This window comes from Stenotrophomonas sp. C-A (assembly GCF_054030835.1).
Genome location: NZ_CM132916.1, coordinates 2,536,384 through 2,591,427, shown reverse-complemented (window position 1 = coordinate 2,591,427; position 55,044 = coordinate 2,536,384). Strand labels below are relative to the sequence as shown.

Below are 55,044 nucleotides of genomic sequence, written 5' to 3'. Positions count from 1 at the left end.
TGGCAGAGCCAGAAAACTCGCGGCCTGTCCGCACGCCAGACTTTCCTGCCGTTGGTTGACGCCCCAGATCGTAAAGCCAGCGACGATGCCGCCCAGAAAGAAGCAGACGGTGGCCAGTGCCCACAGCCCCCAGGTCAGCGCCATGGCCAGATTGCGAACGTCGCCAGGCAGCCGGGTCCACAGTACCAGCGTCGCCAGGGCCAACAGACCTCCCATCAGGAGGGTGATCATCCATAGCCAATACCAGATGCCCGGCTTTCCCATGCGCGTGGCTCTCGTCCGTTTGAGCGAGGATAGCCAGAGAAAGGGTCTTCACACCATCCCGCCGTTGGCGCGCAGCACCTGGCCATTGATCCACCCGCCATCGGTGCCTGCCAGGAACGCAACCGCACCGGCGATGTCCTCCGGCGTACCCAGCCGCTCCAGGGGGCTCATCTTCGCCAGCCGCTCGATCAGTTCAGGTGACTTGCCGTCCAGGAACAGGTCGGTGGCGGTCGGGCCGGGGGCCACTGCGTTCACGGTGATGTTGCGCCCGCGCAGCTCCTTGCTGAGGATCGCGCCTATTATCTCCACCGCTGCCTTGCTGGCCGCGTACACGCTGTAGTTCTCCAGCTTGATGCCGACCACGCTGGTGGACAAGGTGATCAGCCGGCCACCGTCGCGCACCCGTCGCGCGCTTTCGCGCAGCACGTTGAAGGCGCCCTTGAGGTTGATGCCGATCACCCGCTCGAACAATGCGTCGTCGGTGTCGGCCAGCGGCGCCAGCTGCAATACGCCGGCGCTGTTGACCACCACGTCGATGCCGCCGAAACGGGCCTCGATGGCGTCGAACAGCTGGTTGACCGCCTGTGAATCGACCACGTCGGCCTGCAACGCGATGGCCTGCGCACCGGCCGCGTTGAGTTCGGCCGCCAAGGCTTCGGCGTCGTCGCGGCGGCCCGCATAGTTGATCGCGACCGCGTGGCCATCTGCGGCGAGCCGGCGGGAGATGGCGGCGCCGATGCCACGGGAGCCGCCGGTGACCAGGGCGACAGAGCGGGCGGGGGAGAGGGTCATGGTGGCTTCCAGCAGGGCACGCCGGAGTGGCGCAGGGCCATCTTCGCCACAACGGTGTTCCGGATAATCGTGCATGATTCGTCAACATCATCCGGATAGCCGAATAATGGATCGCTTCACCGCCATGCGCGCTTTCGTCCGTATCGTCGAGCGTCGCAGCTTCACCCGGGCCTCCGAGGATCTCGGCCTGCCGCGGGCCACAGTGACCGACGCGATCAAGGCGCTGGAACAGCGGCTGGGCGTGCGCCTGCTGCACCGGACCACGCGGGTGGTGGTGCCGACGCTGGAAGGCGAGGCCTTCTATGGCCGTTGCCTGCGCTTGATCGCCGACATGGATGATGCCGAGGCTGCGTTCCGTGACGCGCCGCCACGCGGCCCGTTGCGTATCGAAGTGCATGGCACGCTGGGCCGGCACCTGCTGTTTCCGCACCTGCCGGAATTCCTGCAGCGCTACCCGGAGATCGAACTGGACGTCAGCGAGGGTGACCGCTATGTCGACCTGCTGCGTGAAGGTGTGGATGCGGCGTTGCGGGTGGGGACGCTGGCCGACAGCGATCTGGCGGCGCGACGGTTGACCATGCTGCGCGAGGTCACGGTGGCCTCGCCGGGCTATGTGCAGGCGCACGGCCTGCCCGATACCATCGAATCGCTGCAGGACGGCCACCAGATGGTCGGCTACCGCTCCAGCGCCACCGGCCAGCTGATTCCTCTGGAGTTCCAGCAGGGCGGGCAGGTGCGTTACCTGCCGCTGCCGGCGCGGGTGCGAGTGTCCGGTGCGGACGCGTTCCTTGGTGCCGCGCTGGCGGGGCTCGGTATCATCCAGGCGCCGTGCTACCGGATGGACCCGTACATCGCGCGCGGGCAGTTGGTGGAGCTGTTGCCCGAGACGCCGCCGACGCCGAGTCCACTGAGCCTGGTCTACCCACGCAACCGCACGCCGTCACCGCGCTTGCGGGTGTTCATCGATTGGGTGGCCGGGGTGTTTGAGCAGCCCGGGTTTGCCGTCCAGCGGCCGGCACTACCGGGCTGAGGTGCTCGGCAGCACCAGCTCGAAGATGGTGCCGGTGTCATCTGAGGCAACACTCACGCTGCCGCCGTGCGCCTGTGCAATCGCGCGGGTGATCGCCAGGCCCAGTCCGGCACCTTCATGGCGGCCGCGTTCGCCGCGGTAGAAGCGATCGAACAGGCGCGGCAGCGCCTCGCTGGCGATCGGTGTGCCAAGGTTGTGCACGCTGACCCCGCACACGCCATCGGCCTCGACCAGCCGCACCCGCACTTCGCTGCCCACGGCTGCGTACTTCAACGCGTTGGACAGCAGGTTGGCAATCGCCCGGTGCAGCATCAAGCGGTTGCCTTCCACGCTCGCCACACCTTCGCGGCGCAGGGTCAACTGCCGGTCCTCGGCCAGAAGCTCGTAGAACTCCAGCAGCGAATCCACCACCGCATCCAGCGCCACTGGCTCGCGCGAGGGCAGTGCACCCGGCGCTTCGGCCTGCGCCAGGTACAGCAGGTCACCCACGGTCTGCGCCAGCTGCTGCAGTTCCTCGGCGCAGGACGCCAGCGTCTCGCGATAGGCCTCATTGCTGCGCGGGTGCGCAAGCACCACCTGCACCTGGGTCAGCATGTTGGTGATCGGTGTGCGCAGTTCATGGGCGAGATCACCGGAGAACTCGGTCAGCCGCGCGAAGTCCTGCTGCAGGCGCGCCAGCATGCCGTTGAGCGTCTGCGCCAGCTGTTCCAGTTCGGCCGGTGCACTGCGTGCACTCAGCCGGTGCTGCAGCCGGCCGGCGGTGATCTGCCGGGCCTCATCGGCCAGCGTGCGCAGCGGCCGCAGCGTGCGCCGCACCACGTAGCCGCCGAGCAGGCTGCTGGCCACGGCGGCGCCAATGATGGCGATTGCAAGAAGATGGCGGAAGCGCTGCAGGAAATCGGCATGGCGGTCGTCATCGATGGCCAGCAGGGTGTCCAGCTGGCTGCCGTCGGCCAGGGTCTGGCGCAGGTGCAGAGCATGCATGCAGCGGCCATCGGCGAGGATCCAGTCGTGCCGCCGTGGCGCGGCGTCGATCGGCTGGCTGCGTGCATGCTCGCGCAGCAGTGCCGGTGCGGTGGAAAACAGCACCGCGCCGCTCCCATCAACAATGTGGAAGGCGATATCCGGATGGTGGCCCAGTGCCTCCACCAATCGCTGCCCGCGCGCGGATGCAGGTCCGTTGCCGGCCAGGTCACGGATCAACGCTACCTTGTTCTCCAGTTCGCTGAAGTCCTGGGCCACCAGGTCGTGGCGGGCGCTGACATAGATCGCCACGCCCAATGCGGCCAGCACCAGCGTGGCCACGATGGCGAACAGCAGCGTCAGCCGTAACGCAATGGAGCGGCGCAGGCTCATCCGTTGCTCACAGTGCCGTCGTCCGGTGCCTCGAGCACGTAGCCCATGCCGCGCACGGTGACGATCAGCTTGGCGTCGAAGTCATCGTCGATCTTCGCGCGCAGGCGGCGGATCGCCACGTCGATCACGTTGGTGTCGCTGTCGAAGTTCATGTCCCATACCTGCGAGGCGATCAACGAGCGCGGCAGCACTTCGCCGCGCCGCCGCGCCAGCAGTTCCAGCAGGGTGTATTCCTTCTGGCTGAGGGGGATGCGCTGGCCGCCGCGTTCGACCCGGCGGCGCAGGGTGTCTACCACCAGGTCGGCGATGACGATGCGTTCGGCCTGCGGCAGCGCCTGGCCACGACGCAGCAGGGTGCGCACGCGCGCCAGCAGCTCGGCGAAGGCGAACGGCTTGGCCAGGTAGTCATCCGCGCCCAGCTCCAGGCCCTGCACGCGGTCGGCGATGCTGCTGCGCGCGGTGAGGAACAGCACCGGCACCTGCCATCCGGCCTCGCGCAGCCGCGACAGCACGTTCCAGCCATCCAGGCCGGGCAGCATCACGTCGAGGATGACCAGCTGGTACTCGCCGCTGCCGGCCAGGTGCAGCCCGTCGACGCCGTTGCAGGCGAGATCGACCACGTAGCCGGCCTCGATCAGGCCCTGGCGCAGGTAGTTGCCGGTCTTGGGTTCGTCTTCGACGATCAGCAGTTTCATGGTGTGCCCATCATCGCAGCTTGGGCCCGTGCTGGAACGGATGAATCATGCCAATGGGTCCAGCGTGCCGAGCACCGCTACGCAGGCCAGCACCAGCACGGCCAGCACCGATTCGCAGGCCAGGCTGTGGCGAAGTGAGCGCAGCGGCCTCAGTTGCCAGCCGCCGCGGATGGAGCTGGCCAGCGCTGGCACCAGCCGCCAGCGATGCAGCGCGGCAAGCCCCAGCATGCCGCCCACCAGCGCCAGCTTGAGCAGCAGCCAACGCCCATGTGCGGCGCCGGTCAGGGTCTGTATGGAACCGCCGAGATCGACATAGGTATAGGTGCCGGTCATCGCCAGCAGGGCGACGATGATCGTGCCCGGCACGGCGAAGCTGTGCGCGGCCTGCCACAACTCGTAGGTGCGTTCGCGCAGGCGCAGGCCCTGGCGGCGCAGTGCCAGCTGCAGGAGGGCGGCGATCGCACCGACCCAGGCGCCGGCGGCCAACAGGTGGACGATGCCGGTAGCAAGACGCAGCCTGCCAGCGAGCCCATCGCCAGCAGCGGCGTGGCCATTCCAGGCGAGGCTGGCCAGGGTCGCCGCCGAGAATGCCAGCAGCGCCAGACGGCGCAGGCCCTGCACCGGGCGTTTGACTGCCAGCAGCGGCAGCATTGCCAGCAGGGCCAGGATGCGCAGCAGCCCCGCCTCACCCACCGGCGTACCGGTAAGAAACCAGCGCGCCGTCTCGCCATCGATGTCGAACGGTGATATGCCAAGCACGCCGGACAATCGGCTGGCCGCATCGGTGACGACCAGGATCAGCGCAACCACGGCGAGTGCCAGCGAGATGCCGCGTGGCAGCCCGGGGCGGACGAACAGCAGCCGCCCGAACAGCAGCATCAGCACCAGGTACAACGCCAGCCGCAACGCATACGGTGAGAGCTCGGCCACGACGGCAGCCTTACTTCACGGTGAAGCGGTAGCTGCCGGTAATCGGATGAGTGTCCTGGCCGACCGCGCGCCATTGCAGTGCGTAGCTGCCTGCGGGCAGCGGCTTGGCGAAACGTGCGCGCAACGTGTGGCCATCTTCGGAAATGTCCTGTGCGGTGGTGGCCATGGCCATCTTCATGCGGCCATGGTCCATGCTCAGTTCGATGCGGGTGGCACGCGGCATCACCTTCTCACTGAACCGCAGCGTGATCTCGGTCGCCGGGGCTACGGTGGCGTCGGCGGCAGGCGTCGAACTCACCAGGCTGGGATGGGCCAGCGCCAGCGGCGCAGCCGCGAGGCCGGACAGGAGAAGAACAAGGGAAACGGAGCGGATCGGGAAACGGGTCATGCGCGGGACACCTGTGGGAGAACTGGCTCTCAGGGTGAAGAGTGGCGCCTTTCGCTGCCCTGACGCGGACATTACCGCCTTGTAATGTTCGTTGGCTGCCGGCCCGCGGCCGGCACTACCGGGTACGTGACTGCGCGATCCATGCAGACGGCGAACAGCCGAGCACGCGGCGGAATGCCGCGCTGAATTTGCTGGGATTGGCATACCCGCTGGCCAAGGCAACATCGGTGACACGGCGGCCCTGCGCGAGTTCGGTGCGCGCCCAGTGCATGCGGCGCTGGGTGAGGAACGCGTAGGGTGGCAGGCCTGTGGCCGCGCGTAGCGCCCGACTGAACGTTGCGGCCTCCATCTGCACTGCAGCAGCCAGCTGTGGGACCGTCAGCGCCCGACCGTGCTGCGCGTCGATGTAGGCCTCCAGTTGTCGCAGCCGTCGTGCCGACAGCGCGGACGTGGTGCCGCGTGCCTCGCGAGGTTGGCCGGCAAGCTGGCGCAGGCGGTGCAGCAGCACCTGCGCGCCATGCTCAAGGAAGCCGGGCAGGCATCGGCCTGCGTGCTGCACCACAACGCGGTCAGCACCGCGGACACCACCGGATCGCGGTGCAGCCGTGCAGCCAGCGGCTGCAGGTGATGCAGCGTCTGCACGTTGTGCGGCAGCATGCGGGTATCGATGGCGATCCCGATCAGATCCACTGACGGGCTGACATAGGTGCCGGTGTCTGCGGGCAGCACCAGGTTGAACTGGCCAGGTCGCCAGGATGCCTGCAGAAGACCGTTGAGGGTGTGCTGCTGCAGTCGCCCGCCGCCGCCCACGGCCATGCCCAGGCGAAGCTGGTGCGGATGCCCCATCTCACCTTCACCTGCGTCGAAGCGGTGGCGCAGCAGCACCACCGCGCCCTCATTGCTGGCGTGAACCGCAGGGGGCTTCGGGCCGGCTTCCTGCAACAGCTGGTCGGCGAGGGTTGGCATCACGGATCCGGGAATGGAGCAGTGCCGCCCGGAATGGAGTGGCAGCACGGCGCGGGTGTTACATCATAACACTCGTGTCCCGTGCTGCCGCCGCCCGCGCGTCCTCCAGTCCATCCGTCGAGGTCTCCCCGTTGAAGTCGTCCACGCCTGCCGCCGCGCTCGTTGCGGCATCTCTGCTCATTCCCGCAATGCCCGTGCTGGCCCAGCAGGCCGCCCCGGCCACCCTCGACGGCGTCCGGGTCACCGGCTCCAAGCGCGATACCCCCTACCTGAAGAGCGACCTGTCGGTGACGGTGCTCGACCGGCAGGCGCTGAAGGAGGCCGGGGTCACCGAGTTCCGTGACCTGGACAAGCTGGCGCCGAACGTGAAGTTCAATGCGATGGGCCAGCTCAGCAACATGTTCATTTCCATCCGTGGCATCGAATCCAATCCTTTCCTGGTCAATCGTGCCTCGGTCTACATCGATGGCATCCCGTTCCGTGAACTGAGCAACGCGGTGCTCAACCAGGTCGAGTCGGTGGAAGTGCTGCGCGGGCCGCAGGGCACGCTGTACGGTGCCAACAGCGAGTCGGGGCTGGTGCTGGTGCGCACACGCGGCCCGGCCGATGCGCGAGAGGGCGAGGTCAATGTGCGCAGCACCTGGTTCGGCAACGGCAATGGCACCGCTCTCGATGGCTTCCTGGCAGGGCCGTTGAACAAGACGGGCAGCCTGTCCGGCTCGGTGGCGTTCATGGGCTCGGATGAGGACGCCTACCTGAAGAACCTCACGCCGTCCGGTGCGCGCGGCAGGGTGGGCGAAGGCTACCTGCAGGGCAAGCTGCGCTGGCGGCCAAGCGACTATGTTTCGGTGAACGCGCTGGCCTATCACCTGCGCACCCGCGCGCCCGGCATGTTCGAGTACGAGTACTTGCCGCTGGATACCGGCCTGTACAACCGCACCTACGGCACGTCGCTCAACGGAGGCCGCCATGCCGGTGACTTCACCTACATCAACGACGCACCCAAGCGCACCGAAAAAGATGAGTCGGTTGCGGGCCTGAGCGCGCAATGGCAGCTGCAGGCCGGCACGCTGGACGTGGCCGCCTCCTGGCGTAGCGAGGAAGTGACCTCCGCCGGCTATGACTTCGACATGACCCAGAGCCCAGCATTGGCAGGCCGCATCTACGACCGGAAGCGCGAGTGGACGGCCGAGGCGCGCTTCAGTTCGCCCGGTGACCAGGCCCTGACCTGGATGGCCGGTGTGTCCACCTACCGCAACAGCAAGGATTCGATCCTTGGCACGTTCGTCGGTCCGGCGCTGCGTGGGCTGGACAGTTACAACCTGGCGCCGCGGCAGACCTCGAAGGGCGAGGACTACAGTGTGTTCGCTACCGCCAGCTACACCTTCCCCGCGCAGCCCAAGCTGACCGCCAGTGCCGGCCTGCGCCATGAGCAGGCGCGGCGTTCCACCGAGCAGCGTTCCGGTGCGCTGGATCTGGGCGCCGGTGGCCGCGTCCTGTACCGCGACGCCGCGCTGGCGCATACCTTCACGGCGACGCTGCCGCGGGTGTCGCTGCGCTACGACGCCACTGACGACCTGTCGTTCTATGCCGCCTCGGCCAAGGGCTACATTCCAGGTGGCTTCAACCTGGCCGCAGCGCAGAGCGACGTGGTCAACGACAAGGTGCTGCGCTACGAATCCGAACGCATGTGGAGCCACGAGCTGGGGTTCAAGATGAATCTGGCCGGCGGTCGTGGCCACATCGGCGGGGCACTTTTCCACATCACCTCGGACAACTGGCAGGAGATCCAGGTGGCCACCGATGCCAACGGCCGCCCGATTTCGTCGGACTACGTGGGATCGGACGCCTCGATCCGGTCGCGGGGTGCAGAACTGGAGGGGGTGTTCGAAGTAGTGCCTGGCTTCACGCTGATGGCGAATGTGGGCTACGTCGACGCGAAGTACACCAAGCTGTGGGTCACCGTCGACCAGAACCTGGATGGCAAGCGGGTCAAGTTGACGCCGCATTACACCGGCTACCTGGCCGCACGCTACCAGTTCGAGTCTGGACTTTACGCGCGGCTGGAATCGCAGTTCACCGGCTCCAGCGCACTTGACGAGCGCAACCGCGCCTTCCAGCCGGCCGTCGCCGTGCTGGGTGCGCAGCTGGGCTACGAAACCGGGCCGTGGAGTGCACGGCTATTCGTGCAGAACCTGACCAACAAGCGTCGCATCAACGGCCTGATCTTCGACAATCTGGCTTTTGGGCGTGATGGCAACTACTACGGCCCGGTCGACAGCCCGCGCATCTTCGGCGCGGAACTAGGCTACCGCTTCTGATGATAGGTAGTGCCGGCCGCTGGCCGGCATTTTCGGGGCGCTGGCCAGCGGCCGGCACTACCGGCGGTTACGCAACGCCCGTCGATTGCCAATGTGCGCTGCCGCCAACAACACACCACCACAAGCGGTGGCCATGCCATGCCAGAGCAGCGATTCCTTCAGCGGCAGGTACAGGGAGGCCGACAGCAGCAGGATGGCGCCGGTGCAGGCCAGCTGCACAGGCCGCCAGCGCCCATGCCGGTGCACCCCGGCCGAGGTACTCGCCAAGGCCAGCGAGGAGGCCAGCAGCGCGAACAGCCACTCCCAGCGCGACATCATCAGCAGCAGCGTCATTACGCCATGGCCGGGGTGCTGGAACGAGCGCAGCGCCATCATCGCTGCCGGCACGAAGGCCAGCAGCAGGGGCAGGGCGATGCAGTGGGCGGCGCAGGCCAGGGACAGCCAGGCACCGGCAAGATCGAAGCGGGGGTGCCAGCGTGCCGAAGTTGGCGGCTGGGCCAGGGCCCTTGCGGGCGTCGTGGGGATGTGGTCCATAATGTTATATAGTAACAATTGGAGACTCCCCCATGAAGCTTCCTGCTGCTCTATTCCTGCTGCTGGATGCCAGCGCCGCGCAGGCCCATGACATCCGCCAGCACGCACCGCACGTGCATGGCCAGGCGACCGTCGATGTTGCGCTTGGCCAGCAAACCCTGGAATTCGCCCTTCAGGCCCCCGGCATAGGCATCCTCGATTACGAGCGGCCGCCGGCCAATGCAGCCGAGCAGGCCGCGCTGGCACGGGCGACGTCGTTGCTGAAGGGCGGCAGCTGGGTCACTTTGCCCACCGCCGCGGGCTGCCGTCTGGCCACAAGTAAAGCCGATGCAGATGGCTTCGACGCGACGGCCGCCGCGCCGCCGCCGGGACAGCACCGGCACGCGGGTTTCAGCGCAACGCTGCAGTACCACTGTGCCAAACCTGCCGAGCTGCGCGCCATCGTCGTGCGCCTGCCCGTACTGTTCCCGGGCCTGCACGAAGTCATCGTCAACAGCGCAACGGCCCATGGCCAGAACCGCAGTGTGCTGACCCCGGACAACCTGCGCGTGGTGCTGGTCCCGTGAGCACGGCACCGGTGATCGCTCTGGAAGACGTGCAGTTCGGCTACGGCATGTGCCTGGTGCTGGACATCCCGCGGTTGTGGATCGAGCAGGGCAGCAGCGTGCTGCTGCGCGGAATCAGCGGTGGCGGCAAAAGTACCTTGCTGGGTCTGCTGGCCGGTGTGCTGCTACCCGGCAAGGGACGTGTCGAGGTGGCAGGCCAGGCACTGCAGGACATGGGAGGTGCGGCGCGGGATCGTTTCCGTGCCGACCAGTTGGGCGTGATCTTCCAGCAGTTCAATCTGCTGCCGTTCCTCACTGTGCGCGACAACATCGCATTGGGCCTGCGCTTCTCGCGCCTGCGCAGCGCGCGCATCAGTGGGCCGCTGGATGCAGAGATCGCACGCCTGTTGTCAGCCCTGCAGCTTGACCCGGCGTTGATGCAGCGGCGCGCGGGCACGCTCAGTGTCGGCCAGCAACAACGCGTGGCGGCGGCACGCGCCCTGATCGGCCGGCCAGCGTTGCTGCTGGCCGACGAACCAACTTCGGCACTGGACCGCGATGCGGCCACCGCCTTCCTGCAGCTGATGTCCGCGCAATGCCAGGCGGCCGGTACGACGGTGCTGGTGGTCAGTCATGACGACAGCCTGCAACCCTTGTTCGACCGCACGATTGCATTGTCCGAGATCAACCTGGCAGGTGCCGGCCATGCTTGAGCTTGCCTGGGCCAGCCTGCGCAGCCGCGCGTTGAGCGTGGGCCTGACCGTTATGGTCATCACTCTCAGCGTGGTGCTGCTGCTGGGCGTCGAGCGTGTACGCACGCAGGCGCACGAGGGGTTCGCCAGCACCGTATCGGGCACCGATCTGATCGTCGGTGCGCGCTCGGGACCGGTGAACTTGCTGCTGTACTCGGTGTTCCATGTCGGCGATCCAACCAACAACGTGTCCTGGCAGTCATTCCAGGAACTGTCCGCGCTGCCGCAGGTGAAGTGGGCGGTGCCGTTGTCGCTGGGCGATTCCTGGCGTGGTTACCGGGTAGTGGGTACCACTGGCGGCTACTTTGAACACTATCGCTATGGTTCCGGTCACGCGCTGGCCTTTGCACAGGGGCGGCCCTTCGATGATCTGTATGACGCGGTAATCGGCGCAGAAGTGGCTCGCGCGCAGAAGGTCGGCCTCGGTGACCAGATCGTGCTGGCGCACGGCACCGGCGCGGTGACCCTGGCCACGCATGCCGACAAGCCGTTCCGCGTTACAGGCATCCTGCAGCGCACCGGCACGCCGGTGGATTCGTCGCTGCTGGTCTCGCTACCGGCCATCGAGGCGATCCATGTCGACTGGCGATCGGGCGTGCAGCTGCGCAGCCAGAGCGTCAGTGCCGAGCAGGCGCGCCACCTGGACCTGACCCCGACCAGCATCACTGCCTTCATGCTCGGCCTGAACTCGCGCATCGCCACGTTCTCAGTACAGCGCAGGATCAACGAGTATCCGGACGAGGCGATGCTGGCGATCCTGCCCGGCGTTACGCTGCAACAGCTGTGGCAGTCACTGGGCACCGCCGAGCGGGCGTTGCAGCTGATCAGTGCAATGGTGGTGCTGCTGGGCATGGTCTCGCTGGTGGCGCTGCTGGTCTCGACCCTGCAGGAGCGGCGGCGTGAGATGGCCATCCTGCGTGCCACCGGCGCGCGACCGGGCTACATCGCCGGCCTGCTGGTGGTGGAAGCGGTGGCGACCAGTGCGGTGGCCTGCGTGCTGGCCCTGTCGCTGCTGGTGGCCGCCAGCACTGCCGGGCGCGGCTGGGTGCTGGCCACCTTCGGCCTGTCGATCACCCATGTCTGGCCGGATGGCCGCGAATTGGCATGGGTTGCGGGCGTGCTGCTGATCAGCGCGGTAGCGGGGCTGGTGCCGGCATGGCTGGCCTACCGGCGTACCGTGGCCGATGGCCTTTCACCGGGAGGCTGAGCATGCGATGGATGCTGTGGCTGCCGATGGTGCTGGCACTGGCCGCCTGTGAGCGGCCGGTGGATACCGGCGTGCAGGCCTTGCCGCCCTCGCCGGTGGTCGACCGCGATGATCCTGCAGACGCTGCGGAGCAGGAGCAGGAGCAGGAGCTGGACTGGTTGCAGATGATGCCGAAGGACGAGCTGGCCGCACTGGAGCGGGGCGAGGGCCCGGAGGTCGAGCACAACGGCAACCGGCGCATGCCGCAGTTCGGCACCTTCCGCACGGTGGACACGGTCCTGCAGCGGCCGGTGCGCCTGCCGGGCTACGTGGTACCACTGGCCAACGCGCAGGACGGGCGGCTGACCGAATTCCTGTTCGTGCCGTACTACGGCGCCTGCATCCACGTGCCACCACCACCACCGAACCAGATCGTGCACGTGGTGCTGCCGCGCCCGATCGAGATGCCGGACATGTACTCGCCGTTCTTCCTGGCGGGCACCCTGCGCGCCGAACGGTTGGATGACGATCTGGCCGGTTCGGCCTACACCATGCGTGACGCAGAGCTGAGGCCCTATGAACCGTAGTCACCTGTTGCTGACGTTGGGATGCCTGTGGTTGGCAGGCTGTACGGCGCCGGGCGGCGATGCCTTGGTGGTCGGGCCACAGGACAAGCCGACGCCCTCCGCCACGGCCGAAGCCCCCATCGACCGTTGGGACGCGTTGCGGCCCGACGAAGTGACCTACCAGCGCCCACCCCCGCAGATTGGCCTGTCACGCAATGGCATGGAGGGCGTGGGCGGCCTGATCGACGACACCGGCTCGGGCACGCCACCGGGGCTGGAGATCGACCATTCCAGCCCGGACCGCGCCAAGCAGTTCGGCTCCTCGCGCGTGGTCGACGCTGTCGACGGGCGCGCGGTGGACCTGGATGGCTACGTGGTGCCGCTCGGCACCAACGATGCCGGCCTGGTCGATGAACTGCTGTTCGTACCGTTCTATGGCGCGTGCATCCACGTGCCGCCGCCGCCGCCGAACCAGATCATCCATGTGACCCTGGCGACGCCGATTGCGCTGGGCGATCTGTGGGATCCGTACCGGCTTGCCGGCCGCCTGCAGGTGAAGCGTTTCGACGCGGACATCGCCAGCGCGTCCTACGATGCTGCGGCGGCGACGCTGACGGCGATCCGCAACTGATGCGCAGGCGCTGGCTCATGGCTGCCGGGGTGCTGCTGGGCGCGGTGGTGCTGCTGGTGTGGTGGCAGCGGCAGCGCGCACCCACCGCGCCGCCGGCGGTCGCGTTTCCGGCACCGGCGTCCGATGCCAGCCAGCGTATCGAACAGCGCCTGGCCGATGACCACACGTTTCGCAACGACGTGCTCTTCCTGCTCGCAGCAACATTGCGCGACCGCTGCCAGCCGGCGCAGGCCGGGCTGCTGGCGCGCATGGCCAATCGTGCATCGCTGCCGGTGCTGGCGGCAGTCAGCGCGGTGACCCAGCAGGACCCATCGCTGGATCGGCCGATCTACCAGTACATCCAGCATCGGGCCGATGCCACTCAGTGCGGCCAGCCGCTGCAGATGCCGTTGGCCGGTGAGCGCAGCATGGCGGTGGACATCGAACAGTACGCGCGCACCTTCCCCGACAGCTACTTCGACCCGCAGCGCAGCAGTGAACCCCGGGATTTCGGTGGACTGTCGCTGCAGCAGCGCGCTGGCAACGCCTGCAACAGCGTGGTGTATTCGGTGCTGCCGCTGGGTGGTACCGACTGGCGGTGCAGCAGCCTGCGCGCGAATGCCCGGGCGCGGGTGCGCGGGGTATGCGAAGACGAGCTGCGGCGCCAGCATGGGGGGACTGGTGGGGAGCTGGACATGGCCGTGGGGCAGGGCATGCAGGCGGCGGTGGTATCGGCGATTGCCGCGCTGCCGGAAGACTGCCGGTGATGATCCCTGACACCGGCCACGACCCGGCATGAGGGACACGACAACATGAACATTGCCCGGGCCCCAATCTGAATTAGTGACGCTGTTTTCATAACTATACAGGACATCCTGTATAGTTATGGCCGTATTCCACCCCCGATCAGGTTCTCCCATGGCTTTGTCCCAGCCCTTGGCCGGTGCGCCGGCCCTGTCGCGTGCCCGTCGCTGGGCACTGTTGTTCACCGTCGCCGCTGGCCTGCTGCTGGTCACGCTCGACAACTCCGTGCTCTACACCGCGCTGCCCACCCTGACCGAGGAACTCTCGGCCAGTGCCGGCCAGGCGCTGTGGATCATCAACGCCTATCCGCTGGTGATGGCCGGCCTGCTGCTGGGTGCGGGCACGCTGGGCGACCGCATCGGACACCGGCGCATGTTCCTGATCGGCCTGGTGGTGTTCGGCGTCGCCTCGCTGGCAGCGGCGTTCGCTGACACCGCAACGCAGCTGATTGCCGCGCGTGCATTCCTGGCGATCGGTGCCGCAGCGATGATGCCGGCCACGTTGGCGTTGATCGGACTGAGCTTCCACGAAGAACGCGAACGCAACATCGCCATCGCGATCTGGGGTTCGGTGGCCATCGTCGGTGCGGCGCTCGGCCCGATCATTGGCGGCTGGCTGCTGCAGCACTTCTGGTGGGGCTCGGTGTTCCTGATCAACGTGCCGGTGGTGGTGGTCGCGTTCGTGGCCACGCTGCTGCTGGCGCCGGAAGGACAGCGCGACACCTCGCGGCCATGGGACCTGGTGTCGTCAGTGCTGGCACTGGCTGCACTGTCCGGCCTGGTGCTGGCGATCAAGTCGTTGATCGCTACGCCGCCGTCGTATGCGCTGGGCGCAGGCGCGCTGCTGCTGGCCGTCGTCAGCGGCGCGGCGTTCGCACGCCGCCAGCAGCAGCTGCCGTACCCGCTGCTGGACTTCGCGATCTTCCGCAACCCGGCGTTCCTGGCCGGCACGCTGTCGGCGGTGTTCACCCTGTTCGCGATGGCAGGCCTGCAGTTGGTCACCACCCAGCGCTTCCAGCTGGTGGCGGGTTTCACGCCGCTGCAGGCGGGCCTGCTGGTATCGGTGGCGGCGCTGGGCAGCCTGCCCAGTGCGCTGCTGGGCGGCAGCATCCTGCACCGGGTGGGCCTACGCCCGCTGATCTGCGGTGGCCTGGCCGCAGGCGCGTTGGGTGTCGGCGTGGTGGCCTTTGGTTTCCCGCACGGCCTCGGTTGGGTGGTCGCGGGTATGGCCATCACCGGCTTCGGCATGGGTTCGGCCATCTCGGTGGCGTCCACTGCCATCCTCAACAACGTGCCGGCGCACCGTGCGGGCATGGCCTCGTCGGTGGAAGAAGTGTCCTATGAGTTCGGTGGCCTGCTGGCGGTGGCGATGCTGGGCAGCCTGAGTGCCGCGATGTACAGCGCGTTCCTGCCGGTCTCGGCCGATATGCCCGCGCTTGCCCGTGAGGGTTTCACCCAGGCGCTGCATGTCGCGCGCGAGAGCGGGCAGGGCGAGTGGTTCGTGCTGGCTGCGGCGGCGTATGACCGCGGCTACCAGATCGTGCTGCTGGTGATCACTGTGGTGCTGGTGATGGGTGCGGCGATCATCGCGCGCCTGCTGCGCGGCCGCGTCGGCAGCCGCGAGGGCGCGGCCGATCGCGTAAAATGAAGCGATGAGAACCAGCAAGCGCGATCGCATCCTCGACGCCGCCGTCAACGTGATCAATCGTGACGGCGTGCGCGCGGTGACCTTCGAGTCGGTGGCGGCCGAGGCCAAGCTGACCCGTGGCGGCCTGCTGTACCACTTCCCGTCGCGCGAGGCGCTGTTGCGCGGCATCGACGAGCACCTGGTGCAGGCATGGGAAACGTCGATGGAAACGCTGCTGGGCAAGCGCGCGGATGAAGCGACAGCACTGGAGCGCTACCAGACCTTCGTGCGTGTCTCGGCGCAGAGCGCCACCCGTGCCGAACTGATGTTCATGCTCGAATCGGCCGACCCGGACGCCGAAGAGCGCCCGTGGGGACCGGCGGTGCGTCGCTGGGCACCGCTGCCGCCGGAGGCGGGTACAGGGGAAGACAGCGCGGCGCTCGACAATTTCGTGGCGCGGTTGGCGGCCGATGGCCTGTGGATCTACGAGGCGATGTACGAAGGGCAGCTGGATGAAGGCGTACGTGCCCAGGTTGCCGAGCGCATCGCCGGGCTGTTGGCGAAGTCTGATGGGTCACCGCACTTGTAGCGTCGAGCCATGCTCGACTGCTCTTCGGTCAGGCAACGAAAACCCCGCGCTTCGCGCGATAGCTGACCCGCGGTCGACTCTACCCCTTACCCATTTACCCAGCCTGCGCTGCGCTCGCGGCCAACCACGCCCGCGGCGAGGCCCCCAGCCGCTTTCGGAACGCCTTCGACAGCGAGGCGGTATCGGCAAACCCCACCTCGATCGCCACCTGCTTGACCGCTACGCCGGCCCGCAGTTGCGCGCAGGCCAGGCTCAGCCGCCAGTCCAGCAGGTAGCTGGCCGGCGTGGCCTGCATCACGTCCTTGAACACGGCCGCGAACGCGCTGCGCGACATGCCGGCAGTCGCGGCCATGCGCGGCAGCGTCCACTCGTCCTGCGGCGCCTGGTGCATCGCCACCAGCGTACGGGCCAGCCGTGCGTCGGACAGCCCCCGCATCAACCCATGGCTGACTCCGGCCGTATCCGGGTGGTCCACCACCCAGCGCAGGATCTGGATCAGTGCCACCTCGAACAGGCGGTTGGTCAGCAACCGGGAACCGCAGCGCTGGCGATCGGCCTCGGCGAACAGCAGGTGCAGGGTGTCATCCAGTTCGCCGATCGCGGCCAGTGGCACCACCATCACCGGTGGCAGTGACTGCACGATCGGATTGCGCGCGCCGCCATCGAAATCCAGCGTGGCGCAGGTGAAATCCGGACCATCCAGCGGTGCATTGAAGAACACATGGTGCAGCGGCTGCGGATACAGCAGCAGGCTGGGTGTGTCGATCTTCAACCGGGGCAGCGCGATATCGCCGTCGGGATGACGGACCTCCATTTCACCCTGGCGCAGGATGTGCAGGAAGGCACGACCGGGCTGCGGCTCGAAGACATGGCGCCCGCACAGCGGACCGCTGTGGAACAGCGCGGCCTGCACCCGGAAGCGCTCCAGCAGGGAGGAGAGACGGTCGGGTGGGGAGGTGTCGGTGGGCGTGCTCATGGATGAATGGACAACATGTGTGGCTGATTTTGCCTGAAGCGTCCAGCGAGTCTACCTAGGATGAGCGGGTCGTCCAATCCCGGGCGCTTTCCCAAGGAGATCCACCATGTCCCGTGTCCCCCTGATCGATGCCGCCAACACCACCGCCGACCGCCAGGCCCTGCTGGGTCAGGTCCACGCTGCCTTCGGCGCCACCCCGGCCATGTTCCGCGCCGTGGCCAACTCGCCAGCCGCCCTGCAGAGCATGTGGGGTTCGTTCGGCGCGCTGGGCGGCGGTCGCCTGTCGCCGCTGCTGGGCGAGCAGATCGCCGTGGCCATTGCCAACCGCAATGCCTGCGAGTATTGCCTGGCCGCACACACCGCGCTGGGCCGCAAGGCGGGTGCCAGCAGCGAGCAGATGGCCGCTGCACAGATCGGTCAGTCCAGTGACCCGGCTACCGCCGCTGCCCTGAGCTTCGCGCTGAAGGTAGTCGAGCAGCGTGCGCAGGTCACCGATGGCGATGTGCAGGCGCTGCGTGCGGCCGGCTTCGACGATGAGCAGATCGTTGAGATCCTCGCCCACGTAGCGCTCAACCTGTTCACGAACTACGTAAACGTAGCGTTCGACGTGCCGGTGGACTTCCCGAAGGTGGCGCTGCGCTGAGAGCGGTTCGGCCCGGGCAGTGGGCCGCCCGGGCCGGTAGGAAGGGGCAGGCGGCGTGGTGCGGCTCTACCTGTCGTCTGCCCGCAGTCGCTCGGGGTGCGTATAGACATTGAATCCGCTCTCCCGCGCGAACCCGACCAGGCACAGGCCTGCACTACGGGCAAGGTCGATCGCCAGCGCGGTCGGTGCCGAGACAGCAGCCAGTACGCTGACGCCGGCCCGTACGGCTTTGCTGACCATTTCGTAGCTGGCGCGGCTGGAAATCACCAGCAGCCCCCCCTCGATCGTGTGTTCATTGTGATGCAGTGCGCCGATCAACTTGTCCAGCGCATTGTGGCGACCGACGTCCTCGCGCACCCAGCCGATGCGGCCGCTGGCATCGGCCCAGGCGGCGGCGTGGGTGGAGCCGCTCACCGCATTCATCGGCTGATGCTGCACCAGCGTGGCCAGCGCCCGTTGCAGGGCTGCTGGCGGGTAGGTTCGCCGTTCGCGCACCTCGGGCAGCGGCCGCAGCACTTCCTCCAGCTGACGCGTGCCGCACAGGCCGCAGCCACCGCGGCCGGGCAGCAGGCGCCCGTTGGCCGGATCCAGGTCGGCACCGGGTGCATCCTCGGTCACGGTCATCTGCAGCTCGATGCCTTCCAGTTGCGGTCGTACCTCGATGGCCAGCAATTGGGCAGGCGTAGCGATCAATCCCTCGCTGAGCGAGAACCCCAGCGCGAAGTCCTCCAGGTCGCAGGGCGTGGCCATCATCACTGCGAAGGCGGCGCCGTTGTAACGCAGCGCCACCGGCACTTCTTCGGCAACCACATCGACCAGCGGCTGTTGCCCCTCGCTGCGCCAGCGCTGCAACGGGCGCTGGGCCGTGCCGGCAGGCGGGGTGTGCGATGGAGGCGAATCAGGCATGCAGCGCGTCCGGACAAGGGAGATATGCAGGTGGTGGACCACCCGCTGCATCGAGAATAGCGCAGTGGCCACGCGCTGACGCGGGTGTAACCGTTGTCATGGCAGGCTGCGCTGAAAACAGCGTGCACCCACTGGCGAAGCCACGCAGGCCGTGTTTGACTGTGGGGCTGGCCGTGCGTTCGAACGCGCCGCCGGACCGCGTTGTGCCGATTGTTGCTGCGTTCCTCCCGCCAGGTTCCCGAACATGTCCGAGCAGAAGCCGCCGCGTTACAAGCCCTACAACCAGCCCGCCGGTGGGTGGGGTGCCGCCGGCGCCACCGCCAAGGTGCTGCTGCAGCAGAGCGTGATCGGCAAGGGGTCGAAGGCGCTGCTGGCGATGAACCAGCCGGGCGGCTTCAAGTGCCCCAGCTGCGCGTTTCCCGACGCCGACGAACGCAAGAAGCTCGAGTTCTGCGAGAACGGCGCGAAGGCGCTGGCCTGGGAAGCCACGCAGTTCCGTGCCGGTCGTGAGCTGTTCGCCCAGCACACCGTGACCGAGCTGATGGCGCAGACCGACTACTGGCTGGAGATGCAGGGCCGGCTGACCGAGCCGATGCGCTACGACGCGGCGACCGACCACTATGTGCCGTGCAGCTGGGACGAGGCCTTCGCGCTGATCGGCCGCCACCTGCAGGCGCTGGACAGCCCGCACCAGGCCGAGTTCTACACGTCCGGACGCACACCCAACGAAGCCGCGTTCCTGTATTCGATCTTCGTGCGCGAGTTCGGCACCAACAACTTCCCGGACTGCTCGAACATGTGCCACGAGCCGACCAGTCGTGGCCTGCCGCCGGCCATCGGGGTGGGCAAGGGCACGATCGTGCTGCAGGATTTCGAGCACGCCGAGGCGATCTTCGTGGTCGGCCAGAACACCGGCACCAATTCGCCGCGGATGATGAGCAACCTGGTCGAGGCGCGCAAACGCGGCATCCCGATCGTGGCGGTCAACCCGATGCCCGAGCGTGCGCTGATCCGCTTTGCCGAACCGCAGGACATGGTGCAGATGGCCACGTTCGGTTCGACCGAAATCACCAGCGAGTTCGTGCACATCCGTATCGGCGGCGACCTGGCCCTGATCAAGGGCATGATGAAGGTGATGTTCGAGCGCGAGGCGCAGGGCGAGCGCGTGCTCGACCATGATTTCCTGTCAGAACACACGGTGGGGCTGGAGGCGCTTCGCGAAGACGTGATGGCGCAGGACTGGGACGAGATCGTGCAGGTGTCCGGCATTTCGCAGGCGCAGATCCGACGCTGTGCGGAGATCTACATCCGCTCCAAGGCCACCGTGATCTGCTACGGCATGGGATTGACCCAGCACCAGTACGGCTCGCGCCTGCTGCAGCAGGTCGCCAACCTGCTGTTGCTGCGTGGCAACTTCGGCAAGCCCGGTGCTGGCATCGGGCCGATCCGTGGCCATTCCAATGTGCAGGGCGACCGCACCGTCGGCATCGACGAGAAGCCCAAGCCGGCCTATCTGGACCGCGTGCAGCAGGTGTTCGGCTTCGACCCGCCGCGCGAGCATGGCCATCATGTGGTCGAATCCATCGAGGCGATGCTGGATGGCAGCGCCAAGGTGTTCATCGGCCTGGGTGGCAACTTCATCCATGCGGTGCCCGATACGCCGCGCGCGTACGAGGCGATGCGTGGGCTGGACCTGACCGTGGGCATCGCCACCAAGCTCAACCGCGGCCATCTTGTTCATGGCCGCGATGCGCTGATCCTGCCGGTGGTGGCGCGCTCGGAGCGCATCGTTACGCGGGCAGGCGAGCAGTTCGTCACCATCGAGGACGCGATGTCCAATGTGACCGCCTCGCGCGGCGTGCTCGAGCCGGTCAGCGCCGATGTGTTGCCCGAGGTCGAGATCGTCTGCCGCATGGCGATGGCCGCGCTGCCGCACAGCAAGGTCGACTGGGCAGGCTGCATGCACGATTACGCACCCATCCGTGAGCTGATCGCGGCCGTGTACCCGGAGATCTACACCGGTTTCAACGAGCGCATCCAGCAGCCGCATGGCTTCCACCTGGACATTCCGCCGCGCCGCCGCGTCTGGCCCACGCCCAATGGCAAGGCCAACATCCTGGTGATGCCAGGCCTGGACGTGGATGCGCCGGTGGACGATCCCGGAATGCTGCGGCTGGCCACGGTGCGCTCGCACGATCAGTACAACACCACCATCTACAGCTACAACGACCGCTATCGCGGCGTGTACAACGATCGCATGGTGCTGTTCATGAACATCGAGGACCGGCTGGCGCGCGGGCTGGACAAGGAAGCGCGGGTCAGCCTGGAGACGATCAGCGGCGATGGCGTGCAGCGGCGCATCGAGGGCCTGACCGTGCTGGACTACCCGATGCCGCGCGGCGCGCTGGCCGGCTACTACCCCGAACTGAACCCCTTGCTTCCGCTGGACTACTACGACCGGATCAGCGGCACGCCGGCGGCCAAGTCGATCCCGGTGCGGGTGCGGGCGATGGCCGCGGCGATTGCGTAGCGCGCGCATCGGCTATCATCGGCGTGTGAACCTGCCTGGCCTGCTGCTGCGATGGATGCTGCTTGTCGCCCTGGTGCTGAATGCACCGGCGCTGGCGCTCGCCGCGTCTTCGTACAGCGGCCCGGCCAGCCAGGACCATTGCGTTGCACCGCATTCGGCGGCCATGGCCGGATGCTGCGACGATGCAGCATCAACGGTCTGCCAGAGCAATGAGTGCGAATGCCCGCCGGCCAGCCTCGGCATGCTCGCCTCCCTGAGCAGAACGCCCGCCTCGCCATGGCGTGAGGCGCCTTTGCCAGCCAGCGCCCAGCAACGCGCACCGCCGCCGTTGCCGGATCCGCTACGACCTCCCATCGTGTGATTCCCTGCAGGCCTCAAGTACCTGCCATAGCTGCTCGACTCATTCTCGACTCTACCTGTGCCTTTGATGCGCAGGCAGCGGGCCGCGTTGCCCGCATCTGCAAAGGAATCAACACCATGAACCGTTCTCTCTCCCTCGGCCTGCTGCTGGGCACCGTGCTGGTCACCACCGCCTGCGCGCGTGCCGCCGAAGAATCCGCCGCCACGCCGGTTGCCAGCGAAGCCCCCGCGGCACCGATCATGGCCGGTCCGTCGCAGGTGGATCCTGCACTGCCCATCGCCATCGTGCACAAGACTGCCAGCTGTGGCTGCTGCGGTATCTGGGTCGATCACCTGAAGGCCGAAGGCTTCCAGGTGGATGTGCGCGACACCGACGACATGAACCCGATCAAGGTCCGCCTGGGTGTACCGGTCGGCAAGGCGTCCTGCCACACCGCCGAGATCGGTGGTTACGTGGTTGAAGGCCACATCCCGGCCGAGGACATCAAGCGACTGCTGGCCGAGCGGCCCGCAGCGCGCGGCCTGGTGTTGCCGGGCATGCCGGCCGGTTCGCCGGGCATGGAAATGCCGGATGGCTACGTGCAGCCGTATACCGTTGAGCTGGTACGTACCGATGGCAGCACCGAGCCGTACGCCCAGCACGGGCAGGGGGGCTGACAGGCGGAGGTGCCGGTCGTTCTGACCGGCACCCTTCGATGCGCTCTCTGTAGAGCCGAGCCCATGCTCGGCTGCTTTCTGCCAGCAAGCCGAGCATGGGCTCGGCTCTACAGGATCAGCGGTGTGCCGCAGATTCCTTGGCCAACTGCGCGTCGAACGTCTTCTCGGCCGCATCCGCGTAGGCGCTGCAGGTCAGTGCCTTGGCGCCGGCCTTGCTGCCGGCGGCATAGTTCCAGTTGCTGGCGCCAGGGTGCGGGGTCAGCAGCAGGTCGCAGGGCAGGCCACGCACGGTGGTGAAGCTGCGCTTGTAGTCCTCGATCAGGCGCGGATAACGCGGGTTGCCCTTCAACTGATACCCCGGTGCACTCAGGCTGTCGGCGTATGCGATGCGCACCGGCTTGCCATCGCGGGTGTCAGTCCAGGTCCAGGCGGTGCTGCCCGGGGTGTGCCCCGGCATGAAGTGCGCGGTGAATTCGATGCCGCCCACCGTGACCACTTCGCCATCCATGATGATGCGGTCGGCGCTGGTGGGCGGATAGGTGATGCCGTCGCCAAAGTGCAGGTCGTTGCTGCCGCCGCGCGCCAGCAGCACAGCCGATTCGGCGTTGGCCATCACGTGCGCGCTGGTGCGACGCTTGAGCTCGGCCACCGGGCCGGCGTGGTCGGCATGCGCATGGCTGAGCAGGATCAGTTGCAGGTCCTGCGGGGCCACGCCGCGCAACTTCATGTTGTCCAGCAGGTGGCCGGCCATCTGTGGCATGCCGCCGTCCAGCAGTACTGCGCCCTCGGCGGTCTGCACCAGCAGCGCGGTCAGGTTCCAGGTACCGATCTGCCAGGTGTGGTCGGCGATCTGTAGCGGCTCCATCGGCTGCAGCCAGGACGCATCCACGGTGTAGGCCCGCAGCTGCGGCAGTGGTGCCTCGGCGGCACTGGCGTGCGCGACCGGAAGAACAGCGGCCAGGGCGAAGGCGAGCAGGGAACAACGCATGGTTCACGTCCATTTGAAGGAGGCCCAGAAACTAGCATGGGCCTCCTTCATCGCGTCTCGCATAGATTTCATGGCTCCCATAAGGGCGCCATGGATCAGTACCGGTACTGCCACCCCAGCGTCAGCACCCGGCCGCGGCCGGAGAAATAGCTCGGGTTCGATGGCGTGGTCTGCGAGTAGTAGCTGATGTACTGCTTGTCCGCCAGGTTCTGCACGCCCAGCGTGAAGGCATGCATGTCCAGCGTATAGCGCGCGACCAGATCCAGAGTGGTGTAACCCTTGAACTCCGCCACCTGCGTGCCACGCAGGTCGAAGTCGCGGTCGAAGGCATGGCTGGCCTGCAGGCGGGTGCTGAGCTGCGGCGTCCAGCTCTGTTCCCAGAACGCGGTCAGCCGGTTCGGTGCGATGTTCACACCAGCCAGGTCGCTGTCGAGGCGGCCGTCAACGTCGGCATCGTAGCGGCCGTTGGCGCGCGCATAGCCCAAGCCAAGCCGGCTGTCGCCCAACCGCAGGCGCAGGTTGCTTTCAAAGCCTTCCACGCGGGTGGCCTGACGCTGCACCGCATAGGCATCGATGCCCGGATCGTAGATCAGCACCGAGCCGAGCTTGGATTCGGAGGTGTAGTAGGCAATGTCACCGCTGAAGCGGCCATCGTCGTACTCCAGGCCGATCTCGCGGTTGTCCGACACCACCGGTGACAGGTCGATGAGGCTATCGACGCGCTGGCCGTCGCGGTTGATCGCGCGCAGCACGCGGCCGACGTCGGCCACGGTGTAGCCCTCCGAGTACGAGGCATAGGCGTTCAGGCGATCGTTGATGTACCAGACCGCGCCGAAGTTGGGCAGGGTCTCGCTCATGGTCGGTTTGCCACCGGCCACCTTGCGTGCGCCGTAACGGGGCAGGGTGGTGTAGTCACCCACCTCCAGCTCGCCCTTTTCGTAGCGCAGGCCGCCGGACAGCATCAGGTGATCGGTTGGCCACCAGTGCAGCTGCAGCAGCGGCGACAGGCTCTGGTAGGTGGTCTGCGGTACCCAGTTCATGCCGCTGGCCAGCAGCACCTGGTGGGTGCGGTCACGCAGGCCGTCCAGGCCCAGGGTCACGTCCAGCGTGGTGTCGGCGATGCGGGTCCAGCTCTGGGTCAGCTTGAAGCCGCGCTTGTCCGATTCGTTCTGGGTCTGGTCCCAGGCGGCATTGGCGCCGGTGTTGCCCCACGGGTCCCACTGGCTGGCGCCATAGCGGCCTTCGAAATCCACCGCGAAGGCCTGTGCCTGGAAACGGCCACCGAGCAGGTCGGCGGCGCTGTAGTCCACCGTCAGCGAACGCGAGCGGTTCATCGGTGGATCGAGCGGCGTATCGCCGGGGACCGAAATGGTCGGGCGACCGGTCCGGTAGTCACCGTTGATGGCCAGGTAATTGTCCAGCCCGCGCAGTTCGTAGCGGTTGGCCATCACCTGCAGGCGGTGGCCTTCGGCAATGTTCCAGCCCAGCTTGGCAAAGACGTTCGATGAGGTCGAGTCCATCAGCTCGCCCTGCGCGTTGGTGCCGATCGATCGGCCCTCGCCGTCGTGGTACAGGCCCTGCTTCTCATAGGCCAGGCCGGCGACCAGGTCGAACTGCTCGCCACGCACGCCCACCAGGGCCGAGCCGCGCTGGCCATTGTCATCGTGGCGGCTGGGCATGGCGGAGTTGTAGCTGACATTGGTGTCGAGCACGAACGCACCCGGCTCGCTGGGCGCGCTGCGGGTGATGATGTTGACGATGCCACCGGTACCGCCGATGCCCTGCAGCGCGTTGGCGCCGTGGATGACCTCGATGCGCTCGATCATCGCCGGGTCGATGGTGTGCGAATCACGCGAGCCATCGCGCAGCGGCGTCGACTGCGGCACGCCGTCGACCATGTACAGGATGCCGCGGCCACGCATGGTTTCCCCGTAGTTGGACATCTTCTCGCGTGCCGGGGCAAACGCCGGGATCTGTGACGACAGCACCCGCGATACATCCGAACCCAGCGCCAGCTGCTGGGCGATGTCCTCGCGGGTCAGCACCGTGATGGTATTGGGCATGGCGGTCTCGCCCTGCGGCATGCGCGCGGTCGAGGCCGATACCGTGACGCGGGCCAGCGACGTCGTCGCGGCTGATGCCGGCGCCGATGACGCGGCGCGGGCCGAGGTGCGCGGCGTGGCCGGCGCTGGCGCAGCACTGACCACGAACACGCCCGGCGAACGTTCCTGCAGGGCCAGGCCTTGCCCGGCCAACAGTTGCTGCAGGGCCTCGCGCGGGGTGTAGCGGCCATCAACCGCCTGGGCGCTGCGGCCGCCTACGCTGTCGGCCGCGAACAGCAGCTGGATGCCACTCTGCCGCGCCAGCGAGTTGAGCGACGCCTGCAACGGGCCGGCCGGCAGATGCAGCTCGATGGGTGCGGACGCAGCGGTCTGCGCCGTGGCGGGCAGGGCTGCACACAGGCAGGCAGCGAGCAGGGTGGGGGCCAGCCGGCATAGGGTGGCAGGCGGAACAGGGCGGGTCATGCGGGGGTCCTTCGGAAGAGTTCAAGCACCTGCCGGATGGGACGGCGCGCAACCCACCCTCGGTGTGGCATTCAATCGCGGGCGCGCAGATGCAGGCTGCCATCGGTGCCGGCATGCACCTGCACCGGCAGGATCTCGGGCAGCAGCGCGAGTACGGTCTCGGCGCGGTCGGCATCGAACACGCCCGACACCTGCAGGGGCCCCAGCGTTGGGTCGTCCAGCACGATGGGACGGTCGTGATAGCGCTGCAGGATGCGCAGGACCTCGCTCAGTGGCATGCGGTCGAACTGCAGGCGTCCGGTGGTCCAGTCCGCCTGCTCTGGATCGATGGCTTCCGGAGGTGACAGCGAACCGCGCTGGGCCAGCAGGCGCTGCCCTGGCTTCAGTCGCTGTTCGCTGTTGCCCTCGTCGACGCGTACGCCAACCTCGCCGCGCCACAGTGTCACCTCGCTCAGTTCACCCTGGCGATCGACGTCGAACACCGTGCCGTAGTTGCGCACGTGGACCGGGCCGGCATCCACCTCGAAGCGCCGCCAGGCCGAGTGCTGCACCTCGAAGCGTGCCCGCCCTTGTTCCAGCAGCACCTGCCGGGAGCGCAGATGGCGGCGCACCTGCACGCGGGTGCCTGCATCCAGCTGTACCCGACTGCCGTCGGCCAGGACGAGTTCACGGCGTTCGCCGACGCCGGTCTGGTAGTCGTGGACCTGCCAGGCCGGGTCGGCCATGAACACGGCACCGGCCAGCACCAGCAACACGGGTAGTACCCGCTTCGCGCCGCCACCGCGGCGGCGCAGCGTTTCCGGGCCCGGCAGCGGGAAGCGTTGCTTCAGGGCGTCCCGATGCTGGTCCAGGACCTGGTCGGTAGTGGGGGCCTCGGGCGGCGGCGGTGGTGCAGGTGTATTGCTCATTGCAGTGCTCCCTGCTGGCGGCAATCGGCCATGGCCAGCCGCAGGTGGCGCTCAACCGCCTTCAGGCCGATGCCCATGCGCTGCGCGACGTCGGCCTGCGGCAGCTCATGGATCTTGTGCAGGATGAAGACCTGCTGGCGCCGGCAGGGCATGCGCTCGATGGTCGCGCTCAGGCGCTGCAACGCCTGCTGTCCCTGCACCTGCTGCTCGGGGCCTGGGCGTTGGCAGGCGTCATCGGGCAGTTCGGCGCGCGCCTCCACCCAGTGCCGGCGCAGATCCTCGGCGCGGCAGCGGTCCACCGCGGCATCGTGGGCGATGCGCCGCAGCAGCGCGATGGGTTGCCGTGCATCGTAGGCGGCCGGGCGTTCGAGCAGCCGCACGCAGACGTCGTGCACCACTTCACGGGCCAGCCCTGGCGAACGGAAACGACAGCGCAGGTACTCCACCAGTTCCTCGTAGTGGCGCACCAGCGAGGACACCAGCGGCAGCGCAGGAGGGTGTGGGGAAGGCAGCTGGGACATCCGGACCGGAAGCAAGGACAAAGGGCGGGCACGGGGAGGGCATCCCTGCGCGATGACGCAATACTAATGGGAACCGTTCGCGTTTGCTATGTGGTTCGGGGATCGGGATTGTTCGGCGAGGCTGGAAAGTGAAACCACGATCATCGGCTGGAGCGCAGAATCGGCCGCGGCTAGCCTGCCAGCAGGCTCAAGGAGATGGACCATGCACGTGCTTCTGGTGATGGTGGGTGGGGTGCTGTTGTTGGGGGTGTTCCTGCTCTTCGGGCGGCTGTGGAGCGTAGGCCAGTCACAGCTGCCCACGGCCCTGATCGCGTTCATCGCCACCTGGCTGCTGGTGACGGTGGCCAACATGTGGGTGGGCGTGAGCAGGGCCGGCTACGCCGTCCGGGAGGAGCTGCCGATCCTGCTGCTGGTGTTCGCCGTGCCGGCCTTGCTGGCCGCTCTGCTGTACTGGCGCCTGGCGCGCTGAAGGACGGCCATGAGCACACGACTGCGACTGCCTGCCCTGCGCCAGCGCGATGGCCACCACGCCCGCGTGACCTACGAAGAGCTGTTCTTCGACCTCGTCTACGTGTTTGCGGTTACCCAGCTCAGCCACCATCTGCTGCATCACCTGGACCTGGCCGGCGTCATGCAGACGCTGGTGCTGTGGTTCGCGGTCTGGCTGGGCTGGCAGTACGCCTGCTGGGTCAGCAACTGGTTCGATCCGGAGGCGCCACGCATCCGCAGCCTGTTGTTCGTCACCATGCTGCTGGCGTTGCTGATGTCCTCGTCCATTCCCGAGGCCTTCGCTGAACGCGCCTGGGTCTTCGCGGGGGCCTACGCCACCATGCAGGTCGGGCGCACGGTGTTCGTGCTGCTGGAGGTCGGGCGCAACCATCCGCTGGCGCCCAATTTCCGCCGCATGTTGGCGTGGGTGAGCGTGTCGGCCTGCTTCTGGCTGGCCGGCGCTGCAGCCGAGGGCAATCTGCGCCTGGCGTTGTGGGCGGTGGCGGTGGCCTGCGAGTACATCTCGCCGATGTTCGGTTTCGCGTTTCCGGAGTTGGGCCGTTCGCACACCCGCGAGTGGACCATCGAAGGCGGGCACCTGGCCGAGCGTTGCCAGCTGTTCGTCATCGTCGCCCTGGGTGAGACGTTGTTGGCCACTGGCGGCGTGCTCAGCGAGGTCGAGCACTGGAGCGGCGATGTGGTCTCGGCGGTGCTGGCCACCTTCGCCGGCACCATCGCCATGTGGTGGCTGTATTTCGGCATTTCCAGCCGCGATGCCACCGCGGCGATCACCCATTCCGAGGACCCCGGGCGGATGGGGGCCAACTTCCACTACGTGCATGCGCTGCTGATCGCCGGCATCATCGCCACCGCGGTCGGCAACGATCTGGTCATGGACCATCCTGGCGCGGCGGTGACCCCGGTCTACGCTACGGTGCTGGTTGCCGGGCCGTTGATCTACCTGCTTGGCAGCGCCTTGTACAAGCGCATTGTGTACGGGCGCGCCCCGTATTCGCATCTGGTCGGTGCAGTGGCGTTGGTCGTGTTGGGCGTGGTTTTGCCGCACACCCATCTGCTGGCCGCTGGCTGGCTGACCAGCGCGGTGCTGCTGGCGGTGGGCTTGATGGATACGCAGTTGAAGCGTCGCCTGCAGCGCGCATGATCCGCACGCGCCGTTGCCGGACTTGCGCGGGCGGGCGATGAGAGTAGCGTTGTCGGCACCCCCCCCTTTGAACCGGGAGCAGCACTTCATGCAGAACCTGCCGCAATGGTTGTTGTGGGCCGGACTGTCTGCCGTGTTCGCAGCGCTGACCGCGCTGTTCGCCAAGGTTGGCGTCAAGGGCGTCGACTCGGACCTGGCCATGGCGATCCGTACCCTGGTGGTGGCCGCGGTGATCCTGCCGCTGGTGGTGGTCACCGGCAAATGGTCCAATCCCTTGCTGCTGTCGGGCCGCACCCAGCTGTTCCTGGTGCTGTCGGCACTGGCCACCGGCGCTTCATGGCTGTTCTATTTCCGCGCGCTGCAGAGTGGTGAGCTGGCCAAGGTCGCAGTGGTCGACAAATTCAGTGTGGTGCTGGTGATCGTGCTGGCCTACCTGCTGCTGGGCGAACGTCCGACGCTGCGGGAGTGGAGCGGCATCGGCCTGGTGGTGGCCGGGGTGATCGTACTGGCGACGAAGAAGTAGCGGCGTTCAAACCCATCGACGAGGGAGAGCAGGATGCAGGGCGAAGCGCGCGGAACCTTTGAAGTGAACCTGCTGCCGATCGGTGGCAACGACGGTCCGATCGGGGTGATGTCGATCGACAAGGTCTTCCATGGTGACCTGCAGGGCAGCAGTGTCGGCCAGATGCTGGTATTCCGCAGCCCGGTGCAGGGCTCGGCGGGCTATGTGGCGATGGAACGGGTAACGGCCACGCTGGCCGGGCGTCAGGGCGCTTTCACCTTGCAGCACAACGGCCTGATGACTCGGGGGACGCCGGAGCTGAGCGTGGTGGTGGTGCCCGATTCGGGCAGTGAAGGGCTGCTCGGTATAAGCGGCACACTGGAGATCTCCATCAGTGAAGGCCGCCACGACTACCGGTTGGTCTATGGGTTGCCGGAGCCGGAATAGACCGTCCCCGGAGTCAAGCGCTGCCGGCCTGCAGGCGGTCATACATCCGCACCAGGTCGACCAGGGTGCGTGCGCCCATCTTGCGCATCACCTGTGCGCGGCGCACCTTCACCGTGATCTCGCTGACGCCGAGGTCGCCGGCGATCTGCTTGTTGAGGCGGCCGCGTACCACGCCGTCGACCACCTCGCGCTCGCCGGCATTGAGGGTATCCCAGCGCAGCTGCAGCGCGCCGAGTGCCTCGCCGTCGCGGCGCCGCTGGCGGTCGATCTCGATGCCCTTGTGGATGGCATCCAGCAGTTCCTGGTCGCGGAAGGGCTTGGTCAGGAACTCGATGGCGCCGTCCTTGATCGCGTTGACGCCCATCGCAATGTCGCCGTGGCCGGTGATGAACACCACCGGCAGCTGCAGACCGTGACTGCCCATCGTGCGATGGAATTCAAGCCCACTCTGGCCGGGCATGCGCACGTCCAGCACCAGGCAGGCCGGCGCATCTTCCAGTTCGTGTTCGAGGAAGGCCTGGGTGGAAGTGAACGCCCGCACCTGCAGGCCCATTGAGGCCAGCAGGTCTTCCAGTGCGGCGCGCACCGACGGATCGTCGTCGACTACATAGACGATGGGTGCTGGGTCGATGGCAGGGGCAACGGGCTTACGCATGTTGAACGTCCGTGGCGATGGGCAGGTCGAAGACGAAACAGGCGCCGCCGCCTGCTGGCCGTTCGGCGCGGATCTGGCCGTCGTTGGCCTCGATCATCGAACGGCTCAGGCTGAGGCCCAGGCCGAGCCCATGTGATTTGGTGGTCCAGAAGGCATCGAATACACGCTCGGGATGATCGGCGGGCAGGCCGACGCCGCGGTCGCGCACGCTGAGACTGACCCGCTGACCGTCACGTCGGGTCAGCAGCGACAGGCGGCGGTCGGCTGGAGGCACGGCTTCCATTGCGTCCACCGCATTGAGGATCAGGTTGCCGATCACCTGCTGCACCTGAACACGATCGGCCTGCACCGGGGGCAGGTCGGCATCCAGCAGCAGGGCCACGGCCACACCGTGCTGGTCCAGTTCACTGCGTGACAGCGCCAGCATTTCCTCCACCGCCTGGTTCAGGTCGAAGGCGCGCCGTTCCGGTGCCGCGCCCTGGGTGAGTCCGCGGATGCGGGCGATCACGTCACCGGCACGGTGCGCGTCGGCCAGGATGCGGGCCACGGTCTGGCGTGCTTTGTCCACGTTCGGCGGGTCCTGTGCCAGCCAACGCTGGCAGGCCTCGGCACTGCTGGCAATGGCCGCCAGCGGCTGGTTCACTTCATGGGCGATGGAGGTGGTGAGCTCGCCCACGGTGGAAGCGCGCGCTACCCGCAGCAGGCGACCCTGTGCTTCCTGCACGGCGGCCTTGGCCGCTTCCATGTTCAAGGCGAGGTAGGTGGTGATGCCGATCACCAGCATGCCGATCACCGAGTTGACCAGGCCGATGCGGTAGGTGCCGAAGCGGGTCAGGAAGAAGCTCAGCCCGGTGAGTGCGATGCAGGCGACGGCCAGGGTGATGAGCCCGCGCGCGCTCAGCACGCGTGATGCGGCGAGGATGACCGCTGCGTAGAAGCAGGCTGCCGCGACCGCGTAATCGGTGACGGTATCGATCAGGAAGATCGCCGCCATCACGACGATCAGGGCCAGCAGCACCAGCGGGCGGCGGGGCGACAGCGATGGCATCGGGGAAGCTCCCGGGCGTGGGCGGAAAGGATAGCAAAGCCGGCATTGGTGGATGCCGGCCTTGGTCGGCGTGCTCCTGCGCGGTGGGTGCCGGCTCCTGGTAGGTGCCGACCGTTGGTCGGCACAGCACTTGAACGGCGGGGCGGTGAGGATTTGTGCCGACCAACGGTCGGCACCCACCAAAGCGATGCACGGTGCGTCCGGAGTTCATGAGGTTGCCGGCCCGCGGCCGGCACTACTCTTCCAGGCTGGCGTTCCAGAACCCCTGCAGTACGCCGGGCGTGGTCGCCAGCGTGGCCAGTACCGCGTCCAGCTCGCCGGCATCCACCGTGGTGGCATACAACACCGCTTCGATCTCCACGTCACGCTCTCCGAATGGGCGCTGGTCCACCGCGCGCACCGGGTACTGCGCCTGCTCAAGCAGCAGCAACAGCTGGTCCAGCACCTCGGCCTGCTGCTCACGCTGGCACACCACGTTGATGGCATAGGTGGCTTCGCTGAAGGCTTCCGGCAGCGGTTGCCGCTGGATGCGGTTCACCACCGGCCGCAGCAGGGTGTTGGCGGCCAGCACGAACACCGCGGCCAGCACCGCCTCGGGCAGCAGCTTGATGCCGGCACAGGCGCCGACTGCCGCCGAGCCCCACAGGGTGGCGGCGGTGTTCAGGCCGGACACCTGGGCGCCGTCCTTCATGATCGCGCCAGCACCAAGGAAGCCGACCCCGGAGATCACATAGGCCACCACATGCAGCGGCGAGGGTGGTCCGCCGTAAAGGTCATGGAAGCGCACCGCCAGATCGACGAATACTGCCGCGCCCACCGCCACCAGCGTGTTGGTGCGCAGGCCGGCGGTGCGTTGGCGCAGCTGCCGCTCCAGGCCGATGATCGTGCCCAGCACGAACGCCACCGACAGGCTGATCAGCGAGCTGAGCGTGGCGCCGGCGTTGAACGTTGGCAGGTTGGGATTGATGTCCATTGTGTTTCTCCCTGGACAAAGCGGCGGGCGCTTACTGCCAGCCGTAACGACGGATGTAGAACCGCTTCAGCGCAGTGGTCAGTACCGCATAGCCGAACAGGATCGCCACCAGGAACGGCCAGTAGCCGGCCGGCAGCGCCTGCAGCTTGAAGTAGCCGGCCAGCGGGCTCATCGGCAGGGCCACGCCAATGGCCATGATCAGGCCGGTCATCAGCAGAAGTGGCGGCGCGGCGATGCTCTGCAGGAACGGCACCTTCGGCGTGCGGATCATGTGCACGATCAGGGTCTGGGTCAGCAGGCCGACCACGAACCAGCCGGACTGGAACAGGCCCTGGTCGGCCGGCGTGCGTGCATCGAACACGTACCACATCAGTGCGAAGCAGGTCAGGTCGAAAATCGAGCTGATCGGCCCGAAGAACACCATGAAGCGGCCGATGTCCGCCGGGTTCCACTTCAGTGGCTTGCGCACCAGCTCCTCGTCCACGTTGTCGAACGGGATGGCGATCTGCGAGATGTCGTACAGCAGGTTCTGCACCAGCAGCTGCAGCGGCAGCATCGGCAGGAACGGCAGGAAGGCCGAGGCCACCAGCACCGAGAACACGTTGCCGAAGTTGGAGCTTGCGGTCATGCGGATGTACTTCAGCATGTTGTTGAACGTGCGCCGGCCCTGGATGACGCCTTCCTCCAACACCATCAGGTTCTTTTCCAGCAGGATGATGTCGGCGGCCTCCTTGGCAATGTCCACCGCGCTGTCCACGCTGATGCCGATGTCTGCCGCGCGCAGCGCCGGTGCATCGTTGATGCCGTCGCCGAGGAAGCCGACCACCTTGCCTTGGGCGCGCAGCTCGCGTACCAGCCGTTCCTTGTGCAGCGGCGTCAGCCGCGCGAACACGCGGTGATGGTGCAGTGCCCGTGACAATGCGCCATCATCCATGCGCTCGATCTGAGGGCCGGTCAGGATGGTATCGGCGTCCAGCCCCACCTGCGCGCAGACGCGGGCGGTCACCAGTTCGTTGTCGCCGGTGAACACCTTGACCTCCACGCCATGCGCGGCCAGTGCCTGCAGCGCCTGCGCTGCCGATTCCTTGGGCGGGTCCAGGAAGGCGACGTAGCCGACCAGGGTCAGGCCACATTCGTCGGCCTGCGAATAGGTGGTCTGGCTCGCGGCGGTCTCCTTCATCGCCACCGCCACCACGCGCAGGCCCTGTTCGTTCAGCTCTTCGGTGGTCTGCCGTACGCGGGCCAGGCGATGTTCATCCAGCGGCATGTCCTGGCCGTTCTCGCGCACGGTGCTGCACACCGCCAGCATTTCTTCCACTGCCCCCTTGCAGATCAGCTCATGATGGTCCTCGCGCTCGGACACCACCACCGACATGCGGCGGCGCTCGAAGTCGAACGGGATCTCATCCACCTTGTGGTAGTCCTGCGACAGCCGCAGCGAGCTTTGCAGCTCCACGTGCTCCAGCACCGCACGGTCCAGCAGGTTGATCAGCCCGGTCTGGAAGTGGCTGTTGAGATAGGCGAACTTCAGCACGTCTTCCGAATCGTGGCCGAACACATCGGTATGACGCTCCAGCGCGATCCTGTCCTGGGTGAGGGTGCCGGTCTTGTCGGTGCACAGCACTTCCATCGCGCCGAAGTTCTGGATTGCATCCAGGCGCTTGACGATCACCTTGCGCCGCGACAGCAGCACCGCACCCTTGGCCAGCGTGGAGGTGACGATCATCGGCAGCATTTCCGGCGTCAGGCCCACTGCCACCGACAGTGCGAACAGGAACGCCTCGGTCCAGTCGCCCTTGGTCCAGCCGTTGATCAGCAGCACGAACGGCACCATCACCAGCGCGAAGCGGATCAGCAGCCAGCTGACACTGTTGACGCCGGCCTGGAACGCGGTCGGCGCACGGTCGGTGGCGGTGCTGCGCAGGGCCAGCGTGCCGAAATAGGTGCGGTTGCCGGTGGCCAGCACAACGGCGGTGGCAGTGCCGGACACCACATTGGTGCCCATGAACAGCAGGTTGTGCTGTTCCAGCAGGCCAGCCAGGCCGTCGCCCGGGTGCGCGAATTTCTCCACCGGCAGCGACTCGCCGGTCATCGCGGCCTGTGCCACGAACAGGTCCTTGGCAGTCAGCACGCGGCAGTCGGCCGGAATCATGTCGCCGGCCGACAGCACGATGTGGTCGCCGGGCACCAGTTCGCGGATCGGCAGGTCCAGCAGGCGCGCCGGGCGCCGGCTGTGCAGGTGCGCACCGAAGTACTGGTCGGCCACATCGGCGGCCTCGGTACCGGGATTGCGGCGCAGCACGCGCGCGGTATTGCCGACCAACGCCTTCAGCCGCTCGGCTGCACGGTTCGAGCGGCCCTCCTGCACGAAGCGGATCAGCGTGGACAGCAGCACCATCGCACCGATCACCATGGTGGCCTTGATGTCCTCGGTCAGCCAGGACACCGCCGCCAACACGGTCAGCAGCAGGTTGAACGGATTGCGGTAGCACTGCCAAAGGTGCCGCCACCACGGCAGCGGCTTTTCGTGATCCACCTCGTTGGGGCCGAGCGTCGCCAGCCGGTCCTCGGCCTCATGCGGGCTGAGGCCATCGGCATGCGACCCCAGCGTGGCCAGCAGCTCGGCTTCCTCCTGCTGGGCCAGGGTGACCAGGCCGGTGGTGAGCGCGAACGGTGCCGCGTCGGCGCTGCCCGGGCCAAACCCGGCTTCGGGCATCGCACGGCGGCGGAACAGGTTGCCTGCGCGACGGCTGCGCAGGAAGGCATTGAACCAGGCGTTGAGCAGGCTCATGGGACTCTCCTCGAATGTCAGAGCCGGCCGGGGCCGGAACACGAACGGAACGGATGCAACCGATCAGGCGTGGCGCATCGCCAGCACCGCCGGCGACCACGGCTGCATGTGCAGGCGCTGGCTGCCGCCGATGCACAGCGGCTTCATCGCATCACGCAGCGGATAGGGCAGATGACGCAGCACGGTGATGCGCTCGCTGATCGGCAGCAGCGACAAGGCGTCGGCCACCACGCGTGGCGACCCGAGTGACAGCGAACGGGCAAACATCACGGGGCCGTGCTGCAGCAGCTGGCTGCGCAGCGCGGCAACATCGCGCTCGCCGATCAGGCGGCGCAGGGTGATGTAGAGGATCTTGTAGGACATGGGGGTGCTCTCCAGGCAAACGGCGCCTGGCGGCCCCCCGTCACTCAGGCAGGCAGGGGCCGGCGGGCAGGCGCCAGGAACAGGCAACAAGCGGTCATCCGGGGCGCGGTGCGCCCGGCAGGGTCGGGGTCCATCTGCGTCTCCATGAGGGGAGGGTGCCGGCCAGGATTGCCCTGGCCAGTGGCGCTATTGTCCGCCCCTGAATGGGACGGGCCTAGAGGCTCGTGGGTTAGCCCGGCTATACCTTGGTATAGCCGGCATGCGCAGCGCCAGTCGAGGGCTCAATGATGGATCAATGCGAAGCGCTGGTCTGCTTGCACACGTCGTACTCGCCGCGGCTCAGCGTCTTGTTGCGGTCGGTGTCGCAGGCGTGCAGTCGTTCGGCCCAGTCCGGTGCCACGGCATCCACCTCGGACAGCGTGACGATGCCGTCCTTGTCCTTGTCCAGCGATTCGTAGGCAGGGATGAGCTTCACTTCGGTCACGTCCTCGGCGGCGGTGGCCTGGCTGGCCTCCTGGGGCTTGGAGCAGGCGCCCAGAAGCAGGCCCCCACATAGCGAGAGAGCGATGGAAAGGCAGCGATAACCGGTCATGGTGTGCTCCTGGGGAAAGGGCGAACCACCGGTGCGGTGGTCACCGCCGGATCTTCTGCGCGGAGCTGTAAGCGGGCTGCGAAGAATGGGGCCGTGGACCGTTGCCGGTGGGTCGCCATTCACCGGGCCGCGCAGCAGCGATTGCGCGGAGTCGACGCTACCCTCGAACGGTGGGATGCCGGCCAGCGGCCGGCACTACCATCTGCTCAGAAACGGTCAGCAAAGGCATCCGTCGCCCGCACCAGCGCATCCACCGTGGCCGGCTCGTTCGCGCTGTGGCCGGAGGTCACCATCTCCAGCCGGGCTTCCGGCCAGGCCTTGGCCAGGTCCCATGCGCTGCGCGGGGGGCAGATGATGTCGTAGCGCCCCTGCACGATCACGCCGGGCAGGTGGCGGATGCGATCGATATCGCGCAGCAGCTGGTCGGGCTCCAGGAAGATGCCGTTGCGGAAGTAATGCGCCTCAATGCGTGCCTTGGCCAGCACGTCCAGCGGATCGTCGGTGGATTGCGCATCCACGTCGTGCTGCAGGGTGGCGGCGTTGTCTTCCCAGCCCAGCCAGGCCTGCGCGGCTTCGATGCGGGTCGCTTCATCCGGGCCATCCATGCGCGTCCAGTAGGCCGCGATCATGTCGCCACGCTCGGCTTCCGGTATGTAGGCCTCATAGCGTTCCCAGCGTTCCGGGAAGATCCAGCGCGCACCGCCGTTGGCCTCGGCGAACCAGCGGTTCTCCATCTCGCGGCCGAGGAACACGCCACGCACGATCAGGCCGGTGGCGCGTTCGGGATGCGCCTGCGCATAGGCCAGCGACAGCGTCGAACCCCATGAGCCGCCGTAGACCAGCCAATGCTCGATGCCCAGGTGCTCACGCACCTTCTCGATATCGGCCACCAGATCCTGCGTGGTGTTGTCGCGCAGTTCGCCGAATGGTGTGGAGCGGCCGCTGCCGCGCTGGTCGATCAGCACGATGCGGTACCGCGCCGGATCGAAGAAGCGGCGATGGGTGGGCGAGATGCCAGCACCCGGGCCGCCGTGCAGGTACACCACCGGAATGCCCTCTGGCGTGCCGCACTCTTCGATGTGCAGCGTGTGCAGATCGCTCACCTTCAGGGTGAACTCGCGGTACGGCTCGATGGCGGGGTATAGGGTACGCATGGCGGGGGGCCTCACAAGCAGGGTCGGCCAGCATACCCCCACCCGTGGCACCCGGCAGCGCTGGTTGCCTGCCCGGTGATGGAAATGCGCTTGCCGATGCGCATAAGCTTCGATGATGCAAGCAACCCCAACACGGATGTTCACCTTCGACCCCGGCCTCAGCAGTGGCGCGCGCGAGCTGCTGAAGTGGATCGCACTGCTGGCCATGACCGGCGATCACGTGGCCAAGGTGGTGTTCGGTGGCCACGTGCCAGTGGTCAGTGAACTGGGGCGCATCGCCTTCCCGTTGTTCGCGCTGGTGATGGCCTGCAACCTGGCCCAGCCAGGGGCCGACCTGCGCAAGTCGATGCGTCGGCTGGCGCTATGGGGGCTGATCGCGCAGCCATTGCACGCACTCGCGTTCGGTTCCTGGCTGCCGCTCAACATCCTGCTGACCTTTACTTTGGCGGCAGTGGCCGTGCATGCGCTGGCGAACAATCGGCCGGTGCAGCTGTTGCTGGCTGCCGGCGTGCTGCCGATGTTCGTGGACTATCAGTGGGCCGGGGTTGGCAGCGTGCTGCTGGCCTGGATCGCGTTCCGGCACCGGGCGTGGTGGCTGTTGCTGGTTGGGCTTGCAGTGGTGTGCTGGGCCAACCACAACGGCTGGGCACTGCTGGCCATTCAGGTAGTGCTGCTGGCGGCGCGGGTGCCGTGGCAGCTGCCGCGCTGGCGGTGGGCGTTCTACGGGTATTACGTGGGGCATCTCGCGGTGCTGGCGTTGGTTGCTCATCTGCTTGTGTAATGTCGGAACTGGCATTTCGCATGTCTTGAATGCCGGATGCGGTCAAGGAATGCGCGTCGCAGGTGGGGGTGAAGCATGCCGCCATCGGCGTGTGTAGAGCCGAGCCTATGCTCGGCTCAGCGGGCGAACGGAGCCGAGCATGGCTCGGCTCTACAGGGGTTCCACGCGTGCTCAGAAATCCATCGTCGCCGACACCAGCACCGTCCTCGGAGCACCCAGCGCCAGGCTCGACAACAACGGCATGCCCCAATACGCCTTGTTGGTCACGTTGTTCACGCTGGCTCTCAGCGCAAGCGGTCGACCCGCCACGGTGGTGCTGTAGCGCGCCCCGACATCGAACAACGTGCGCCCCGGCACAGACAGGTTGTTGTCGGCACTGATGTACTGCTTCGACATCGCCGTGGCATTGCCGGTCAAGGTCAGGCCCTGCAAGGTCGGCACATCCCACTCCACGCCCAGCTTGGCCTGCCGCTGGGCCACGGCGGTGGCGATGCATCCCTCATTCACGCCACCGGCCGTGCGGGTCAGTTTCGGTTGTACGTAGGCCACGCCACCGAGAAGGCGCACGCCATCCAGTGGCGTGCCGAAGAAGCCCCATTCCACGCCGCGGTTACGTTGCTCGCCACCAAACGAGAAGATATTCGTGACCGGGTCGATATAGCTGTTCGGTCGCTTGATCTCGTACACGCTGAAGGTGTGCGCGAAGCTGCCGAGGTCCAGCTTCAGGCCCAGCTCCTTCTGCCTGGTGCGGAACGGTGCGAACACATCGCCGGCGTTGGCGGCGGTCATCGGCGCGGTAGCGCCCTGGCTGAGGCCTTCGATGTAGTTGGTGTAGATGGAGACCCTTTCGGTGGCCTTCACCAGTAGCGCCGCTGCCGGCGTGGTGGCGCTCTCGTCGTAGCGCGAGGTGCGCGCACCGCTGGCGACATTGAAGGTCTCACTGACCACCTGCTGGCGGCGCACGCCCAGCGTCAGCTGCACGCGGTCATCGGCGAAGGCGAGGGTGTCGGCGAAGCCGAGGCTGTCCAGCTTCAACTCGGTATGCGAGATATGCGGTGCCACGAACGGCGCGGCCGGGCCCCACACCGGGTTGTACAGATTGGTGGTCCAGTCCCAGCCCGGCACGCTGCGGCGCCCGTAATCGTTCTGGGTGTGCTGGTAGTGGGTCACGTTGGCGGCCAACTGATGGCCGATGCTGCCGGTGTGGAACGAGCCGCGCAGGCCGGCATCTGCGGACTGCTTCTTGATATCGAAGGCGAGCTGGCCGATCACCGTGGTGAAGTCGCCGGCTGGATTGAGGATCTGCGCGCTGATCGAACCGTTGTAGCGGTAGTCGGTCCTGCTGGTGCCGTAGGCCAGGTAGGCCATCAGGGTGTCATTGATGTCCAGCTCGCCCCGCAGCATCGCGCCCTTGTCCTGGCTGTCCACGTAGGCCCAGTCCGGGTTGATCAGCGTATCGCCACGCGGCGGCCGCGGAATGGCCACGCCCGGTGCCAGGCCGACGCCACGTGCCGGGCCGTCAACACGGTCATCGGCGCTGTACAGATCCGCCGACAGCCGCGCACGTTCGCCGCGCCAGTCCAGTGCCAGCGCGCCGAGCTGTACCTTCTTGCTCTGCTTTCCCACGGCACCATCACCGTCACGGTACGCGCCGTTGAAGCGGATGCCGAACTGCTTGTCGGCGGCCAGGCGACGCCCCGCATCCACATGGGCGCCAAACTGCGCATCGGAGGCGAAGTTGGCACTGACCCGCAGCAGCGGTTGATCGCCGGCACGCTTGGGGACCAGGTTGACGCTGCCACCGACCGAGCCTCCCGGCGGCATGCCATTGAGCAGCGCGGAGGGGCCTTTCAGCACCTCGATGCGTTCGAACATTTCCGGCGAAGTGCGGTAGTAGGGCGCCATGCCGCTGAGGCCATTGAAGGTGGTGTCGCTGGTGTTGGAGGCAAAGCCACGGATCGCGTAGTTCTCGCTCCACGAACCGGTGACGCCGTTGCTGAACACCGTGGGGTCGGTGGCGGCGATGACGTCGGTGAGGTCCTTGGCCTGGCGGTCGCGGATGAAGGACTCGGTGTAGCTGACCGTATTGAACGGCGTGTCCATGAAGTCCTTGTCGCCGAGCAGGCCGACGCGGCTGCCAGCGGCCACTTGCCCGCCCGCATAGTCTGCAGTGACCCGGCGCTGTTCCTGCACCTGCACCGAGGGCAGGGTGGACGGCGCGGAGTCGGCCAGCGCGGCAAACGAGGCCAGCAGCCCTAGCGCGAGGGCCGACATCCGGTAGCGCCGGGCGATGCCTGGTGGATGCATCAGGCCGGAAGATGCGGCGGCAGCGCGATGCTGCAGAGAAGAGAAGTTGTACACGGTCATGCCAGATTCCTGTGAATCGCAGGCGCGAGCGCGCCTGGCGCGCTGCCGACGGCAAGCACGGGGGGAGGGCGCAGCGCAGGGTTGTTGGCTGGGTGGGGACCTGGCGGAAGGTGAGCCATGGGCTCAACTACGGGCAGCGTGCTGGACGCATTCCGAATTAGTTGAGTAAATTAAACTAAATCAATCGAAGCGGACAAGAGGGTCCCTTTGCTGGCACCCTCAGCAGGGTATGAGCACGCACCCAGATCCAACGGCGCCGACCCGTGGCCGCCCACCCACCATCACCCCGGAGCGCCTGGCCGACATCGGCATCCGCCTGGGCCTGCCCAACCTGACCATGGCCAACGTGGCCGCCGAACTGGCGGTGACCCAGGCGGCGCTGTACAAGCGCGTGGCCAACCTGGAGGCGTTGAAACGCCTGGTGGCCGAGGCGGTGTTCCAGCGCTGGCAGATTCCACGCGCGTCGGCCGATGCGCCGGGCAGCCTGGAGGCCTACCTGATGGGGTTCGTGGAGTCACTGTGCGAGGTGGTGAAGGCACATCCCGGGCTGCCCCCGTATCTGCTGCGGCGCACGGTGGCGACCGCGCCGATGCTGGAAAAGATCGCCTCGCACCAGGCACACGTGGCTGATGTGTTCGGCCTGCCGGTGGACAAGGCGCGCTGGCTGCTGGCCACGATCGCCTTCTACTGCATCGCCGGCGCAGACACCATCTACGCAATTGCGGACGACGAGGAAGGGCAGGTGATCACTGAGTTCAAGCAGGGCATGCGGGCGCTGGTGATTGGTTCGCTGGAGGTATCGCGGCTTCGGTAGATGCACGCCATGCGTGGATGATCCTGGCCGTTCACCCTGACGCCAGCCAGGCATGGCCGGGCTCTACTGGACGGATCGCGTAGTGGCGAGAATACAATGCGGTCATGCCTGCCACGCCTACTCTTGATGATCTTCGCCGCTACGCGGTGGCGCGCACCCTGTTCAAGCCGACCACGCTGCTGACCGCGATACGACGGCTGGGCTTCGTGCAGGCCGACCCGATCCGGGCACCGGCGCGCGCACAGGACCTGACCCTGCGCCACCGGGTGAAGGACTACCGCGCAGGCGATCTTGAGCGGCGCTACACGCGCCTGCCGGTGGAAGAGGATTGCCTGGTGAACTACGGCTTCCTGCCGCGCGAGCATCTGGCACTGATGCACCCACGGGTGTCCAAGCGCGAATGGGACGCCGAAACCCATCGCCGCGCCGCCGACGTGCTGGCCTTCGTACGCGAGCGCGGCAGCGTTCACCCGCGTGAGGTGGACCAGGCGTTCGCGCATGGGCGGGTGACCAACTACTGGGGTGGCACCAGCAATGCCAGCACGCATCTGCTTGATGGCATGCACTACCGTGGCCTGCTGCGGGTGCAGCGGCGCGACAGCGGTACGCGCATCTATGCGTTGGCCGAACACGCCGAGGCGGACGTCAGCGAGCAGGCACAGATTGAACGCGCCGCCGCCCTGATTGATCTGGTAGTTCGCAAGTACGCGCCGCTGCCGTCGGCCAGCCTGACCTATCTGGTGCGTCTGCTGGGCTATGGCGCCCCACATCTGGCCGAGCAGACCCGGCGGGCCTTGGCGTTGGCCAAGCAACAACTGGCCAGCTGCACGCTGGAGGGCACCACCTGGTACTGGCCGGCGGACGAGAATCCTCGCTCGCGCCGCCATGCACCGGACGAACAGGTGCGCCTGCTGGCGCCGTTCGACCCGGTGGTGTGGGACCGCCGCCGCTTCGAGCTGCTGTGGGGATGGGTGTACAAGTTCGAGGCGTATACACCTGCACCGAAGCGCCAGTATGGGTACTACGCACTGCCGGTGTTGTGGCACGACCAGGTGGTGGGCTGGGCCAATCTCAGCGTGCACGAGGGTGAGTTGGCATCAAGTGTGGGCTATGCCGGCAAGTCGCTGGCCCGCGACAGGGTGTTTCGTGGCGCGTTGGAAGACGAGCTGCAGCGCATGGCGGAGTTCCTGTAGCGCCGAGCGGCGCATTGGTAGCTATCGCTCCCGGTAGTCGCCAACCTTGGTTGGCGCGGCCTCTCAGCGGTGCCCATCAAGGTGGGCATCTACCAAAGCAACGCCGCTCAGGCCCGGTGCCCACCAAGGTGGGCATCTATCGATTCCGCCGCCCATGCGCCACCATCGCCAGCACCACCACACCAGCGGCGACGCTGGTGTGCCCGGACAGCGCGGCCAGACCAGAACCCACGCCCAACGCGCGCATGGCAAACACGGCACTGAACACCAACAGCGCCCAACCGACTGCGCGCAGTTGTTGGACGGCCTGCGCGCTCAACACCCGGCGCAACACATCGCGCTGATGGCGCTCCATCGCCAGTGCCAGGCAACCGAACGCGGTCAGTGACAGCACAAACAGAATGACGTGGATCATGTACTGGCCTCCGGTACTGCAGTGCGTGGTGCGGCAGGCGGGCGTGCGCGCTTCGCCTTCGGTGCGTGCTTCCAGATGCGCCACGCCAGCACTGCATGCAGGAGGGCCAATGCCAGCAGGGTCAGATCGGTACCGGCGAACGCCCAATCACCTGCGGCCAAGGTGCGCCACAACGGATGTGCCGTCGTCGTCGCCGTGAGTGCCGGCAACAGCGCCAGCAACAACGCCCCCAGCACGAACTGTTCGATCCACGCACGCTTGGGTGTGCGCAGCGTGGCATGCACGAACATCGCCGTCCAGGCCAGGAAGAACACATGCACCTCCCACGCCGCGCGCCCGTCCATGCTCGCGGGCAGCAGGCGGTTCGCCCACAGATAGGCCGCCATCGCCACCGACAGGCCAGCCACCGTGGCGATGTTGAGCCGCTCCACCAACCGGAAGCCGAAATAGGGCCGTTGCGGGTCGGGCAGCTGGGTGCGGCGCTTCACCGTCCACAGCACCAGCCCGGTGCCGACCATGGCGGTTCCGGCAAGGCTGACGACGAAGTACAGCCAGCGCAGCGTGGCGTCGGCAAAGCGCCCCAGGTGCAGGCCGTACAGCACGCCCTGGGTATCAGCAGCGACGCCCGAGTGTTCCTTGATCTGCAGCAGTTGCCCGCCGCCGCCATCGAACAGCAGGTAGTTCGGCGTGGTCGAAACGCGGCTGGATTGCGCACGCACCACAGCCACGCGTGCGTTCTCGTCGCCAGGGTTCTGCACCTGCACGCTGCCCACCGCGCCGGTTCCCCAACGCTGTTCGGCCTGTCGCACCAGTGGGCTGATGTCCGTAAGCGGAGCGGCGTGACCGGCGGCCTTCTGCGGCGGCAGGAACAGCCGCATCTCGCTGACAACCTCGGCCTGCTGGCGCTTGTCCGGCAGTTTGGCCAGCCCCCACGGCATGTACAGCACTGCCAGCATCACCAGGCCACTCCAGGTGATCATGAAATGGAAGGGCAGGCCGAGTACCGACAGCGCCGCGTGACCATCCAGCCACGAGCGCTGGCCCTTGCCCCAGCGGAAGGTGAAGAAGTCGGCAAAGATCTTCTTGTGGGTGATCACGCCGCTGACGATGGCCACCAGCATGAACATCGCGCAGAGGCCGACGATCCAGCGGCCCCACATCGCTGGCATGTAGTGCAGATTGAAGTGGAACGCATAGAAGAAGTCGCCACCGCCGGTATCCCGCGCCTGCAAGGGCGCACCGGTGCTGGCATCGAACAGGCCCGAATCGAAACCATGCCGGCCGCGCCCACCCGGGCTGGCCCACATCGCCGACACCCAGGGCATGCGCGTACTTGGCAGGCTGAGGTTGATCTGGGTGGCTGCCGGTGTCTCGGCAATGATGCTGGAGACCGTGCGCTGCGCGACTATCGCCGACTCCGGCAACGTGGAGGGCGTGGCGATCTCGGGGCGTGTGTAGCGCGAGAGCTCGTCGCGGAAATAGCTGGCGGTGCCGGTGAGGAACATCGCGTACAGGATCCAGCCGGCCAGCAGGCCGACCCAGATATGCAGGTCGGACATGGTCTGGCGGATGCCGCGTGGCTTCGCGGTGCGATCGATCTTGCTCATGCAGCGCCTCCGTTGGCGACCGATTGCGCAACCAACCACAGTGGCAGGGCGATCACGATCAGGCCGATCCATGCGCGCCGCGCTGAGCGCACCGCGAACACCCAGACTACGGCGCCGGCATACAGCAGGAAGCTGGCCAGCATGCCGGTGAACACGGCCTGGCGACCATCGATGGGCAGCGCCAGTGCGGCGATGCTGCACAGCGCGGCGAGCACATAGCCGCCGAACAACGCAGCGATGATGCGTGAGACCAGGGGCAGCCAGGCCAGCGCGGAAGCGGTACGGGAAACGGTCAAGGCACTTCTCCGGGGCACCGCGCCATGGCGCGGTGCCCTTGAAACCAGGATCAGAAATCGACGGTGGCCGACAGCAGGGCGGTGCGCGGCGTGCCCAGCCCGGAGCCGAGGCTGCCCGCCCAGTACGCCTTGTTGGTCACGTTCTGCACCGTCGCGCGCAGTACCAGCGGATGGCCGGCCGCCTGCGTCGCATAACGGGCACCGAGATCGAACACGGTGCGGCCTGCCACCCACTGGCTGTTGTCAGCATTGATGTAACCCTTGGACAGGCTGATCGCGTTGCCGGTGAGGGTGAGGCCGGCCACGGCGGGCACGTCCCATTCGACGCCCAGCTTGCCCTGCCATTGCGGGGTGGCCGTGGCCAGCCGGCCTTCGTTGATGCCGCCCTGGGTGCGGGTCAGCTTCGGCTGCAGCCAGCCGATGCCGCCCAGCACGCGCAGCTGTTCGGTCGCCTGGCCGAACACGGTCCATTCCACGCCACGATTGCGCTGCTGGCCGCCGAACGAGAACACATTGGTGGTCGGGTCGGTATAGGAACTGGGCTTTTCGATCTCGTACACGCTCAATGCGCTGGCCAGGCGGCCGAAGTCGAACTTGGCGCCGACCTCACGCTGGCGGGTCTTGAACGGCGGGAACACCTCGCCCGCATTCGCTGCGCTGACCGGGGCGGTGCTGCCCTGGCTCAGGCCTTCAATGTAGTTGGCGTACAGCGACAGTCGATCGCTGGCCTTGAACAGCAGTGCACCGGCCGGGGTATTGGCGCTGGCGTCGTAGCGCGCGGTGCGCTTGCCGGTGCTGCCGTCGAAAGTGTCGCTGAGCACGGTCTGGTGACGGATGCCCAGGGTCAGCTGCACGCGGTCATCGATGAAGGACAACGTGTCGGCGATGCCGAAGCTGGTGGTACGCACTTCCGCGGTCTTCGGCAGCGACGCGTCACTGAAGCTGCGATCGATGGCGGGGCCCCACTGTGGGTCGTACAGGTTGGTCACCCAGTCGCGGGCCAGCAGATTGCGCTTGAAACCGAATTTCTGGTCGTGCTGGTACCAGGCGGCACTGATCGCCAGTGCGTGATTGACCGCGCCGGTGCGGAAGTGTGCCGAGAGGCCGGCTTCGGCGGTGTCCTTGCTGTAGATGAAGCGCTGGTGGGCGAAGTTGTTGCGGAAATCGCCGGCGGTGTTGGTGATCAGCGTGGTGGCGCTGGCGATGGAATCGAAATCGGTATGGCCGTGGCCGTAGCTGGCGTGAGCCTGCAGATGGTCGTTGATGTCGAACGACCAGCGCAGCGCGGCGGCCGAGTCCTTGACGTTGCTGAAGGTCCAATCCGGTGCGAACAGGGTGCTGGCCTTCGGCGGGCGGGGCACGGCCAGGCCGGCTGCCAGCGAAACGCCACGATTGAGGCCATCCACATGGTCACGGCTGCTGAACAGGTCCAGCGAGACCTGCGAGCGTTCACCCCTCCAATCCAGGCCCAGCGACGCCAGCTGCGTCTTGTGCTGCTGGTGGTCGGTGGCGGTGTCGCCATCGCGATGCACGGCATTGAGGCGCACACCGAACTGCTGCTGCGCGCCGAAGCGACGACCAACATCCAGATGGCCGCCGAACTGCGCGTCGCTGCTGTAGCTGGCCGTGAAGCGGGTCAACGGCGTATCACCTGCGCGCTTGGGTACCAGGTTCACCGCACCGCCCACCGAGCCACCCGGCGGCATGCCGTTGAGCAGTGCCGATGGCCCCTTGAGTACTTCGATGCTCTCGGCCAGTTCGGGGGTGACTCGGTAGTAGGGGATCAGGCCGTAGAGTCCGCCGAAGCCGATATCCGACGAGGCAACACCGAAGCCACGGATGTTGAAGTAGTCGGTGATGCCACCGCTGGATCCACTGCTGTAGACGCTGGGATCGGTCAGCGCGATCACCCTTACCAGATCCGGTGCCTGGATGTTCTCGATGAACCCGGCGGTGTAGCGGGTGGTGTTGAACGGGGTGTCCATGAAGTCGAGCTCGCCGAGCAGGCCGACGCCACTGCCGCGGGCGACCTGGCCGCCGGCATAGGCATCGGTGGGCGTGGTCTTGTCGGCGCGCACGTTTACCGTAGGCAGCTGGCGGGCACCGTCGGGCGCGTCGTCAGCGTGGGCGGCGGTGGCGATCAGCAGGGTGGGCAGCAACGCGGCACGTGCGGCCAGGGACAGCGCGGAGCGGCGTGGGAGGGACAGGGCTCGAAGGGGGAGGGACATGGCAGTTCTCGTGTGATGGGGCGTGCAATCGGCCAGCACGGCGCCGTCGATGACCTGCACGGGCAGGACGACGCGGGCTGTGGAATGGCTGGCAGAGGGCACGGCACTGCCGCTGGGGCAGTGCTGCACGCGAGGTGCGTGGGCGATCTGTGGCTGGGTGGAACGAAGCGCAGGGCGCGGGTGGTGCGAGGTGGATCAGATGTCGTCGGCGAGATCGTCGAGGTCCTGCAGTCCGCCGCCGCGCGCCAGCACACGCTCGTAGTTGCGACGGCGGCGCTGGTCGGTCTCGGTGGTGGTCTGGCCGTGTTTCCAGTAACCGGCCACGGCGACGTCTGCGCGCGGCAGACCACACGCTTCAAGGAAGTAGCGGCGCAGGGCGCGCATCTCCTCGCGTTCGCCTGCGGCCCAGACGGTGTTGTTTGCCCCCGTGCGCAAGCGGCGTGCCTGCTGCAGCAACGGCGTAGCGCCCGTGGACACGCGCTGCATGCAGACGCCTTCGACGGCGGGCAGTTCGTCTACCGGGAAGGGATCATCCGAAGCGATCCAGGCCTGCGCGCGGAGGCCGTTGGGCCACTGCTGCAGCAAGGCGGACAGTGCCGGGATGGCGCTCTGATCGGCGAACAGCAGGGCAACGCTACCCTCGCGGTGCGGCACCTGCAGATGCGGGCGCGGACCGGTGAGATCGAAGGCGTCGCCGGGCTCCAGTGCGCGCACCCAGGCCAGCATCGTCCCCGGAGCCTCGTGCAGCACCACGTCCAGTGTGAAACGGCGCGTCTGCGCGTCGACGCTGCGCACGGTGTAGATCCGTGACACATCGGTAAACGCGGCACCCAGCTGGATGCGAACGGCGGTGTTGGCACGCTGCCAGGGTGCCAGCTCGGCCTGTGGCGGCAGCTGTACGACCAGCCGAAGCAGGCTCGCGCAGGGCTGCGTGACGTCAACCACGTGGACGCGCAGCGCCTGCAGGCCACGGTCGTGTTCGGCGCCGCGCAGCGGCCTGGCCGGGGTGGTGGAAAGGGTAGGCGCGGACATCGACAACGATCCAGAAGGCTGCGAATGCGAATTAGTTACATCATAGTAAACTAAATTGATCGTCCCGCAACCCAGGCCTGCTGGAAGCGCATGCAGCGCGTTGACCATTGCGTTGCCGCAGACCACCATGACAGGCCTTGCCAGCGCGCCGCGCAGGAACCGCAACAGCAATGGCTGCACCGAAGAAGACCGCTGCCCGTGGGCGACCGCCCACCATCACCCGAGAGCGCATCGCCGACGCTGGCATCGCGATGACGCTGCCGGGGCTCAGCTTCGTGGGCGTGGCGGCAGCGCTGGGGGTCAGCCACATCGCGCTGTACAAGCATGTGGCGAATCTGGCGGCGCTGCGCGAGCTGGTGGCAGAAGCGATCTTCGAGCGTTGGCAGGCACCGCCGCTGGATGCCGGCGCGGGACGTAGCATCAACGACGATCTGTACGCGTTCCAGCGTTCCCTGCGGATGCTCGTGGACGAGAACCCCGGCCTGGCCCCGTTCCTGGTGAGCCACGGCGCGAAGACGCCGGAGATGGTGGCGCGCATCCAGCGCCACCATGCCGAGTTCAGTCGTGTACATGATCTTCCGCAGGAACAGGCAGCATGGCTGCTGTCGACGGTGGCCTATCACGCTGTGGCTTTGGCCGACACCGTGTACTCGCGGCATGCCGTGGCGGACGCCACGCGACGGCCACTGGACCGTGCGGCGCAGGATGTCGAGTTCGACCGCAGCATGCAGGCATTGATCATCGGTGCCTTGGCAATGTGCGGGCGCACGGCAGGCGCGAGGTAACCGCCAATCCTGATTGGCACCGTTGCCCCGGTAGTCGCCAACCTTGGTTGGCGCCGCGATACACCGTTGCCCACCAAGGTGGGCATCTACCGGTCAAGCAGCGTCCTTGTGCTCCGTGTCGTCCATCCCGGGGCTGACTCGTCGGCCGATGTCCTTCAGCCGTGCAAGCTGGTCCACCATCGACGGCGCATCGTCCAGGCTGCCGACGAAGGTCCACAGATAGGTCATCACCGCATAGACATGGCCCGGCGTGACGCCTTCACTGGTGGCCAGGCGGCCGATGGTCAGCGCGAACAATGCCGCCGCAGCCAGTCCGATCACCACGTAGGCACCCGCTTCGCGGTCGGACAACAGGATGCGCAGGCGCGACAGCGTGGTGTAGTGGCGGCGCAGCACCGAGGGACTGACCCGGTCGACCAGTCGGATTTCGTGTTCCAGGCGGTTGTTCAGGCGGCCATGCAGCTGCTCGTTGCGGCGTGCGAACGAGGGCAGCACCAGCAGGGCGCCGAGCAGGGTGACCAGGCCAGCGGCACCGACCATTGGCTCGATCGCCAGCAGCATGGCCACCGCACCGAACATCGATGCCAGTGCGGTGGCGATGATCGGCACGTGCTTTTCAAAGAAGTCGACGAACTCGCGGGCCAGCACCACGCGCGCCGCCGAGGTGGACGTGGCCTGGCCCAGCCGGCGCTGCGCCTGCACCACGGTCACCGCCAGATCGGCATAGATGCGGGTGAAAGTGCGCGTATCGACCGCTCGACGGGCGGCACCGACCAACCAGAACAGCAGCACCACGCCGGCATAGGAGACGGCATGGCCGATGTTGCCGCTGATGATCGCGTCCACCGCGAAGCCGGCGAACAAGGGATAGGCCAGCAGCAGTGTGTTCTCCAGTGCCACCAGCGAGAACGTGCCGGTGAGCTGCCAGGGGTAGGTGCGCAGGATGGCCTTCAGGGTGGCGGCCGCATTCTGCTGGCCGATGCTGCCGGCGGCGGCCGCTGGATCATGGGGGTGTTTCATGGGATGCCTGGGTGGGTCGGGGATTGGGCAGGGGACGGATGCCTGCGATCTCCCGGGTCGCGCCCAGTATCTGCAGCCCTTTGGAGCGGGCATGGAGGGACGATGGAGATTGCGTGGAGAAACCGGTGGCGTTCAGTGGAGGGCGTGGTGCCCACCAAGGTGGGCCGCTACCAGAGCAGCGTCTGCCGCAACGCAGTGCTCTCAACGACGCGCGTGCACCGGCCAGCGGATTTCGAAGGCACTGCCGCCACGTTCGGTAGCCCGGCATCGCGCGGTTCCGTGATGGGCCACGGCAATCGCCCGCACCACCGCCAGGCCGAGCCCGGAGCCGCCGCTCTGCCGCGAGCGCGATACATCGGTGCGCTGGAAGGCTTCAAAGATGCTGTCGCGAAGGTCGTCCGGCACACCGGGGCCACCATCCTCAACGCTTACGGTGCAATGGCCTTCAGCCAGCGTCACGTGTACTCGCAGCGGGCAGGGAATGGCATGTCGGCGAGCGTTTTCCAGCAGTGCCAGCACCGCCTGGCGGATGCGCGCCGGATCGCAGTCGGCCAGCGAAGACCGTGCGTCCAACGTCACCGAGAAACCACTCTCGGTCAGCGCCTCCGACATCGCTTCGACCACCGCCGCCACCTGCACGCTGACATCGCTGCGCTGCAGGCGCAGATCGAGGTGGCCACTCTCGGCCAGGCTGACCACGCGCAGGTCCTCGATGATGCGGGTCAGTCCCTCCAGCTGGGTGAGCATGCTGTTGAACTGCTCGGGCCCCGGCTCGAATACGCCCTCGGCGATGCCCTGCAGGCGGCCGCGCAGGATGGTCATCGGCGTGCGCAGCTCATGCGCGATCGCTGCGTTCCAGAACACGCGGTTCTCCGACATCCGGCTGAGCCGTTCGGCCATGGAGTTGAAGTCGCTGACCAGCGTGGCTGCCTCGACCATCGAGGTGTCGCCGCCGCGTGCGCGCGCCTCCAGATCACCGCTGGCGACGCGACGCAGGCTTTCGGCGACCGAGTTCAGCGGGGTGATGATGCGCCGGGTCAGGCGCGAGGCGATCAATGTTGCCAGCGCAACGACCACGGCGGCGGTCAGGCCGATCCACAGCCATTCCAGGCCTGACGGCATGATGGTTTCCGGTTCGTCGTACCAGCGTGGATAGAACACCTCCATCAGGTAATAGAACAGGTAGAAACCACTGATCGACAGTACGGTCGAACACAGCGACGCGACCGTGATGGACAGCGTTATCTGGCGCCCGATGCTCTTGCCTTTGGGGTTCATCGGTTCAGTCCAGGAAGCGGTAGCCGACACCGCGGATGGTGGCGGGAATGCCGATGACGCCTACTTCCTCCAGCTTGCGTCGCAGCTTGCTGACATGGCTGTCCACGGTGCGCTCCTGTGCATCGCCTTCCGGCAGGCAGGTCTGGAGCAGATCCAGCCGGCTGTGCACCATGCGCGGTGCGCGCGCCATGTGTACCAGCAGACGGAACTCGGTGAGCGTGAAACTCAGAGCATGCACGTGGTCATCGGTGCGTACGGTGACCTCATGGCTGCGCAGGTCGATCTCGAACGGTCCCTGCCGGATCAGCCCGTTGGGTTCTTCTGCAATGGGCTTCGCGCTACGGCGCAGCACCGCCTGGATGCGGGCGACGATCTCGGCCGGATTGAATGGCTTGGCCACGTAGTCGTCGGCACCGACGCGCAGGCCAGTGAGCTTATCCACGTCCTGGTCCAGTGCGGTGAGCATGATTACTGGGGTGTTGCCGCGCCGGCGCAACTCGCTCAGCACCTGCCAGCCGTCCATCTTCGGCATCTGCACGTCCAGCAGCACCAGGTCGGGGCGCAGCTGGCGGTGGCTGGTGAGGGCGGCTTCGCCGTCGGCGGCACGGGCGCTGCGCAGCCCGGAGCGGGCCAGGTAGGCGCCGAGAATGTCGGCAATTTCGCCCTCATCTTCGGCAATCAGCACCAGGGGCGCCTGGCGCGTGCGGGCGTCGGATTTCATTGCATGCTGCGGTTTCAAGTGAGGAATGGGAAACGCCGGCGACGGTGTCATCGTGGCCGTTCCAGGGTCTGCGCTTCTTCGTGGGCGGCCCAGGCGAGGGTGGCCAGCACCAGCGTGTGCTGCAGGGCGGGCGCCAGTGTTGCGGTCGCGCGCAGGTGCTGTGCGAGCAGGGTCGATACGGCCGCAGGCAGCTTGCTCCACCGTGACTCCATTCCCGTTGCGTCCACCCGGTCCTGCAGGCGGCGGGCCATGTGGACCAAGGCCCGCAGGCGCAGGGCAAGCAACGCAGCCACCAGGACAGCCGCCATCCCTGCTGGCATGAGGCTCACGTCAGCGGTGAAGGCCGACCAGGCCGCGAGGCCGATCAGCGACGCCGACGCCAGGGTGCCCGCGCGCGCCGAATGACCGGGGCCTTCGCTGCGGAACCACACCAGCGCGGCGGCACCGGCGCCCGCCAGCAGGGGCGGCGCCGGGTTCGCGCTGGCAAGCATCCAGGCACTGGTCGACGCCAGAACCAGTGCAAGCAGCCACGGCGAAGGCGCGCACCAGGCAAGGTAGGCGCGGCGGACATCGATGGGAGGCAGGTCTGGAAACGGAAGGGACACGGCGGGGGCGCAGTCGGCGAGGCCGACAAGGCTAGGGGCCGTTGATGGAGACTTGGTCGAGATTGTGTCGAGATTTCGTGGACGCGATCCGTGCCGTTCAGGAGCGGGCCCCGTGCCTGAACGGATGTGCGGCCTCCATGCAATCTCCACAGTGGCTCCAAGAAACATCCACCACCACCTTCCAGACTGCGGCTTCTGCGGTCACATCCGGTGGCTGCGTGCATGCGAGCCTTCCGATGAACAACCGCAGGACCTGGATCATTGCCGCAATCGTTGTACTTCTTGCAGGCGGCACCGGTGGGTGGCTGTTCGCCGAAGGTGATGATGCCGCGCTGATCACGGCCCCGGCAAGGGTGGCGGACCTGGAAAAGACTGTGCAGGCCGTTGGCCGGGTCAACCCCAAGGAACTGGTGGCGGTGGGCGCGCAGGTTTCGGGCCAGGTCACGCGCCTGCATGTGGTGCTGGGCCAGCGCGTCCACGCTGGCGACCTGATTGCCGAAGTGGATTCGCAGCCGCAGCGCATCGCCCTGCGCAGCGCCGAAGCGGCTGCCAACACGCTGCGTGCCCAGCACGCGGCCAGCCAGGCGCGCTACGCCCAGGCCATCCGCGTGCATGAGCGCCAGGCGCAGCTGGTGGTGTCGCGGCTTGTTTCGCAGGAAGGTTTCGAGACCGCACGGGTGGCGCGCGAAGTGGCGCGCTCGGACGTCGCAGCGCTGCAGGCCCAGATCGACCAGGCGGTGACCCAGGTGGAAACCGCGCGGATCAACCTGGGCTACACCCGCATCGTCTCACCTTCCGACGGCTACATCGTGGCCATCGTCACCAAGGCCGGGCAGACGCTGAACTCGATGCAGACCACGCCGACCATCGTGATGCTGGCACAGATGGACACGATGACGGTTCGCACCGAGATCGCGGAGGCCGATGTGGAACTGATCGCGCCTGGCCAACCCTTGTGGTTCTCCACGCTGGGGCCGGGTGGACGCCGCTACGAATCGCATCTGCAGCAGCTTGAACCTGCGCCGTCGTCGATTGCCGACGTGGCCACCGGCAACACCGGCGGATCGGCGCAGACGCCGAAGGCGGTGTACTACGCCGGGCTGTTTGACGTACCCAATCCGGGCCTGAAACTGAAGCCGTCGATGACGGTGAAGGTGACGATCCAGCTGGCGCGTGCCGCCAATGCCTTGCAGGTGCCGTTGACGGCAGTGTCCGAGCGCGACGACAAGGCGGGCAACCGCGCGACCGTACAGGTGATCGATGCCAAGGGCCGTGCCCGCGAGCGGGCGGTGACGACCGGCCTGCGCACCGCTACTGCGGTGCAGATCCTGTCCGGCCTCAAGGCGGGCGAGAACGTGGTGGTCGGGCAGGCGCCCAGCGGCGCGGAAGCCGAGCCCACCAGCCTGCTGGGGATGTGAGCATGGCCGACGCGCTGCTGGAACTGCATGGCGTATCGCGCGCCTACTGCTCGGCCGCCGGTGAGGTGGTGGTGTTGAAGGACGTGTCGCTGCGCATCGAGGCGGGCGAGTTCATCGCCATCATCGGCCCGTCCGGCTCGGGCAAATCCACGCTGATGAACATCCTGGGCTGCCTGGACCGGCCAACCGAAGGCAGCTACCGCGTGCAGGGCGTGGCAACCGAGCAGATGTCACCCGATGAACTGGCGCACCTGCGCCGCGAGCATTTCGGCTTCATCTTCCAGCGCTACAACCTGATGGAGAACCTGAGCGCCACGGAGAATGTGGCGTTGCCGGCGGTCTATGCGGGCGTGGATGCCGATGCGCGCACCGCCCGTGCCCGCATGCTGCTGGAAACGCTGGGGCTGGGTGAGCGCACCACGAATCGGCCCAGCCAGCTGTCCGGCGGCCAGCAGCAGCGCGTTTCCATTGCGCGTTCGCTGATGAACGGCGGCGCCATCGTGCTGGCCGATGAGCCGACCGGCGCGCTGGATCATGCCAGCGGCCGGCAGGTGATGACGGAACTCAAGCGCCTGCATGCACAGGGCCATACCGTGGTCCTGGTGACCCATGATGCAGCGATTGCCGCGCACGCTTCACGCGTGATCGAGATCGCAGACGGTCAGGTCGTATCCGACCGTGGCATGGGTGATCCTGCGGTTGCACGCAGTGCCGCTGTGCCCGAGCGCTGTCCAGAACCGGCCGCCGAGCGCCGCGCGCGCCTGGATGCAATCAGGGAAGCTGCACGGATGGCGGTGCGTTCGATGCTGGCCCACCGGCTGCGCACCCTGCTGACCATGCTGGGCATCATCATCGGCGTGGCTGCGGTGGTGACCGTGGTTGCGTTGGGCAAGGGCGCACAGGCACAGGTCGAGTCACAGATCAACGAACTGGGTGCCAGCACGCTGGACATCTTCCCGGGCGCGGACTTCGGTGACCCGCGCTCGGGCGAGATTGAAACGCTGGTGGTGGACGATGCCGATCACCTGGCCGCGTTGAGTTACGTGGATAGCGTAAGCCCCAACCTGAGCGGCTCGGTGGCCGCACTGCAGGGCAACCGGCGCGCCAACACGCAGGTGCTTGGCGTGGGCGCTGATCTACCACGTGTGCGCGGGCTGCGCCTGAAAGCGGGCCGGTTCTTCACCGATGCCGAGGTGGAGGCACATCGCGCGGTGGGCGTGGTCGACCAGAAGGCGGCCAAGGCGTTGTTCAGCGGCAATCCGATCGGCGGCACGGTGCTGCTGGGCGGCATGCCGGTGGAAGTGATCGGCGTGGTCGGTCCCAACGCATTCGCCGGCGGG

Annotated in this window: 55 protein-coding genes (2 of these 55 cut by a window edge); 23 read left to right on the top strand and 32 right to left on the bottom strand. The window is 67.0% G+C overall.

Annotation, left to right across the window (positions count from 1 at the left end):
• Together ACW5IY_RS12195 and ACW5IY_RS12190 are read right to left on the bottom strand one after the other, a co-directional pair.
• Window positions 1–231 carry the 5' portion of a hypothetical protein gene (locus tag ACW5IY_RS12195; RefSeq protein ID WP_049589805.1) on the bottom strand. 90 nt of this gene lie to the left of the window's left edge, so 231 of the gene's 321 nt are visible here — the first part of the coding sequence; its start codon is at window positions 229–231; its stop codon lies beyond the left edge, outside the window.
• Window positions 232–312: 81 nt separating this feature from the next.
• Window positions 313–1,056: an SDR family oxidoreductase gene (locus tag ACW5IY_RS12190; protein WP_049437785.1), complete on the bottom strand. Its 744-nt coding sequence runs from the start codon at window positions 1,054–1,056 to the stop codon at window positions 313–315.
• Between the two features lie 106 nt (window positions 1,057–1,162).
• Between ACW5IY_RS12190 and ACW5IY_RS12185 the strand changes: the two genes are divergently transcribed.
• Entirely contained in the window at window positions 1,163–2,086 is a 924-nt protein-coding gene (locus ACW5IY_RS12185; protein WP_049437495.1) for a LysR family transcriptional regulator, read from the top strand.
• On the opposite strand, the gene ACW5IY_RS12180 is transcribed toward ACW5IY_RS12185, so the two are convergent.
• The 6 genes from ACW5IY_RS12180 to ACW5IY_RS12155 form a co-directional block, all read right to left on the bottom strand.
• On the bottom strand, window positions 2,075–3,442 hold the full coding sequence (locus ACW5IY_RS12180) for a heavy metal sensor histidine kinase (RefSeq protein ID WP_049437493.1): 1,368 nt from the start codon (window positions 3,440–3,442) through the stop codon (window positions 2,075–2,077). The genes ACW5IY_RS12185 and ACW5IY_RS12180 overlap by 12 nt on opposite strands.
• Window positions 3,439–4,137 (bottom strand): heavy metal response regulator transcription factor, encoded by a 699-nt coding sequence (locus ACW5IY_RS12175; protein ID WP_049409535.1) that lies wholly within the window; start codon window positions 4,135–4,137, stop codon window positions 3,439–3,441. Before ACW5IY_RS12175 ends, ACW5IY_RS12180 begins: the two co-directional genes overlap by 4 nt.
• Before the next feature lie 45 nt (window positions 4,138–4,182).
• Complete coding sequence (gene copD, locus ACW5IY_RS12170) at window positions 4,183–5,067, bottom strand: copper homeostasis membrane protein CopD (RefSeq protein ID WP_049437491.1); 885 nt, start codon at window positions 5,065–5,067, stop codon at window positions 4,183–4,185.
• 10 nt (window positions 5,068–5,077) lie between these two features.
• On the bottom strand, window positions 5,078–5,455 hold the full coding sequence (gene copC, locus ACW5IY_RS12165) for a copper homeostasis periplasmic binding protein CopC (protein ID WP_049437489.1): 378 nt from the start codon (window positions 5,453–5,455) through the stop codon (window positions 5,078–5,080).
• A 115-nt stretch (window positions 5,456–5,570) separates the two neighbouring features.
• Window positions 5,571–5,804, bottom strand: coding sequence for a helix-turn-helix domain-containing protein (locus ACW5IY_RS12160; RefSeq protein ID WP_239682868.1), 234 nt, complete (start codon window positions 5,802–5,804; stop codon window positions 5,571–5,573).
• 29 nt (window positions 5,805–5,833) lie between these two features.
• Window positions 5,834–6,421 carry a hypothetical protein gene (locus ACW5IY_RS12155; RefSeq protein ID WP_239682869.1) on the bottom strand — a complete coding sequence of 196 codons (588 nt, stop codon included), beginning with the start codon at window positions 6,419–6,421 and terminating at the stop codon, window positions 5,834–5,836.
• 74 nt (window positions 6,422–6,495) lie between these two features.
• On the opposite strand from ACW5IY_RS12155, the gene ACW5IY_RS12150 reads away from it, so the two are divergent.
• The gene (locus ACW5IY_RS12150) at window positions 6,496–8,742 is read left to right on the top strand and encodes a TonB-dependent receptor (RefSeq protein ID WP_239682870.1); all 2,247 of its coding nucleotides are present in this window, start codon (window positions 6,496–6,498) and stop codon (window positions 8,740–8,742) included.
• 57 nt (window positions 8,743–8,799) lie between these two features.
• On the opposite strand, the gene ACW5IY_RS12145 is transcribed toward ACW5IY_RS12150, so the two are convergent.
• Window positions 8,800–9,276 (bottom strand): MerC domain-containing protein, encoded by a 477-nt coding sequence (locus ACW5IY_RS12145; RefSeq protein ID WP_049437485.1) that lies wholly within the window; start codon window positions 9,274–9,276, stop codon window positions 8,800–8,802.
• Window positions 9,277–9,308: 32 nt separating this feature from the next.
• Here ACW5IY_RS12145 and ACW5IY_RS12140 point away from each other — a divergent pair, with 32 nt between their 5' ends.
• The 8 genes from ACW5IY_RS12140 to ACW5IY_RS12105 all read left to right on the top strand — a co-directional run bounded on the left by ACW5IY_RS12140 (window position 9,309) and on the right by ACW5IY_RS12105 (window position 15,954).
• A complete protein-coding gene (locus ACW5IY_RS12140; RefSeq protein ID WP_049437483.1) occupies window positions 9,309–9,842 on the top strand; it encodes a ZrgA family zinc uptake protein in 534 nt (177 codons plus the stop codon).
• A complete protein-coding gene (locus ACW5IY_RS12135; RefSeq protein ID WP_049437481.1) occupies window positions 9,839–10,534 on the top strand; it encodes an ATP-binding cassette domain-containing protein in 696 nt (231 codons plus the stop codon). Before ACW5IY_RS12140 ends, ACW5IY_RS12135 begins: the two co-directional genes overlap by 4 nt.
• Window positions 10,527–11,780 (top strand): ABC transporter permease, encoded by a 1,254-nt coding sequence (locus ACW5IY_RS12130; protein WP_049437480.1) that lies wholly within the window; start codon window positions 10,527–10,529, stop codon window positions 11,778–11,780. The genes ACW5IY_RS12135 and ACW5IY_RS12130 overlap by 8 nt, the downstream gene beginning before the upstream one ends.
• Window positions 11,781–11,782: 2 nt before the next feature.
• Entirely contained in the window at window positions 11,783–12,346 is a 564-nt protein-coding gene (locus tag ACW5IY_RS12125) for a DUF3299 domain-containing protein (protein ID WP_049437478.1), read from the top strand.
• Window positions 12,336–12,956 (top strand): DUF3299 domain-containing protein, encoded by a 621-nt coding sequence (locus tag ACW5IY_RS12120; RefSeq protein WP_049437476.1) that lies wholly within the window; start codon window positions 12,336–12,338, stop codon window positions 12,954–12,956. The genes ACW5IY_RS12125 and ACW5IY_RS12120 overlap by 11 nt, the downstream gene beginning before the upstream one ends.
• Window positions 12,956–13,702, top strand: a complete 747-nt coding sequence (locus ACW5IY_RS12115) for a hypothetical protein (RefSeq protein WP_049437474.1) — start codon at window positions 12,956–12,958, stop codon at window positions 13,700–13,702. The genes ACW5IY_RS12120 and ACW5IY_RS12115 overlap by 1 nt, the downstream gene beginning before the upstream one ends.
• Window positions 13,703–13,853: 151 nt before the next feature.
• On the top strand, window positions 13,854–15,386 hold the full coding sequence (locus tag ACW5IY_RS12110; RefSeq protein WP_049437472.1) for an MFS transporter: 1,533 nt from the start codon (window positions 13,854–13,856) through the stop codon (window positions 15,384–15,386).
• Window positions 15,387–15,390: 4 nt separating this feature from the next.
• Complete coding sequence (locus ACW5IY_RS12105) at window positions 15,391–15,954, top strand: TetR/AcrR family transcriptional regulator (protein WP_043396110.1); 564 nt, start codon at window positions 15,391–15,393, stop codon at window positions 15,952–15,954.
• Between the two features lie 94 nt (window positions 15,955–16,048).
• Here ACW5IY_RS12105 and ACW5IY_RS12100 read toward each other — a convergent pair whose 3' ends face one another.
• The gene (locus ACW5IY_RS12100; protein WP_049437470.1) at window positions 16,049–16,930 is read right to left on the bottom strand and encodes an AraC family transcriptional regulator; all 882 of its coding nucleotides are present in this window, start codon (window positions 16,928–16,930) and stop codon (window positions 16,049–16,051) included.
• A 106-nt stretch (window positions 16,931–17,036) separates the two neighbouring features.
• Here ACW5IY_RS12100 and ACW5IY_RS12095 point away from each other — a divergent pair, with 106 nt between their 5' ends.
• Entirely contained in the window at window positions 17,037–17,573 is a 537-nt protein-coding gene (locus ACW5IY_RS12095) for a carboxymuconolactone decarboxylase family protein (RefSeq protein ID WP_010485446.1), read from the top strand.
• A gap of 66 nt (window positions 17,574–17,639) precedes the next feature.
• Here ACW5IY_RS12095 and fdhD read toward each other — a convergent pair whose 3' ends face one another.
• Complete coding sequence (fdhD, locus tag ACW5IY_RS12090) at window positions 17,640–18,479, bottom strand: formate dehydrogenase accessory sulfurtransferase FdhD (protein WP_049437467.1); 840 nt, start codon at window positions 18,477–18,479, stop codon at window positions 17,640–17,642.
• Window positions 18,480–18,723: 244 nt separating this feature from the next.
• Here fdhD and ACW5IY_RS12085 point away from each other — a divergent pair, with 244 nt between their 5' ends.
• Together ACW5IY_RS12085 and ACW5IY_RS12080 are read left to right on the top strand one after the other, a co-directional pair.
• On the top strand, window positions 18,724–21,009 hold the full coding sequence (locus ACW5IY_RS12085) for an FdhF/YdeP family oxidoreductase (protein WP_049437466.1): 2,286 nt from the start codon (window positions 18,724–18,726) through the stop codon (window positions 21,007–21,009).
• 477 nt (window positions 21,010–21,486) lie between these two features.
• Window positions 21,487–22,026, top strand: coding sequence for a DUF411 domain-containing protein (locus tag ACW5IY_RS12080; RefSeq protein ID WP_100049915.1), 540 nt, complete (start codon window positions 21,487–21,489; stop codon window positions 22,024–22,026).
• 115 nt (window positions 22,027–22,141) lie between these two features.
• On the opposite strand, the gene blaL1 is transcribed toward ACW5IY_RS12080, so the two are convergent.
• The 4 genes from blaL1 to ACW5IY_RS12060 form a co-directional block, all read right to left on the bottom strand.
• Window positions 22,142–23,014 (bottom strand): L1 family subclass B3 metallo-beta-lactamase, encoded by an 873-nt coding sequence (gene blaL1, locus ACW5IY_RS12075; RefSeq protein ID WP_049437465.1) that lies wholly within the window; start codon window positions 23,012–23,014, stop codon window positions 22,142–22,144.
• A 95-nt stretch (window positions 23,015–23,109) separates the two neighbouring features.
• Entirely contained in the window at window positions 23,110–25,539 is a 2,430-nt protein-coding gene (locus ACW5IY_RS12070) for a TonB-dependent receptor (protein ID WP_049437463.1), read from the bottom strand.
• A 71-nt stretch (window positions 25,540–25,610) separates the two neighbouring features.
• On the bottom strand, window positions 25,611–26,447 hold the full coding sequence (locus tag ACW5IY_RS12065) for a FecR family protein (protein WP_049437461.1): 837 nt from the start codon (window positions 26,445–26,447) through the stop codon (window positions 25,611–25,613).
• Window positions 26,444–26,968: an RNA polymerase sigma factor gene (locus tag ACW5IY_RS12060; protein ID WP_049437459.1), complete on the bottom strand. Its 525-nt coding sequence runs from the start codon at window positions 26,966–26,968 to the stop codon at window positions 26,444–26,446. Before ACW5IY_RS12060 ends, ACW5IY_RS12065 begins: the two co-directional genes overlap by 4 nt.
• Before the next feature lie 202 nt (window positions 26,969–27,170).
• Between ACW5IY_RS12060 and ACW5IY_RS12055 the strand changes: the two genes are divergently transcribed.
• From ACW5IY_RS12055 to ACW5IY_RS12040, 4 genes are all read left to right on the top strand, one after another.
• On the top strand, window positions 27,171–27,437 hold the full coding sequence (locus ACW5IY_RS12055; protein ID WP_043396094.1) for a hypothetical protein: 267 nt from the start codon (window positions 27,171–27,173) through the stop codon (window positions 27,435–27,437).
• Window positions 27,438–27,446: 9 nt separating this feature from the next.
• Window positions 27,447–28,619 carry a low temperature requirement protein A gene (locus ACW5IY_RS12050; RefSeq protein ID WP_049437457.1) on the top strand — a complete coding sequence of 391 codons (1,173 nt, stop codon included), beginning with the start codon at window positions 27,447–27,449 and terminating at the stop codon, window positions 28,617–28,619.
• A gap of 88 nt (window positions 28,620–28,707) precedes the next feature.
• A complete protein-coding gene (locus tag ACW5IY_RS12045) occupies window positions 28,708–29,142 on the top strand; it encodes an EamA family transporter (protein WP_049437781.1) in 435 nt (144 codons plus the stop codon).
• Between the two features lie 33 nt (window positions 29,143–29,175).
• Window positions 29,176–29,568 carry a DUF3224 domain-containing protein gene (locus ACW5IY_RS12040; RefSeq protein ID WP_049437455.1) on the top strand — a complete coding sequence of 131 codons (393 nt, stop codon included), beginning with the start codon at window positions 29,176–29,178 and terminating at the stop codon, window positions 29,566–29,568.
• 13 nt (window positions 29,569–29,581) lie between these two features.
• On the opposite strand, the gene ACW5IY_RS12035 is transcribed toward ACW5IY_RS12040, so the two are convergent.
• From ACW5IY_RS12035 to pip, 7 genes are all read right to left on the bottom strand, one after another.
• Window positions 29,582–30,223 (bottom strand): response regulator transcription factor, encoded by a 642-nt coding sequence (locus ACW5IY_RS12035; protein ID WP_049437453.1) that lies wholly within the window; start codon window positions 30,221–30,223, stop codon window positions 29,582–29,584.
• Window positions 30,216–31,271, bottom strand: coding sequence for a sensor histidine kinase (locus ACW5IY_RS12030; protein ID WP_043396080.1), 1,056 nt, complete (start codon window positions 31,269–31,271; stop codon window positions 30,216–30,218). The genes ACW5IY_RS12035 and ACW5IY_RS12030 overlap by 8 nt, the downstream gene beginning before the upstream one ends.
• A gap of 235 nt (window positions 31,272–31,506) precedes the next feature.
• A complete protein-coding gene (locus tag ACW5IY_RS12025; protein WP_049437451.1) occupies window positions 31,507–32,244 on the bottom strand; it encodes an MgtC/SapB family protein in 738 nt (245 codons plus the stop codon).
• Between the two features lie 31 nt (window positions 32,245–32,275).
• Window positions 32,276–35,035, bottom strand: coding sequence for a magnesium-translocating P-type ATPase (gene mgtA, locus ACW5IY_RS12020; protein WP_049437449.1), 2,760 nt, complete (start codon window positions 35,033–35,035; stop codon window positions 32,276–32,278).
• Window positions 35,036–35,098: 63 nt separating this feature from the next.
• Complete coding sequence (locus ACW5IY_RS12015; protein ID WP_005413574.1) at window positions 35,099–35,398, bottom strand: hypothetical protein; 300 nt, start codon at window positions 35,396–35,398, stop codon at window positions 35,099–35,101.
• 292 nt (window positions 35,399–35,690) lie between these two features.
• A complete protein-coding gene (locus tag ACW5IY_RS12010) occupies window positions 35,691–35,990 on the bottom strand; it encodes an EF-hand domain-containing protein (protein ID WP_049437447.1) in 300 nt (99 codons plus the stop codon).
• 206 nt (window positions 35,991–36,196) lie between these two features.
• On the bottom strand, window positions 36,197–37,144 hold the full coding sequence (gene pip / locus ACW5IY_RS12005; RefSeq protein WP_049437445.1) for a prolyl aminopeptidase: 948 nt from the start codon (window positions 37,142–37,144) through the stop codon (window positions 36,197–36,199).
• A gap of 115 nt (window positions 37,145–37,259) precedes the next feature.
• Between pip and ACW5IY_RS12000 the strand changes: the two genes are divergently transcribed.
• A complete protein-coding gene (locus ACW5IY_RS12000; protein ID WP_049437778.1) occupies window positions 37,260–37,925 on the top strand; it encodes a TraX family protein in 666 nt (221 codons plus the stop codon).
• A gap of 171 nt (window positions 37,926–38,096) precedes the next feature.
• Here the strand turns inward: ACW5IY_RS12000 and ACW5IY_RS11995 are convergent, their stop codons facing one another.
• Window positions 38,097–40,292: a TonB-dependent receptor gene (locus tag ACW5IY_RS11995; RefSeq protein WP_049437443.1), complete on the bottom strand. Its 2,196-nt coding sequence runs from the start codon at window positions 40,290–40,292 to the stop codon at window positions 38,097–38,099.
• Window positions 40,293–40,521: 229 nt separating this feature from the next.
• Here ACW5IY_RS11995 and ACW5IY_RS11990 point away from each other — a divergent pair, with 229 nt between their 5' ends.
• Together ACW5IY_RS11990 and ACW5IY_RS11985 are read left to right on the top strand one after the other, a co-directional pair.
• On the top strand, window positions 40,522–41,106 hold the full coding sequence (locus tag ACW5IY_RS11990; RefSeq protein WP_049437441.1) for a TetR/AcrR family transcriptional regulator: 585 nt from the start codon (window positions 40,522–40,524) through the stop codon (window positions 41,104–41,106).
• 104 nt (window positions 41,107–41,210) lie between these two features.
• Complete coding sequence (locus ACW5IY_RS11985) at window positions 41,211–42,299, top strand: DNA glycosylase AlkZ-like family protein (protein WP_049437440.1); 1,089 nt, start codon at window positions 41,211–41,213, stop codon at window positions 42,297–42,299.
• 136 nt (window positions 42,300–42,435) lie between these two features.
• Here ACW5IY_RS11985 and ACW5IY_RS11980 read toward each other — a convergent pair whose 3' ends face one another.
• The 5 genes from ACW5IY_RS11980 to ACW5IY_RS11960 form a co-directional block, all read right to left on the bottom strand.
• A complete protein-coding gene (locus ACW5IY_RS11980; protein ID WP_049437438.1) occupies window positions 42,436–42,714 on the bottom strand; it encodes a DUF3325 domain-containing protein in 279 nt (92 codons plus the stop codon).
• Window positions 42,711–44,321: a PepSY-associated TM helix domain-containing protein gene (locus tag ACW5IY_RS11975; protein ID WP_049437435.1), complete on the bottom strand. Its 1,611-nt coding sequence runs from the start codon at window positions 44,319–44,321 to the stop codon at window positions 42,711–42,713. Before ACW5IY_RS11975 ends, ACW5IY_RS11980 begins: the two co-directional genes overlap by 4 nt.
• Window positions 44,318–44,617, bottom strand: coding sequence for a DUF3649 domain-containing protein (locus ACW5IY_RS11970; protein WP_010485492.1), 300 nt, complete (start codon window positions 44,615–44,617; stop codon window positions 44,318–44,320). The genes ACW5IY_RS11975 and ACW5IY_RS11970 overlap by 4 nt, the downstream gene beginning before the upstream one ends.
• A gap of 50 nt (window positions 44,618–44,667) precedes the next feature.
• The gene (locus ACW5IY_RS11965) at window positions 44,668–46,845 is read right to left on the bottom strand and encodes a TonB-dependent receptor (RefSeq protein ID WP_049437433.1); all 2,178 of its coding nucleotides are present in this window, start codon (window positions 46,843–46,845) and stop codon (window positions 44,668–44,670) included.
• Between the two features lie 195 nt (window positions 46,846–47,040).
• Entirely contained in the window at window positions 47,041–47,877 is an 837-nt protein-coding gene (locus ACW5IY_RS11960) for a siderophore-interacting protein (protein ID WP_049437432.1), read from the bottom strand.
• Window positions 47,878–48,047: 170 nt separating this feature from the next.
• On the opposite strand from ACW5IY_RS11960, the gene ACW5IY_RS11955 reads away from it, so the two are divergent.
• A complete protein-coding gene (locus ACW5IY_RS11955; RefSeq protein ID WP_049437431.1) occupies window positions 48,048–48,662 on the top strand; it encodes a TetR/AcrR family transcriptional regulator in 615 nt (204 codons plus the stop codon).
• 93 nt (window positions 48,663–48,755) lie between these two features.
• On the opposite strand, the gene ACW5IY_RS11950 is transcribed toward ACW5IY_RS11955, so the two are convergent.
• From ACW5IY_RS11950 to ACW5IY_RS11935, 4 genes are all read right to left on the bottom strand, one after another.
• Entirely contained in the window at window positions 48,756–49,682 is a 927-nt protein-coding gene (locus tag ACW5IY_RS11950; protein ID WP_049437428.1) for an ABC transporter six-transmembrane domain-containing protein, read from the bottom strand.
• A gap of 201 nt (window positions 49,683–49,883) precedes the next feature.
• Window positions 49,884–50,960, bottom strand: a complete 1,077-nt coding sequence (locus ACW5IY_RS11945) for an ATP-binding protein (protein WP_049437427.1) — start codon at window positions 50,958–50,960, stop codon at window positions 49,884–49,886.
• A 4-nt stretch (window positions 50,961–50,964) separates the two neighbouring features.
• Window positions 50,965–51,681, bottom strand: coding sequence for a response regulator (locus ACW5IY_RS11940; RefSeq protein ID WP_049409594.1), 717 nt, complete (start codon window positions 51,679–51,681; stop codon window positions 50,965–50,967).
• Between the two features lie 47 nt (window positions 51,682–51,728).
• Window positions 51,729–52,172 carry a hypothetical protein gene (locus ACW5IY_RS11935; RefSeq protein WP_239684515.1) on the bottom strand — a complete coding sequence of 148 codons (444 nt, stop codon included), beginning with the start codon at window positions 52,170–52,172 and terminating at the stop codon, window positions 51,729–51,731.
• 350 nt (window positions 52,173–52,522) lie between these two features.
• On the opposite strand from ACW5IY_RS11935, the gene ACW5IY_RS11930 reads away from it, so the two are divergent.
• Both ACW5IY_RS11930 and ACW5IY_RS11925 read left to right on the top strand, forming a co-directional pair.
• The gene (locus ACW5IY_RS11930; RefSeq protein WP_049437425.1) at window positions 52,523–53,704 is read left to right on the top strand and encodes an efflux RND transporter periplasmic adaptor subunit; all 1,182 of its coding nucleotides are present in this window, start codon (window positions 52,523–52,525) and stop codon (window positions 53,702–53,704) included.
• 2 nt (window positions 53,705–53,706) lie between these two features.
• Window positions 53,707–55,044, top strand: the 5' portion of a protein-coding gene (locus ACW5IY_RS11925) for a MacB family efflux pump subunit (protein WP_049437424.1). Its footprint extends 606 nt past the window's final position; the window shows 1,338 of its 1,944 coding nt (coding positions 1–1,338); the start codon lies at window positions 53,707–53,709; its stop codon lies off the right edge, out of view.

Excerpts from the sequence above, each read along its gene's own strand:
- ACW5IY_RS12190 (WP_049437785.1), bottom strand. The coding sequence starts at position 1,056 with ATGACCCTCTCCCCCGCCCGCTCTGTCGCCCTGGTCACCGGCGGCTCC.
- ACW5IY_RS12185 (WP_049437495.1), top strand. The coding sequence starts at position 1,163 with ATGGATCGCTTCACCGCCATGCGCGCTTTCGTCCGTATCGTCGAGCGT.
- ACW5IY_RS12180 (WP_049437493.1), bottom strand. The coding sequence starts at position 3,442 with ATGAGCCTGCGCCGCTCCATTGCGTTACGGCTGACGCTGCTGTTCGCC.
- ACW5IY_RS12175 (WP_049409535.1), bottom strand. The coding sequence starts at position 4,137 with ATGAAACTGCTGATCGTCGAAGACGAACCCAAGACCGGCAACTACCTG.
- copC (WP_049437489.1), bottom strand. The coding sequence starts at position 5,455 with ATGACCCGTTTCCCGATCCGCTCCGTTTCCCTTGTTCTTCTCCTGTCC.
- ACW5IY_RS12160 (WP_239682868.1), bottom strand. The coding sequence starts at position 5,804 with ATGGAGGCCGCAACGTTCAGTCGGGCGCTACGCGCGGCCACAGGCCTG.
- ACW5IY_RS12155 (WP_239682869.1), bottom strand. The coding sequence starts at position 6,421 with ATGCCAACCCTCGCCGACCAGCTGTTGCAGGAAGCCGGCCCGAAGCCC.
- ACW5IY_RS12145 (WP_049437485.1), bottom strand. The coding sequence starts at position 9,276 with ATGGACCACATCCCCACGACGCCCGCAAGGGCCCTGGCCCAGCCGCCA.
- ACW5IY_RS12140 (WP_049437483.1), top strand. The coding sequence starts at position 9,309 with ATGAAGCTTCCTGCTGCTCTATTCCTGCTGCTGGATGCCAGCGCCGCG.
- ACW5IY_RS12130 (WP_049437480.1), top strand. The coding sequence starts at position 10,527 with ATGCTTGAGCTTGCCTGGGCCAGCCTGCGCAGCCGCGCGTTGAGCGTG.
- ACW5IY_RS12125 (WP_049437478.1), top strand. The coding sequence starts at position 11,783 with ATGCGATGGATGCTGTGGCTGCCGATGGTGCTGGCACTGGCCGCCTGT.
- ACW5IY_RS12120 (WP_049437476.1), top strand. The coding sequence starts at position 12,336 with ATGAACCGTAGTCACCTGTTGCTGACGTTGGGATGCCTGTGGTTGGCA.
- ACW5IY_RS12115 (WP_049437474.1), top strand. The coding sequence starts at position 12,956 with ATGCGCAGGCGCTGGCTCATGGCTGCCGGGGTGCTGCTGGGCGCGGTG.
- ACW5IY_RS12110 (WP_049437472.1), top strand. The coding sequence starts at position 13,854 with ATGGCTTTGTCCCAGCCCTTGGCCGGTGCGCCGGCCCTGTCGCGTGCC.
- ACW5IY_RS12105 (WP_043396110.1), top strand. The coding sequence starts at position 15,391 with ATGAGAACCAGCAAGCGCGATCGCATCCTCGACGCCGCCGTCAACGTG.
- ACW5IY_RS12100 (WP_049437470.1), bottom strand. The coding sequence starts at position 16,930 with ATGAGCACGCCCACCGACACCTCCCCACCCGACCGTCTCTCCTCCCTG.
- ACW5IY_RS12095 (WP_010485446.1), top strand. The coding sequence starts at position 17,037 with ATGTCCCGTGTCCCCCTGATCGATGCCGCCAACACCACCGCCGACCGC.
- fdhD (WP_049437467.1), bottom strand. The coding sequence starts at position 18,479 with ATGCCTGATTCGCCTCCATCGCACACCCCGCCTGCCGGCACGGCCCAG.
- ACW5IY_RS12085 (WP_049437466.1), top strand. The coding sequence starts at position 18,724 with ATGTCCGAGCAGAAGCCGCCGCGTTACAAGCCCTACAACCAGCCCGCC.
- ACW5IY_RS12080 (WP_100049915.1), top strand. The coding sequence starts at position 21,487 with ATGAACCGTTCTCTCTCCCTCGGCCTGCTGCTGGGCACCGTGCTGGTC.
- blaL1 (WP_049437465.1), bottom strand. The coding sequence starts at position 23,014 with ATGCGTTGTTCCCTGCTCGCCTTCGCCCTGGCCGCTGTTCTTCCGGTC.
- ACW5IY_RS12070 (WP_049437463.1), bottom strand. The coding sequence starts at position 25,539 with ATGACCCGCCCTGTTCCGCCTGCCACCCTATGCCGGCTGGCCCCCACC.
- ACW5IY_RS12065 (WP_049437461.1), bottom strand. The coding sequence starts at position 26,447 with ATGAGCAATACACCTGCACCACCGCCGCCGCCCGAGGCCCCCACTACC.
- ACW5IY_RS12060 (WP_049437459.1), bottom strand. The coding sequence starts at position 26,968 with ATGTCCCAGCTGCCTTCCCCACACCCTCCTGCGCTGCCGCTGGTGTCC.
- ACW5IY_RS12055 (WP_043396094.1), top strand. The coding sequence starts at position 27,171 with ATGCACGTGCTTCTGGTGATGGTGGGTGGGGTGCTGTTGTTGGGGGTG.
- ACW5IY_RS12050 (WP_049437457.1), top strand. The coding sequence starts at position 27,447 with ATGAGCACACGACTGCGACTGCCTGCCCTGCGCCAGCGCGATGGCCAC.
- ACW5IY_RS12045 (WP_049437781.1), top strand. The coding sequence starts at position 28,708 with ATGCAGAACCTGCCGCAATGGTTGTTGTGGGCCGGACTGTCTGCCGTG.
- ACW5IY_RS12040 (WP_049437455.1), top strand. The coding sequence starts at position 29,176 with ATGCAGGGCGAAGCGCGCGGAACCTTTGAAGTGAACCTGCTGCCGATC.
- ACW5IY_RS12035 (WP_049437453.1), bottom strand. The coding sequence starts at position 30,223 with ATGCGTAAGCCCGTTGCCCCTGCCATCGACCCAGCACCCATCGTCTAT.
- ACW5IY_RS12030 (WP_043396080.1), bottom strand. The coding sequence starts at position 31,271 with ATGCCATCGCTGTCGCCCCGCCGCCCGCTGGTGCTGCTGGCCCTGATC.
- ACW5IY_RS12025 (WP_049437451.1), bottom strand. The coding sequence starts at position 32,244 with ATGGACATCAATCCCAACCTGCCAACGTTCAACGCCGGCGCCACGCTC.
- mgtA (WP_049437449.1), bottom strand. The coding sequence starts at position 35,035 with ATGAGCCTGCTCAACGCCTGGTTCAATGCCTTCCTGCGCAGCCGTCGC.
- ACW5IY_RS12015 (WP_005413574.1), bottom strand. The coding sequence starts at position 35,398 with ATGTCCTACAAGATCCTCTACATCACCCTGCGCCGCCTGATCGGCGAG.
- ACW5IY_RS12010 (WP_049437447.1), bottom strand. The coding sequence starts at position 35,990 with ATGACCGGTTATCGCTGCCTTTCCATCGCTCTCTCGCTATGTGGGGGC.
- pip (WP_049437445.1), bottom strand. The coding sequence starts at position 37,144 with ATGCGTACCCTATACCCCGCCATCGAGCCGTACCGCGAGTTCACCCTG.
- ACW5IY_RS12000 (WP_049437778.1), top strand. The coding sequence starts at position 37,260 with ATGCAAGCAACCCCAACACGGATGTTCACCTTCGACCCCGGCCTCAGC.
- ACW5IY_RS11995 (WP_049437443.1), bottom strand. The coding sequence starts at position 40,292 with ATGACCGTGTACAACTTCTCTTCTCTGCAGCATCGCGCTGCCGCCGCA.
- ACW5IY_RS11990 (WP_049437441.1), top strand. The coding sequence starts at position 40,522 with ATGAGCACGCACCCAGATCCAACGGCGCCGACCCGTGGCCGCCCACCC.
- ACW5IY_RS11985 (WP_049437440.1), top strand. The coding sequence starts at position 41,211 with ATGCCTGCCACGCCTACTCTTGATGATCTTCGCCGCTACGCGGTGGCG.
- ACW5IY_RS11980 (WP_049437438.1), bottom strand. The coding sequence starts at position 42,714 with ATGATCCACGTCATTCTGTTTGTGCTGTCACTGACCGCGTTCGGTTGC.
- ACW5IY_RS11975 (WP_049437435.1), bottom strand. The coding sequence starts at position 44,321 with ATGAGCAAGATCGATCGCACCGCGAAGCCACGCGGCATCCGCCAGACC.
- ACW5IY_RS11965 (WP_049437433.1), bottom strand. The coding sequence starts at position 46,845 with ATGTCCCTCCCCCTTCGAGCCCTGTCCCTCCCACGCCGCTCCGCGCTG.
- ACW5IY_RS11960 (WP_049437432.1), bottom strand. The coding sequence starts at position 47,877 with ATGTCCGCGCCTACCCTTTCCACCACCCCGGCCAGGCCGCTGCGCGGC.
- ACW5IY_RS11955 (WP_049437431.1), top strand. The coding sequence starts at position 48,048 with ATGGCTGCACCGAAGAAGACCGCTGCCCGTGGGCGACCGCCCACCATC.
- ACW5IY_RS11950 (WP_049437428.1), bottom strand. The coding sequence starts at position 49,682 with ATGAAACACCCCCATGATCCAGCGGCCGCCGCCGGCAGCATCGGCCAG.
- ACW5IY_RS11945 (WP_049437427.1), bottom strand. The coding sequence starts at position 50,960 with ATGAACCCCAAAGGCAAGAGCATCGGGCGCCAGATAACGCTGTCCATC.
- ACW5IY_RS11940 (WP_049409594.1), bottom strand. The coding sequence starts at position 51,681 with ATGAAATCCGACGCCCGCACGCGCCAGGCGCCCCTGGTGCTGATTGCC.
- ACW5IY_RS11935 (WP_239684515.1), bottom strand. The coding sequence starts at position 52,172 with ATGCTTGCCAGCGCGAACCCGGCGCCGCCCCTGCTGGCGGGCGCCGGT.
- ACW5IY_RS11930 (WP_049437425.1), top strand. The coding sequence starts at position 52,523 with ATGAACAACCGCAGGACCTGGATCATTGCCGCAATCGTTGTACTTCTT.